The 57671-nt window shown below is 43.9% G+C and carries 48 protein-coding genes (2 of these 48 cut by a window edge); 38 read left to right on the forward strand and 10 right to left on the reverse strand.

Going from position 1 to position 57671, the window contains the following annotated elements; all coding sequences use genetic code 11:
• The 5 genes from V7728_RS10795 to V7728_RS10815 form a co-directional block, all read left to right on the forward strand.
• On the forward strand, window positions 1-866 hold the 3' portion of the coding sequence (locus V7728_RS10795) for a toxic anion resistance protein (protein ID WP_007609246.1). It extends 223 nt beyond the left edge of the window; only the last 866 of its 1089 coding nucleotides appear in the window; its start codon lies off the left edge, out of view; it ends in the stop codon at window positions 864-866.
• A 113-nt stretch (window positions 867-979) separates the two neighbouring features.
• Entirely contained in the window at window positions 980-2182 is a 1203-nt protein-coding gene (locus tag V7728_RS10800; protein WP_025284192.1) for an MFS transporter, read from the forward strand.
• A gap of 382 nt (window positions 2183-2564) precedes the next feature.
• Window positions 2565-3821, forward strand: a complete 1257-nt coding sequence (gene opuAA / locus V7728_RS10805; protein WP_003156640.1) for a glycine/proline betaine ABC transporter ATP-binding protein OpuAA — start codon at window positions 2565-2567, stop codon at window positions 3819-3821.
• Window positions 3822-4670 (forward strand): glycine/proline betaine ABC transporter permease subunit OpuAB, encoded by an 849-nt coding sequence (opuAB, locus tag V7728_RS10810; protein WP_003156639.1) that lies wholly within the window; start codon window positions 3822-3824, stop codon window positions 4668-4670.
• Window positions 4670-5551, forward strand: a complete 882-nt coding sequence (locus V7728_RS10815) for a glycine betaine ABC transporter substrate-binding protein (RefSeq protein WP_007409051.1) — start codon at window positions 4670-4672, stop codon at window positions 5549-5551. The genes opuAB and V7728_RS10815 overlap by 1 nt, the downstream gene beginning before the upstream one ends.
• Window positions 5552-5585: 34 nt before the next feature.
• Here V7728_RS10815 and V7728_RS10820 read toward each other — a convergent pair whose 3' ends face one another.
• Complete coding sequence (locus V7728_RS10820) at window positions 5586-6707, reverse strand: M20 peptidase aminoacylase family protein (RefSeq protein WP_025284193.1); 1122 nt, start codon at window positions 6705-6707, stop codon at window positions 5586-5588.
• 133 nt (window positions 6708-6840) lie between these two features.
• On the opposite strand from V7728_RS10820, the gene V7728_RS10825 reads away from it, so the two are divergent.
• The 16 genes from V7728_RS10825 (at window position 6841) to V7728_RS10895 (ending at window position 26224) form a co-directional block, all read left to right on the forward strand.
• Complete coding sequence (locus V7728_RS10825; RefSeq protein WP_007609251.1) at window positions 6841-8274, forward strand: YfcC family protein; 1434 nt, start codon at window positions 6841-6843, stop codon at window positions 8272-8274.
• A 91-nt stretch (window positions 8275-8365) separates the two neighbouring features.
• Complete coding sequence (locus tag V7728_RS10830; RefSeq protein WP_007409054.1) at window positions 8366-8854, forward strand: DUF6773 family protein; 489 nt, start codon at window positions 8366-8368, stop codon at window positions 8852-8854.
• 229 nt (window positions 8855-9083) lie between these two features.
• On the forward strand, window positions 9084-11063 hold the full coding sequence (gene amyE, locus V7728_RS10835; protein WP_082998939.1) for an alpha-amylase: 1980 nt from the start codon (window positions 9084-9086) through the stop codon (window positions 11061-11063).
• 270 nt (window positions 11064-11333) lie between these two features.
• Complete coding sequence (locus V7728_RS10840; protein WP_099566369.1) at window positions 11334-12287, forward strand: L-lactate dehydrogenase; 954 nt, start codon at window positions 11334-11336, stop codon at window positions 12285-12287.
• Window positions 12288-13474: 1187 nt separating this feature from the next.
• Window positions 13475-13693 (forward strand): thiazolylpeptide-type bacteriocin, encoded by a 219-nt coding sequence (locus tag V7728_RS10845; RefSeq protein ID WP_099566370.1) that lies wholly within the window; start codon window positions 13475-13477, stop codon window positions 13691-13693.
• Between the two features lie 26 nt (window positions 13694-13719).
• Complete coding sequence (locus tag V7728_RS20505) at window positions 13720-13923, forward strand: thiazolylpeptide-type bacteriocin (protein ID WP_076983281.1); 204 nt, start codon at window positions 13720-13722, stop codon at window positions 13921-13923.
• Window positions 13924-14007: 84 nt separating this feature from the next.
• Window positions 14008-16515: a lantibiotic dehydratase gene (locus V7728_RS10850; RefSeq protein WP_189318607.1), complete on the forward strand. Its 2508-nt coding sequence runs from the start codon at window positions 14008-14010 to the stop codon at window positions 16513-16515.
• On the forward strand, window positions 16516-17592 hold the full coding sequence (locus tag V7728_RS10855; protein ID WP_060563039.1) for a hypothetical protein: 1077 nt from the start codon (window positions 16516-16518) through the stop codon (window positions 17590-17592).
• Window positions 17592-19115 (forward strand): hypothetical protein, encoded by a 1524-nt coding sequence (locus V7728_RS10860; RefSeq protein ID WP_099566372.1) that lies wholly within the window; start codon window positions 17592-17594, stop codon window positions 19113-19115. Before V7728_RS10855 ends, V7728_RS10860 begins: the two co-directional genes overlap by 1 nt.
• Entirely contained in the window at window positions 19112-20803 is a 1692-nt protein-coding gene (locus V7728_RS10865; RefSeq protein ID WP_099566373.1) for a YcaO-like family protein, read from the forward strand. Before V7728_RS10860 ends, V7728_RS10865 begins: the two co-directional genes overlap by 4 nt.
• The gene (locus V7728_RS10870; RefSeq protein WP_132106719.1) at window positions 20800-22113 is read left to right on the forward strand and encodes a hypothetical protein; all 1314 of its coding nucleotides are present in this window, start codon (window positions 20800-20802) and stop codon (window positions 22111-22113) included. The genes V7728_RS10865 and V7728_RS10870 overlap by 4 nt, the downstream gene beginning before the upstream one ends.
• The gene (locus tag V7728_RS10875) at window positions 22110-22952 is read left to right on the forward strand and encodes a thiopeptide-type bacteriocin biosynthesis protein (protein ID WP_099566375.1); all 843 of its coding nucleotides are present in this window, start codon (window positions 22110-22112) and stop codon (window positions 22950-22952) included. The genes V7728_RS10870 and V7728_RS10875 overlap by 4 nt, the downstream gene beginning before the upstream one ends.
• An 18-nt stretch (window positions 22953-22970) precedes the next feature.
• On the forward strand, window positions 22971-23741 hold the full coding sequence (locus V7728_RS10880) for a SagB/ThcOx family dehydrogenase (RefSeq protein ID WP_099566376.1): 771 nt from the start codon (window positions 22971-22973) through the stop codon (window positions 23739-23741).
• A gap of 5 nt (window positions 23742-23746) precedes the next feature.
• Window positions 23747-24766, forward strand: coding sequence for a hypothetical protein (locus V7728_RS10885; protein WP_099566377.1), 1020 nt, complete (start codon window positions 23747-23749; stop codon window positions 24764-24766).
• Window positions 24763-25494, forward strand: coding sequence for an ABC transporter ATP-binding protein (locus tag V7728_RS10890; RefSeq protein WP_099566378.1), 732 nt, complete (start codon window positions 24763-24765; stop codon window positions 25492-25494). Before V7728_RS10885 ends, V7728_RS10890 begins: the two co-directional genes overlap by 4 nt.
• Window positions 25487-26224, forward strand: coding sequence for an ABC transporter permease (locus V7728_RS10895; protein WP_060563048.1), 738 nt, complete (start codon window positions 25487-25489; stop codon window positions 26222-26224). Before V7728_RS10890 ends, V7728_RS10895 begins: the two co-directional genes overlap by 8 nt.
• Window positions 26225-26715: 491 nt before the next feature.
• On the opposite strand, the gene V7728_RS10900 is transcribed toward V7728_RS10895, so the two are convergent.
• Window positions 26716-28248: an MDR family MFS transporter gene (locus V7728_RS10900; protein WP_038456904.1), complete on the reverse strand. Its 1533-nt coding sequence runs from the start codon at window positions 28246-28248 to the stop codon at window positions 26716-26718.
• 113 nt (window positions 28249-28361) lie between these two features.
• On the opposite strand from V7728_RS10900, the gene V7728_RS10905 reads away from it, so the two are divergent.
• The 3 genes from V7728_RS10905 (at window position 28362) to V7728_RS10915 (ending at window position 30345) form a co-directional block, all read left to right on the forward strand.
• Window positions 28362-28823 (forward strand): MarR family transcriptional regulator, encoded by a 462-nt coding sequence (locus V7728_RS10905; protein ID WP_003156626.1) that lies wholly within the window; start codon window positions 28362-28364, stop codon window positions 28821-28823.
• Between the two features lie 63 nt (window positions 28824-28886).
• The gene (locus tag V7728_RS10910) at window positions 28887-29516 is read left to right on the forward strand and encodes a LysE family translocator (RefSeq protein ID WP_003156625.1); all 630 of its coding nucleotides are present in this window, start codon (window positions 28887-28889) and stop codon (window positions 29514-29516) included.
• A gap of 67 nt (window positions 29517-29583) precedes the next feature.
• Window positions 29584-30345, forward strand: a complete 762-nt coding sequence (locus tag V7728_RS10915; RefSeq protein WP_082998940.1) for a YqcI/YcgG family protein — start codon at window positions 29584-29586, stop codon at window positions 30343-30345.
• A 1-nt stretch (window position 30346) separates the two neighbouring features.
• On the opposite strand, the gene V7728_RS10920 is transcribed toward V7728_RS10915, so the two are convergent.
• Window positions 30347-31675 (reverse strand): amino acid permease, encoded by a 1329-nt coding sequence (locus V7728_RS10920; RefSeq protein WP_082998941.1) that lies wholly within the window; start codon window positions 31673-31675, stop codon window positions 30347-30349.
• Between the two features lie 124 nt (window positions 31676-31799).
• Between V7728_RS10920 and V7728_RS10925 the strand changes: the two genes are divergently transcribed.
• Both V7728_RS10925 and nadE read left to right on the forward strand, forming a co-directional pair.
• Window positions 31800-32396, forward strand: a complete 597-nt coding sequence (locus V7728_RS10925; RefSeq protein WP_011996295.1) for a DUF1989 domain-containing protein — start codon at window positions 31800-31802, stop codon at window positions 32394-32396.
• A gap of 134 nt (window positions 32397-32530) precedes the next feature.
• Window positions 32531-33349 (forward strand): ammonia-dependent NAD(+) synthetase, encoded by an 819-nt coding sequence (gene nadE, locus V7728_RS10930; protein ID WP_007409061.1) that lies wholly within the window; start codon window positions 32531-32533, stop codon window positions 33347-33349.
• Window positions 33350-33399: 50 nt separating this feature from the next.
• Here nadE and V7728_RS10935 read toward each other — a convergent pair whose 3' ends face one another.
• Entirely contained in the window at window positions 33400-33678 is a 279-nt protein-coding gene (locus tag V7728_RS10935; protein ID WP_007609269.1) for an antimicrobial peptide LCI, read from the reverse strand.
• 130 nt (window positions 33679-33808) lie between these two features.
• The gene (locus V7728_RS10940; protein WP_099566379.1) at window positions 33809-34597 is read right to left on the reverse strand and encodes a sugar phosphate isomerase/epimerase family protein; all 789 of its coding nucleotides are present in this window, start codon (window positions 34595-34597) and stop codon (window positions 33809-33811) included.
• A gap of 219 nt (window positions 34598-34816) precedes the next feature.
• On the opposite strand from V7728_RS10940, the gene V7728_RS10945 reads away from it, so the two are divergent.
• The 9 genes from V7728_RS10945 to V7728_RS10985 all read left to right on the forward strand — a co-directional run bounded on the left by V7728_RS10945 (window position 34817) and on the right by V7728_RS10985 (window position 45572).
• Window positions 34817-36127, forward strand: coding sequence for an MFS transporter (locus V7728_RS10945; protein ID WP_099566380.1), 1311 nt, complete (start codon window positions 34817-34819; stop codon window positions 36125-36127).
• A 125-nt stretch (window positions 36128-36252) separates the two neighbouring features.
• Window positions 36253-36813, forward strand: a complete 561-nt coding sequence (locus V7728_RS10950) for a shikimate kinase (RefSeq protein WP_003156609.1) — start codon at window positions 36253-36255, stop codon at window positions 36811-36813.
• 140 nt (window positions 36814-36953) lie between these two features.
• Window positions 36954-37910, forward strand: a complete 957-nt coding sequence (gene cah / locus V7728_RS10955; protein ID WP_099566381.1) for a cephalosporin C deacetylase — start codon at window positions 36954-36956, stop codon at window positions 37908-37910.
• Between the two features lie 65 nt (window positions 37911-37975).
• Window positions 37976-38761 carry a nucleotidyltransferase domain-containing protein gene (locus V7728_RS10960; protein WP_099566382.1) on the forward strand — a complete coding sequence of 262 codons (786 nt, stop codon included), beginning with the start codon at window positions 37976-37978 and terminating at the stop codon, window positions 38759-38761.
• A 187-nt stretch (window positions 38762-38948) separates the two neighbouring features.
• Complete coding sequence (locus tag V7728_RS10965; protein WP_087920787.1) at window positions 38949-39860, forward strand: proline dehydrogenase family protein; 912 nt, start codon at window positions 38949-38951, stop codon at window positions 39858-39860.
• Between the two features lie 17 nt (window positions 39861-39877).
• Window positions 39878-41425 (forward strand): L-glutamate gamma-semialdehyde dehydrogenase, encoded by a 1548-nt coding sequence (gene pruA, locus V7728_RS10970; protein WP_011996302.1) that lies wholly within the window; start codon window positions 39878-39880, stop codon window positions 41423-41425.
• 91 nt (window positions 41426-41516) lie between these two features.
• Window positions 41517-42971, forward strand: a complete 1455-nt coding sequence (gene putP, locus V7728_RS10975; protein WP_015239118.1) for a sodium/proline symporter PutP — start codon at window positions 41517-41519, stop codon at window positions 42969-42971.
• A gap of 157 nt (window positions 42972-43128) precedes the next feature.
• Complete coding sequence (locus tag V7728_RS10980; protein WP_015416772.1) at window positions 43129-44364, forward strand: PucR family transcriptional regulator; 1236 nt, start codon at window positions 43129-43131, stop codon at window positions 44362-44364.
• A gap of 197 nt (window positions 44365-44561) precedes the next feature.
• The gene (locus tag V7728_RS10985) at window positions 44562-45572 is read left to right on the forward strand and encodes an NAD(P)/FAD-dependent oxidoreductase (protein ID WP_082998947.1); all 1011 of its coding nucleotides are present in this window, start codon (window positions 44562-44564) and stop codon (window positions 45570-45572) included.
• Window positions 45573-45627: 55 nt separating this feature from the next.
• On the opposite strand, the gene cobA is transcribed toward V7728_RS10985, so the two are convergent.
• From cobA to nirB, 5 genes are all read right to left on the reverse strand, one after another.
• On the reverse strand, window positions 45628-47067 hold the full coding sequence (gene cobA / locus V7728_RS10990) for a uroporphyrinogen-III C-methyltransferase (protein WP_082998948.1): 1440 nt from the start codon (window positions 47065-47067) through the stop codon (window positions 45628-45630).
• A gap of 66 nt (window positions 47068-47133) precedes the next feature.
• Window positions 47134-47454 (reverse strand): nitrite reductase small subunit NirD, encoded by a 321-nt coding sequence (gene nirD / locus V7728_RS10995; RefSeq protein WP_007409365.1) that lies wholly within the window; start codon window positions 47452-47454, stop codon window positions 47134-47136.
• Between the two features lie 20 nt (window positions 47455-47474).
• On the reverse strand, window positions 47475-49892 hold the full coding sequence (gene nasD / locus V7728_RS11000) for an NADPH-nitrite reductase (RefSeq protein ID WP_082998949.1): 2418 nt from the start codon (window positions 49890-49892) through the stop codon (window positions 47475-47477).
• Window positions 49893-50011: 119 nt separating this feature from the next.
• Entirely contained in the window at window positions 50012-52144 is a 2133-nt protein-coding gene (nasC, locus tag V7728_RS11005; RefSeq protein WP_082998950.1) for an assimilatory nitrate reductase catalytic subunit NasC, read from the reverse strand.
• Window positions 52137-54464, reverse strand: coding sequence for a nitrite reductase large subunit NirB (gene nirB / locus V7728_RS11010; RefSeq protein ID WP_082998951.1), 2328 nt, complete (start codon window positions 54462-54464; stop codon window positions 52137-52139). The genes nasC and nirB overlap by 8 nt, the downstream gene beginning before the upstream one ends.
• A 180-nt stretch (window positions 54465-54644) precedes the next feature.
• On the opposite strand from nirB, the gene V7728_RS11015 reads away from it, so the two are divergent.
• The 3 genes from V7728_RS11015 to V7728_RS11025 form a co-directional block, all read left to right on the forward strand.
• A complete protein-coding gene (locus V7728_RS11015) occupies window positions 54645-55850 on the forward strand; it encodes an MFS transporter (RefSeq protein WP_099566383.1) in 1206 nt (401 codons plus the stop codon).
• Between the two features lie 188 nt (window positions 55851-56038).
• A complete protein-coding gene (locus V7728_RS11020; protein ID WP_099566384.1) occupies window positions 56039-57241 on the forward strand; it encodes a GTP-binding protein in 1203 nt (400 codons plus the stop codon).
• Between the two features lie 64 nt (window positions 57242-57305).
• Window positions 57306-57671: the 5' end (the start) of a zinc-dependent alcohol dehydrogenase gene (locus V7728_RS11025; protein WP_099566385.1), read on the forward strand. It continues 771 nt past the right edge of the window; 366 of the gene's 1137 nt are visible here — the first part of the coding sequence; it begins with the start codon at window positions 57306-57308; its stop codon lies beyond the right edge, outside the window.

Raw genomic sequence — 57671 nt, forward strand, 5'->3', positions numbered from 1 at the left:
GTGTCACGGATTCAGGCACAATGCTGACGCAGCTCGGAAAAATCATGGACCGTTTTGACAAAAATGATTTCGATGAACCAAAAGGATTTCTCGCTAAAATGTTCAAACGCGGCAACAGCATGATTGAAAAGATTTTTCAAAAGTACCGCACCCTGGGCGGAGAAATTGAAAAAATCCACGTCGAAATTTCAAAATACAAAGATGAAATGGCAAAGACGAACCATACGCTTGAAGAGATGTATGAAAACAACATTAACTACTACATGGAGCTTGAAAAGTATGTCGTTGCCGGGCAGATGAAGCTTGAGGAAATGCAGGCGCTCATTCCTTCTTATGAAGAAAAAGCGGCCGGCGGAAACCAGCTTGCGCAAATGCAGCTTGATACGCTGCGTGACGGGCTTCAGGCGCTTGAGGAACGTGTCTATGATTTAGATATGGCGCGGATGGTGGCGCTGCAAACGGCGCCGCAGATCCGCCTCCTTCAGCGCGGAAATACGAAGCTCATCGGGAAAATCAATTCCGCTTTCGTCATTACGATTCCGATTTTCAAAAACGGCATCATTCAGGCTGTCACAGTCAAACGGCAAAAGCTTGTGGCTGATTCAATGAGCGAGCTGGACCGCCGCACGAATGAAATGCTGAAGCGAAACGCTGAAAATATCTCAAACCAAAGCGTGGAAATTGCCCGTATGGCAGGCCGTCCGAGCATTGACATTGAGACGATTGAAACGTCTTGGAATACGATTGTCAGCGGTATGCAGGAAACGAAACAGATCGAGGAAGAGAACAGACGTATCAGAGAAGACGGAGCGAAACGGATTCAACAGCTTCAGGATAATATTAAAAACGCAGTCTTAAAGAATTAACACACCCCGCTTGCTTACGGCAAGCGGGATTTTTTTGCGAAAAAAGATAATGACAATCTGTAAAGACAGGTGTAAACTTATACGGTAATCATTTTCGATTTGAGGTGCTGCTTATGAACAAACAACCTGCCGTCACTCCGCGAAAACTTCTGGCGATTGCCGGAATGGGCTGGCTGTTTGATGCGATGGATGTCGGAATTTTATCGTTTATTATCGCCGCGCTTCACACTGATTGGAATTTAACACCCGATCAAATGAAATGGATCGGAAGCGTCAATTCCATCGGTATGGCAGCGGGCGCCTTTGTATTCGGAATGCTGGCCGACAGGATCGGCCGGAAAAAAGTGTTTATGATCACGCTGTTATTCTTTTCTGTCGGAAGCGGCATATCCGCTTTCGCAACGGGATTGACGGTTTTTCTCATATTGCGTTTTCTGATCGGAATGGGGCTTGGAGGGGAACTGCCTGTCGCCTCAACGCTCGTGTCAGAAGCGTCCGCTCCCGAAAAGCGGGGACGGATCATCGTGCTGCTTGAGAGCTTTTGGGCCGCGGGCTGGCTTCTTGCGGCGGTGATTTCCTACTTTGTCATACCGTCATTCGGCTGGCAGGCCGCGCTGCTCTTAACGGCGCTGGCCGCATTTTATGCGCTGTACTTGCGGAGAAGCCTTCCGGAATCACCGGCGCATCAGGCATTGCCGCAGAAAAAAAGCATACGCGGGCAGGCGGGAAGTGTCTGGACGAAACCGTATATCCGGCCGACGGTGCTGCTGTCTGTCGTTTGGTTCTGCGTCGTCTTTTCATATTACGGCATGTTTTTATGGCTGCCGAGCGTGATGCTGATGAAAGGCTACAGCATGATTGAGAGCTTCGAATACGTCCTTCTGATGACACTTGCCCAGCTTCCCGGATATTTCTCTGCGGCGTGGCTGATCGAAAAAGCGGGGCGGAAGACCATCTTAGTCATCTATTTGCTCGGGACGGCGGGCAGCGCTTATTTCTTCGGTGCCGCGGATTCATTGGCCATGCTGCTCACAGCGGGCATGCTGCTGTCCTTCTTCAATCTCGGCGCATGGGGCGTGCTTTACGCCTATACACCGGAGCAGTATCCTGCGGCGATCCGTGCGACCGGTTCCGGCACAACGGCGGCCGTCGGCAGAATCGGCGGCATTTTCGGTCCGCTTCTCGTCGGATCGCTTGCAGCCCGGAACGTTTCGTTTACAGTGATTTTCGCCGTCTTTTGTGCGGCCATCCTGATTGCCGTCATCACCATTATTATTCTCGGAAAAGAAACGAAACAGACAGAGCTTGCGCAATGAGCACCCTTTTGGGGTGCTTTTTTTAGTGAGCGGTCTGTTGACAGACCTATATTTTTCCTTAATATTCCTTATTTTTAGGAGGGGAAAACTTCTTTTTTCAGGACAATGTCGCGAAAAAATTCTTGTTTTTGTAAAAAAAGGATAGGAAATCAGTTTGCAGCACATTCGGTGGAAACGTTCTCAAGCCTGATAAAAGCCCGGTTTCCTTTATAATTTATCCTCAATAAGGAGGATTAGAGAGTATTTAGAAGCATACCAGAGGAAAATAAGACACAGGGATGTTTTTAAAGTAATGATACAAAATAAAAAGGGATTATGATGTTTGTTTGACTTATTACAAACGTGTTACGGTATTAAAGATTGCTTATTATGGAGGGAAAATATGAATTTGGATGAGAAACCAATTAAGATAAAAGTCGAAAATGTATCTAAGGTTTTCGGAAAACAGACAAAAAAAGCCATTCAGATGCTGTCCAGCGGAAAAAACAAAAAAGAGATCCTGAAAGCTACCGGATCAACCGTTGGTGTCAATCAAGCAAACTTTGATGTATATGATGGGGAGATATTTGTCATCATGGGTCTATCGGGGAGCGGTAAATCAACTTTAGTTCGGCTGTTAAACCGGCTTATTGAACCGACTGCCGGGAATATTTATATTGATGGTGACATGATAACAAATATGTCAAAAGACCAGCTCCGGGAAGTGCGCCGGAAAAAAATCAGCATGGTCTTTCAAAAATTTGCACTGTTTCCGCACAGAACGATTCTTGAAAATACGGAATACGGCCTGGAGCTTCAAGGCGTCGACAAAAAAGAGCGTGAGCAAAAAGCGCTTGATTCGCTTAAACTTGTCGGTCTTGAAGGCTTTGAACACCAATTCCCAGATCAGCTCAGCGGAGGAATGCAGCAGCGTGTCGGACTTGCCCGCGCATTGACGAATGATCCTGACATTCTTCTGATGGATGAAGCTTTCAGTGCGCTTGATCCGCTGATCCGCAAAGACATGCAGGATGAGCTTTTAGACCTTCATGACTCTGTCGGCAAGACGATCATCTTCATCACGCATGATCTTGATGAAGCATTGCGCATCGGCGACAGAATCGTGCTGATGAAAGACGGTAACATCGTTCAGATCGGGACGCCTGAAGAAATTCTGATGAGCCCGTCCAATGAATACGTTGAGAAATTCGTTGAGGACGTTGATTTATCCAAAGTTCTGACAGCGGGCCACATCATGAAGCGCGCTGAAACCGTGCGGATTGACAAAGGGCCTCGTGTAGCGCTGCAGCTCATGAAGAATCTCGGTATTTCATCTATTTACGCCGTTGATAAACAGAAACAGCTTCTCGGCGTCATTCACGCGGCGGATGCGAAAAAAGCGGTGGAATCCGACTTATCGCTTCAGGATATTTTAAATACTGAATTTACGACTGTGCACGAAAGCACGTACTTGACTGAAATTTTCGATGTCGTGTCTGATGCGAATATTCCGATCGCCGTCACGGACGATAAGGACCGCATGAAAGGCATTGTCGTAAAAGGCGCATTAATCGGCGCGCTTTCAGGAAATAACGATTATATAAATGTTGAAGATTCTGCTGAACAAGCTCAGGATTCTTCTGTTCAGGGGGTGAAGTAAATGGACAGATTGCCTAGAATTCCGTTAGCAGATATCGTTGACCGGTTTGTTGACTGGCTTACCATGACGTTCGGAGGTTTCTTTGACGGAATCTCAAACGGTTTGGCCGCTTTCGTAAACGCGATTGTGAGCGGTTTGGGTTTCATCCCGTCTATTTTATTGACTGTTATTTTTGCAGCTCTCGCTTGGTGGATCAGTACGAGAGGAATTGCACTCTTTACGTTAATCGGATTCCTTGTTATTGATTATTTGGGCTATTGGTCGCCGATGCTGCAAACGTTGGCGCTTGTCGTCACATCTGTTTTGATTTCCATTATTATCGGGGTTCCGATCGGCATATGGGCGTCTCAGAAAGAAACGGTCCGCCGCATTGTTACACCGATTCTGGATTTAATGCAGACCATGCCGGCTTTCGTATATCTGCTGCCTGCGATTTTCTTCTTTAATATCGGGGTTGTGCCAGGCGTCGTGGCATCTGTTATTTTCGCAATGCCTCCGACGATCCGCATGACGGTTCTCGGTATTAAACAAGTTCCGGCTGATTTGATTGAAGCGACGGAAGCATTCGGTTCAACGACGTCTCAGCGTCTGTTCAAGGTTCAGCTTCCGCTTGCCACAAAAACAATTCTTGCCGGTATTAACCAAAGCATCATGCTTGCTTTATCAATGGTCGTTATCGCGGCCATGGTCGGTGCGCCGGGTCTCGGTTCTGAAGTATACAGCGCCGTGACACAGTTGAAAACCGGTGTCGGAGTGGAAGCGGGTATCGCGATCGTCATCGTAGCGATTACACTCGACCGTATCACGCAAAACATTAAAGTGAAGAAGAAGAGCAGGGGGAATGCCTGATGCTTAAGAAAATCATCGGTGTCGGCGTTACCGCTGCGCTGGCTCTTTCTTTGGCTGCCTGCGGTTCGCAGACTGATGGTAAGGCAACGGCTGCGGACCAGGTGAATAAAACCATTATCGGTATTGATCCGGGATCGGGGATCATGGCCCTGACGGATGAGGCCGTGAAGGATTACGGATTGAAAGACTGGAATGTCGTCACGGCGTCAAGTGCTGCCATGACGGCGACATTGAAGAAATCATATGACCGGAAAAAGCCGATCATCGTAACGGGCTGGACGCCGCACTGGATGTTCTCCAGATACAAGCTGAAGTTCCTTGATGATCCGAAAAAAACGTACGGAACTGCCGAGCAGATTCATACAATTACAAGAACCGGCTTCAGTAAGGAACAGCCTAACGCGGCCAAAGTTCTCAGCCAGTTCAAATGGACGCAGGACGATATGGGAGAAGTCATGATTGCCGTTGAGGAAGGCGAAAAGCCGGCCAAAGCCGCAGCTGAATATGTGAAAAAACACAAAGACCAAGTGGCTCAATGGACAAAAGGCGCCCATAAAGTTAAAGGGGATAAAATCAACCTGGCTTATGTGGCGTGGGACAGTGAAATCGCAAGTACGAATGTAATCGGAAAAGTATTTCAAGACCTCGGCTATGACGTGAAGCTGACGCAAGTGGAGGCGGGACCGATGTGGACTGCGATTGCGACAGGCAGCGCGGATGCGTCATTGTCTGCTTGGCTTCCGAATACCCATAAGGCATATGCGTCTAAATATAAAGGCAAATATGAAGATGTAGGAACGAGTCTGACAGGCGTCAAGATGGGTCTGGTCGTTCCTCAGTATATGAAAAACGTCAATTCAATTGAAGATTTGAAGAAATAACGAAGAAAAGCAGCCCTGTAACGGGCTGCTTTTTTTATGCTTCAAACGATTTGAGGACGGCAGCCGTTAATATCTCAATGCCTGTAAAGATGGCGCTTCGGTCAAATGTCATTTGGGGATGGTGAAGCCCCGGCTCCAGACCGCATCCTAGGCCGAGCATCGTCGTTTTTAAGTTCGGCACCTTTAACCCGTAAAAGTGAAAATCCTCTCCTCCGGTTGTCACAAGAGGTTCATCCACATGTTCTTCTCCGAGAATGCCGCTTATCGCAGATGCCATGATGGCTTCCGCCTCTTTGTTTCGCTCGGCTGCCGGGAGGCTGTGTTCTTTTTGCAGTTCGATTTTTGCGCCGAATGCGGCAGCCGCCGCCTCACAGGCTCTTTCGGTTTCGGCGGTTAATTTCTCCATGGCGGCATTGGTTTGTGCGCGGAGATCAAGGCTGAACGATGCTTTTCCCGGAATGATATTGGAACTCTCACCGCCTGCCTGAAGCTTTGTCATCTTCACGGAATGCGGGATGCCGGGATCAAGATGAATGAAGCTGAGTTTTTGGACGAGAAGAGCGGCGATTTCGATACTGTTAAGGCCGAGATGCGGTCTCGCGCCGTGGGCTTCTTCTCCGATAATCAGGCCTTCTATATGCTGGCTTGAGCCATGCAGAATGGACGGTGCGCATCGGCCGTTTGCCGTTTCCTGTACGGGGCGCACGTGCACGCCGTATAAGAAATCAACATCATCCAGTACGCCTTTTTCAATCATTTTCAGCGCTCCGCCGCCTTTTTCTTCAGCCGGCTGAAAAATAAAGCGGATGGTGCCCTTCGGAAGTTTCGGCTGACTCTTTAAAAGCATCATCGTGCCGAGCGCCATCGTCATATGTGAATCATGTCCGCATGAATGGTTCGCCTGAAAGACACCGTCCACTTCCTGCCACAGCGCGTCAATATCCGCCCGGACAGCCACAACAGGCGAGCCTTCTCCGATTTCGCCGACAACACCGGTACAATCATCAAACGTGCGGGTTCGGCAGCCGGCCTCTTTCAGTTTTTCAGTCAGATATTCAGTTGTTTGATATTCTTTCCAGCTTACTTCGGGATTAGCGTGCAGGTGGTCAAAAATATCCATAATGACTTGCTTTTCATGCGCTGTGAGTCTGTTCATGCCGTAAGTCCTCCTTCAAAAGCTGTCTGTTTTTTATTTTTGATATTGAAAACAGGCAATCGGTCTGTATATAATATAGCACATATCTGTATTTTCTGAATAGTTTATAAATTTAAAGCGGGATGGTGATGTTATGGCTGTGCCGAAGGCCGAACCTGTATTGAAAAAGAAGAAATTGTTTGTGATGCCTGATGCTTATGTGCTGCTGTTCATTGTCGCTTTACTATGCGCGATAGCGTCGTACATCGTTCCCGCGGGGGAATTTGACAGGGTGACAAAGGGCAGTGTGACGTCCGCCGTCCCGGGAAGCTATCATTCTTTAGACCAGTCTCCTGTCAGCCCGATCGCTTTTTTTACCGCGATTCAGGAAGGGATGACAAGTTCCGCGCCGATTATTTTTTTAATCCTGTTTACGGGCGGCACCATTGCGATTTTGGAGAAAACGGGCGCCATCAATGGATTGATCAGTAATGTCATCAGTACGTTCCGCACAAAACAGCTGCTGTTTATTGCGATTGTCGGATCTCTATTTTCGATCCTCGGCACAACCGGCATCGTCGTTAATTCCGTGATCGGTTTTATTCCGATCGGCCTGATCGTCGCCCGCTCGCTGAAATGGGACGCCGTGGCCGGAGCGGCCGTCATTTATATCGGCTGCTATGCCGGGTTTAACGCGACGATTTTATCACCTTCACCGCTCGGGTTATCACAAAGCATTGCGGAGCTGCCGCTGTTTTCCGGTATCGGCCTGCGGATTGCCGTCTACATTTGTTTTCTGTTATCATCTATTTTATATATTTATCGGTATACGAGAAAACTCAGAAAAGCAAAGGACGCCAGTCTGCTGGGGAACGATTGGTTTCCTGCGGCAGGTTCACTCCCGCAGGTTTCTGAGCCGGAGGACAAGCATGTCCCGTTTACCGTCCGCCATAAATTGATTCTGGCTGTTGCGGCTTTGTCGCTTGCCGGCTTTTTATACGGCGCGCTTACTCTTGGCTGGTCTGATTCAGAGATGGCCGCCGTGTTCATTTTTATCTCAATCGTGTCAGGCCTGATTGCGGGAATGGCGGCAAATGATATCGCAAAAACGTTTATTACAGGCTGTCAGGGGCTCGTTTACGGTGCGCTGATCGTCGGAATGGCGAGAAGCATTTCCGTTATCCTGGAACATGGAAAGCTGCTTGATACGGTAGTCAATGGACTAGCGTCACTGCTGCACGGTTTCAGCCCGATGGCAGGCGCAATCGGAATGTATATTTCCAGCGCCCTGCTTCATTTTCTGATTTCATCGGGCTCAGGGGAGGCGGTCGTATTTATTCCGATCTTGGCGCCGCTTGCCGATCTGATGGGCATCACGAGACAGGTCGCGGTTGAAGCGGTCATGCTCGGAGAAGGCGTCGTAAACTGTGTCAATCCGACTTCCGGTGTGCTGATGGCCGTACTGGCTGCCAGCGGCATTCCGTACGTAAAGTGGCTTCGCTTCATGATTCCGCTGGCGCTGATTTGGTTTGTCATCGGTCTCGTGTTTATCTGCATAGGCGTCCTGATCAATTGGGGTCCTTATTAACATTTTTGTCAATGATATTTCGGTTTATCATTATGAATCGGCAAGATATAATGGGAGTTGTAAGCCATTCTTAATAGTACGGGAGGAAGTCATGAATCAGCGTCGGAACGGACTTTCAAACGTGAATGGAAAGAGTGAGAGTGTGAAAGAGAAAGAACGAATGATTTGGTCAGAAGTCGGAATGCTTGTGGGCACACTGTCTTTGCTTGACATCATCGTACGCGGACTTGTTCTGAACTGTCCGTTTAGGGAATGGGCCGGAAGCTTGGCGGTTTTCTTCATTATAATTGTTTATTATTGCATCAGGGCGGGGGCGTCGGGAATGCTCATGCCGAGAATAGACACCAAAGAAGAACTGCAAAAGCGGGTGAAGCAGCAGCGGATAGATTCAATTGCGGTCACTTTTGCGGTAGCGGCGATTACGATGTACGACAGGGGGTTTCCCCATACATTCTTTGCTTGGCTGAAAATGATCTTTCTTTTTATCGTCTGCGGAGGCATTCTGTTTCTGCTTCGGTATGTCATTGTGAAGCTGTCTTACAGAAGAGCGATAAAAGAAATAAAAAAGAAATCATCTTGACAGGTGGTTTCTTTTTTTGTTTGAAAGCGGGAAGTCTTTTTAATTGATAGGAATATAGATTTGAATTCACTCTGTCACGTTGCTTTGATAGAGAGTGTGTGATAAGTTGAAATGTAAGCGTTAACAGAATTCTCCAGTCTTCACAACAGTTGAAAGGAGCTGAAGAAAGAGTAAGAGGAATTTTTGACTCCGCAGTCAGTCTTCAAAAATCAAATAAGGAGTGTCAAAAATGTTTGAAAAACGATTCAAAACCTCTTTACTGCCGTTATTCGCCGGATTTTTATTGCTGTTTCATTTGGTTTTGTCAGGCCCGGCGGCTGCAAACGCTGAAACTGCAAACAAATCGAATAAGGTGACCGCGTCATCGGTCAAAAACGGGACCATCCTTCATGCCTGGAATTGGTCGTTCAATACGTTAACACAAAATATGAAAGATATTCGTGATGCGGGCTATGCAGCCATTCAGACGTCTCCGATTAACCAAGTAAAGGAAGGGAACCAAGGAGATAAAAGCATGAGGAACTGGTACTGGCTGTATCAGCCGACATCGTACCAAATCGGAAACCGTTACTTAGGCACTGAACAAGAATTTAAGGACATGTGTGCAGCCGCGGAAAAATATGGTGTAAAAGTCATTGTTGATGCGGTTATCAATCATACTACCAGTGATTATGGCGCGATTTCTGACGAGATTAAGCGTATTCCAAACTGGACCCATGGAAACACACAAATTAAAAATTGGTCGGATCGATGGGACGTCACTCAAAATTCATTGCTTGGGCTGTATGATTGGAATACACAGAATACTGAGGTGCAGGCATATCTGAAACGTTTCTTGGAAAGAGCATTGAATGACGGAGCAGACGGGTTCCGCTATGATGCCGCCAAGCATATAGAGCTTCCGGATGATGGGAATTACGGCAGCCAATTTTGGCCGAATATCGCAAATACATCAGCGGAGTTCCAATACGGAGAAATCCTGCAAGACAGCGCGTCCAGAGATACAGCTTATGCGAATTATATGAATGTGACGGCTTCTAACTACGGGCATTCCATCAGATCCGCTTTAAAGAACCGTAATCTGAGTGTGTCGAATATCTCCCATTATGCATCTGACGTGTCTGCGGACAAGTTAGTCACATGGGTGGAATCACATGATACGTATGCCAATGATGATGAAGAGTCCACATGGATGAGTGATGACGATATTCGTTTAGGCTGGGCAGTGATTGGTTCCCGCTCAGGAAGCACGCCTCTTTTCTTTTCCAGACCTGAGGGCGGAGGAAATGGTGTAAGATTTCCCGGAAAAAGTCAAATAGGAGATCGCGGGAGCGCCTTATTTAAAGATCAGGCGATCACTGCGGTCAATACATTTCACAATGTAATGGCCGGGCAGCCTGAGGAACTCTCGAATCCGAATGGGAACAACCAAATCTTTATGAATCAGCGCGGCTCAAAAGGCGTTGTGCTGGCAAATGCAGGATCGTCTTCTGTCACCATCAATACTTCAGCGAAATTACCTGACGGCAGGTATGATAATAGGGCCGGCGCCGGTTCATTTCAAGTAGCGAACGGCAAACTGACAGGTACGATCAATGCCAGATCGGCGGCTGTTCTTTATCCTGATGATATTGGAAATGCGCCTCATGTCTTTCTTGAGAATTACCAAACGGGGGCAGTCCATTCTTTCAATGATCAGCTGACGGTCACCCTGCGTGCAAATGCGAAAACAACAAAAGCCGTTTACCAAATCAATAATGGGCAGCAGACAGCATTTAAGGATGGAGACCGACTAACGATCGGGAAAGGAGATCCAATCGGCACGACATACAACATCAAATTAACCGGAACGAACGGCGAGGGTGCAGCGAGGACCCAAGAATACACGTTTGTTAAAAAAGACCCGTCCCAAACCAACATCATTGGCTATCAAAATCCGGACCATTGGGGCCAGGTAAATGCTTATATTTACAAACATGATGGAGGCAGGGCCATAGAATTAACCGGATCGTGGCCGGGGAAAGCCATGACTAAGAATGCAGATGGAATGTACACGCTGACGCTGCCTGAGAATGCGGATACGGCCAACGCCAAAGTGATTTTTAACAATGGCAGCGCCCAAGTGCCCGGACAGAACCAGCCCGGCTTTGATTATGTGCAGAATGGTTTGTATAACAACTCCGGTTTAAACGGTTATCTTCCGCATTAATGGATAGGGCTATCATCACATCAGCGTGCCGGAAAACCCCCGCTTCTGGGAAAGGGACAGCGCGTCTTCAATCACGCTGAAAATGTGACAGCATCCTAAAACGGTTCCGTTTTAGGATGTTGTCAACAATCCGGAAACCATCACCGATATTTTTTTGTCCAAAAATCAAACTTTTCTCTTGCAAAAGTTTGTGAAGTGTTCCACAATATAAATGTGAAATACTTCACAATATAAAAACAGACACCACGAAACACTGGAGGATGAGCATACATGATGAACGAACGAGTGAACAAAGTAGCATTAATCGGAGCAGGTTTTGTTGGAAGCAGTTATGCATTTGCGTTAATTAACCAAGGGATCACAGATGAGCTTGTGATCATTGATGTAAATAGAGAAAAAGCCATGGGAGATGTCATGGATTTAAATCACGGAAAGGCATTTGCGCCTCATCCGGTCAAAACGTCTTACGGCACATATGAGGATTGCAAGGATGCCGATATCGTGTGCATCTGTGCAGGGGCCAATCAAAAACCGGGCGAAACGAGACTTGAGCTGGTCGAAAAAAATCTCGCCATTTTTAAAAGCATTGTCGGTGAAGTAATGGCAAGCGGATTTGACGGCATCTTCCTCGTTGCCACAAACCCGGTCGACATTCTCACTTATGCGACATGGACATTCAGCGGGCTGCCGAAAGAACGCGTCATCGGCAGCGGCACGACACTGGATTCTGCGCGATTCCGTTATATGCTGAGTGAATACTTCGGAGCCGCTCCGCAAAACGTACACGCCCACATTATCGGCGAGCACGGCGATACCGAGCTCCCTGTATGGAGTCACGCCAATATCGGCGGAGTGCCGGTGCAGCAATTGCTGGAGAAACATGCAGCTTACAAACAGGACGAGCTGGATCAGATTGTTGACGATGTGAAAAACGCGGCCTACCATATTATCGAGAAAAAAGGTGCGACATATTACGGAGTGGCGATGAGCCTCGCCCGCATCACAAAAGCGATTTTGCGTAATGAAAACAGCATTTTAACCGTCAGCACATATCTGGACGGCCAATACGGTGTAAACGACGTCTTTATCGGCGTTCCGGCCGTCGTCAATCGGAACGGCATCGCAGGTGTGACGGAACTTGAGCTGAATGAAACAGAACAGGCTCAATTCAGCCGCAGTGCAAACGTGCTGAAAGATATTCTCGCTCCGCATTTCGCTGGGTGAAACTTAAACTGAACTATCCAAATATATGTGGTACTAATAACCCCAAGGGGGAGACAAAATAAAACACCTTTATGTTGTAACTAGATATATATCTAAAAGACAACATTGAGGTGTTTTTTTATGGCGAAATGAAAATGCTAATCAAGTGGTATCATAACAGGAAAACCAGCACATTCTTCAGAAAGGCTTTTTCAAACATAAAAGTTTTGTTAAATGAGTAGTAGCATCAGTTTTTTCCATAAGTATAACGCTTGTTTTTAGATGCACTCTATCAATTCCTTCCTCCTTAGACACCAGCGTTCCTCTTAATAATCAGGACAGCAGCTTATATCAATGTGAGATAAACTAAAAAGGCAGACTGTTAATAAGTACCTAAAGAGGAATGCCCATTGTTAATGCCCCCATAGATTCCTTCCACGGATCATTAAAATTTAGATCAATTATCCTTAAAGAAATCTGATGAACACTGTGACCGCATCGTAGAGTAACTTGCCACAATTTTTTGGCTCAATTTGCGTTGAATAATACGTTGTTTGCAATTACTAGTGAGGTAGGAGACATATATCGAAACGGGCTCGGAAATCTGGTAGCCACAAACATAGCTGATTAGGGTAATCGTAAAACTTATTTTAAGGATAGTTAGAGTCAGTTTGATTCCTGATCATATTCGTATGGACATTTTGGTGCAGGTTAGATTACCGGATAATAGATTTATTATTATTCTGTAATATAAAAAAAGTTAAAAAATGAAATTGTGAAATAGAATATATGCTTAAACAGAGCGGTATAGATGCAACTCTTCTTAAATATGAATTTTTTTATGATAGTTAAATTTAGAATAGTAATTAATAGTTGTTCTTTTTTTTATGAATCAAATTAAATGCATATTAAATAAGGTGAGGACAATAGATTCAATATAAATAGGATAATTTTGATATAAATCTTGACTGGGATAAGTTCAACTGATATTTTAGATTATAATAACATGAAAATAATTGAAATAAATCAAATAAAGTGTATACATACCCATTATTTCCTTTTTTAATTTCTTGGTGTCTGTATTGTGAAGATGAAAAAGGTAAACTTATACTTATTCACATTCTAGGAGGTGATGTGATAAATTAATACGATTATTTATTGAACATCACAGATTTATACATAAGCACAATTAAAAAGAAGAGGAGAATATGGAAAAAATGATGAGCCAAAATGTAAAGGAAAAAGAAGATTCTTTAGACTTAACATCTATTTTAGATGAAATTGAATCAATTGATATTATGGAAGTTTCAGAATCGATGTTGCTTTCTGAAACAGGTGCAACAAGCGGATCAAGTTCCTCAAGCAGTACATCATGCTGCGGTTCTTGTTCGTGTGCTAGCTGCGGTGCTTGTACAAGCTGCGGATAAGTAAATTGTAGGGGAGTGTCCAAAGTTTGAAAACCAAATTAAACGAGCAAAACTCATTAGACCTAACATCTATTCTAAATGAGATAGAATCAATTGATATTATGGAAGTTTCAGAATCGATGTTGCTTTCTGAAACAGGTGCAACAAGCGGATCAAGTTCCTCAAGCAGTACATCATGCTGCGGTTCTTGTTCATGTGCGAGTTGCGGTGGTTGTACAAGTTGCGGATAAATTAAATGAGACAAGGACGAGATCATTCTCGTCCCAGTTCTCTTTTTCGTGATATAAAATTTAATGACGGGGATGGAGAATAAGATGAATGCTTTTCCGTGGTATATCATTAGAAAGAATCCTATATCCGTTGAAGACTTTTCAGGTTTCCGCGATATAAGATGGATAAAACAAATAGAGAAATTTAAAATGGAAGAATCAAGATATGAACAAGAAAAACAAGATACCATCAAAAGATTGGAGCAAATGTTCAAGAGAGACAAAAAAAACGAAATTATTAATGTGAAACGAAAAGTATACAATAATAAAATCATCAATCCTGATCAATATTCTGAGAGTATCTTAATGGCAACAAAGGATTATCTATTTAGAAAACAACAATTGAGAGATGCTGAAATTAAGCTAACTGCATTTTATGATGAAAAGCATTTGAGCGATCGCAAGTTAATGCAACGATTAATCAGTAATAATCATGAATTGACCAACCCACTCCCTCTTGTCAACTTGAATTTCTTCCATAAAGTAAATAAGTTTTTGGAGATAGATGTAAAGGAACACACAGCAAATATAAGGAAGGTTGATTATCAGTTAAGCAGAATTATATCAAGAGCGGCTTTGAAAACAAGTCCTTTTAGTTCTTTTACAAGTATAGAAATAAAAAAATTCAATGAAACACATACAAATAAACACAAAACAAAGGCTTATCACACGGAGATCAATTTTTTTCTCTTTCAGAAAATATTACATATACTTTCTATGGATAAAGAATATGCAAGAAACTTTCGTTATAAAATGTCGTCCTTCTATGAAAAAAATGATCATTTAATATTTATTCCGCAAATAGACTTGAACCGAGGTAAAGTCTTTAATAATGTTGAGAAAGAGTTCTCGGTAAAAAATAATATAATGTTCAGAGATATAATTCAATCTTTTCGTACCAACGAAACTTTGTCTTACGAAGAATTAACGGGTATTTTAAAACATTATATGGATAATAAGACGGTTGAATCATTTACTAATGGGCTGCTGAAAAAAGGTTTGCTGTTTGCGGATGTACAAACTGATGAATATTCCGAAAATGTGATAGAAGATTTTAAAAGAAAATTAGAAAAGTTACCGAATAACTCCGGAAAAACGGAAAAAATCATAAATATTGTACAAGAAGTGTATCAAAAAACGAGGGAGTATGAAACTCAATTCATACAGAACCGTTTTAAAATAATGAGAGAACTAAAAGAAATTATCTCGAAACTGGAAAGTGTACTAAGATATCCTATAGCAAGTGAAGTAATATTTTATGAAGACTATATTATCAATGGATCTAATGATTCTTTTAATATAGTGCAGAATAATTTAGAAGAAATAAATATACTTCAAAAGCTAGCATTAATGATTAATATTCCTATTCAAGTCCAATTTGAATTTGCTGAGGTTTTTAATAAGGAGTATTCTGATAGAGAAATTCCAGTTAATTCCCTGGAGCTGAAAGAAATATTTATGAGTGTAATCAAAAACTTCAGAAATTGGTCAGATTTACTTGCCCCAATTTCAAATTTGAAGTCAAAAAAAGCACTTGAAATGGAAGCGTTGAAAAAAGAAATAAAAAACCATTTTTTATTTCAGAAATCGAGAAAAATAAAAGAAATAAACATAGATAGACAACTAATAGAAGACTGGTATAAAACATTCAAAACAATTTTTACGGAAAAAAGAACTTATTCTTCTACAGCTCTCATACAAAAAAGTGGCAGTTATTATGTCTTAAATAAGCTGTATGCAGGAAGTCTGAGACTCTTTAGCCGTTTTTTTGAATATTTTCCGGAGATTTATGATGATACGGATTTTAGAGACTACACAGGACGGATATTCCCAAAAAATACAATAGAAATCAGAGAAGGATACGGGTTTAATGCGAATCGCCATAGAAAACTTATTCCAAATCGTTTGATACTTCCGAATAGCCGGGGAAGCGATGATGATATCAACAAAATTCCAATTGATAATTTGTACTTTAAATATAATAAACAGACAGAGCTTGTAGAGATTTTTTCAGGTGTTAACAATAAGAAAGTAGAAATTGAATGTCTAGGGAGCTTAGTGGATTATATGCTCCCAAATTCAGTGCGGATGCTTTTAAATTCAGTTGTCCCTCGCTTAGATACTGACTTTGTTAATTTATGGGAACATGAAGGTTCTGGGGATTCTTTTGTCATAGATCATATACCATCTATAAGATTGGGAGATATCATAATTTCCAGGGAGAAATGGCTTGTAAACACAGCTTTCTTTAAAAGAAGTTTAAGTGCAGCTAAAGATGCAAAAAATCTCTCTGAATTTTTTATTAAGCATGGTCTTCCTATGGAGTTTTTCGCGAAAAAATACCTAGGCGAGGAAAATTATCAACATGCTACCGCAAAAAAAACAGATATGAAACCGCAATATTTTAATTTATACTCTCCTATTTTTATTAAGGATTTCAAAAAGTTTCTAGAAAGTAACAGGATGATTATAATAGAAGAAATTAAACCGATTCCTCAAAATAGAGGTTTTAATAAAGAATATCAGATAGAAGTTTTGCTGGAGGATGAATAATTGGCTGATTATATAGAAGTAAAAGCATTTTTCTTTGGAAATGAGGCCGAAAAAGAACAAGTATATCTTAATTTTATTTTACCGTTTTTTTCCCCGATCCTTGGTCGTTTTCATGCAGAGCGGGGATGGACCGGAGGACCGCACTTTCGAATTATATTGTCAAAAAGTGATACAAGTATAATTGAAACATTTCCAAGTGAATTTAAGCGATACTGCACAACACATTTTCCTGAATTAACACAGGTCGAGATAGAAAACAATTTGTCCCCTTATTTGACTCATCAAGATATTATACCGAATATGGAAAGAAGAGAAAGCATTCCAATTTTGATTGAGAATCATTTAAGCGTTCTAATCGGACCCTACAATGAAGAATATATGTATAACACTTTTAATTCTTACGCTCATTTTGTAGCGCATACCAGAGCCCTTTTTATGATGCAAGAGTTTATTTCTGTTAATATTTATAAATTCAAAGAAATAAGCCCAGAAACACAGCTCAAAACTTTGACAAGAATGCTTTATGATGTTTTAGCATTTTCCAGTTATACGGACAAATTCTCTGTGCTAGTTTATGTTTCAAATACGGAAGGCGTTTTTTCAATAGCTGATAGTCTAAATAAAAAAAGGTCATTTGAAGACTCATTCTTAAAAATGTACAAAGCTTTAGAAATCCCTGCCTATTTTACAAATCAATCATACAATCTATCTATCGGTTCAAGCTGGTTTGATACTGTTTCAAAAATCGTAGATTATACAAAAAAAAATTTAGATGCTTTAGCAGATTCAGAAGATGGATTTTATTCGATTGAAAAACAGAAAGAAGATTTAGTAAAGAATATTGAAAGTATTGATAGCCCTTTTCATAAGAATCTCTTAAATCAAATTGATTCATTACTTAATCATAATGAGCATAAAATGTTCAAGTTTTTAATCAATATCATTTATAAGTCAGTTCATATGTTGGGGTTTACTTTTGTTAAGAAAAATTTTGCTTGCTTTGCTGTTTCCAAATATGTATTAGATAAGCATCATACAACATGGGAAGAGATTTTAAAAGAAAGAGAGCGAGTATAATGATATTAAAAACGCGTTCGAATTTTTCTATCATGCGTATAGATCAATCGATTCTCATAAAGAAAATAAATGGACAGCACCAAGCTGTTTTGTCTGATGAAGACTATAAAACTTTCATTGACATATTGGCGGAATACCGTAATCCAAAGATGTTATCTTTAGTCAACCAAAACAATGACTATTTGAAGCTGTTTAAGTTTGCTCTCAAGAGCGGTTTGCTCATAGAAGTGAAGGGAAAAACAAATCACCTTACAACGTTAATTACACAGAATATTGAGAACCGTTTTGAAGATTATGAAACAATTTTGGAAGATTTAGATGAGAGATCTATAGAATTAAAAGGTGCACCAGAACAGGTCATTTCTTTTTTTATGAATAATGGGATTCTTGATGATGAACGTGAGCAAAAATCCATAATTTATTTTAATGATAATATTAGAGAAGCTCCCCTAAAAAGTATATGTATAGAAATAAATGAAAGCGGGCGCAGTTTTCTGTTTAAGAAAAAAAGTAAGGAGCAATATGATTTCTTAAAAAGATATGCTAATCAATATCCAAAAGCAGATGGTGAACTTGCCAGAAGAATTTTACCTTTTTTAGTATACGTTTATGTCACCTCTGATCTATATGAGAGTGAACGCCAGGTGCAAGATACTTTGTTACTTGAGGATGGAACAATAATTTCGATTCCTGAAAAGGATATTACCGGAGTAATTGACAATTATGAGCGAAAGTTACCGAATGTGAATGATGATGAATTAACCATTATTCAAAAACTTGAATCTGCTTTTGTAAACTGCCCGTTGTTTAAGTGTGAGTTTAACTCAACTGAGACATCCAGAATAAATCAATTTATGGCAGCTCATTATCAAATTGATATTAACAATGATTTTAAATATATGAGTACACATATTAATTATAAAAAAGCTGCATTACATACTTTAATGCACAGCATAGAAAAATTCTTAACTTACGAATCTGAGAGAAATAAAGAAAATACTTTATGGATAGCAGATCTTGATAAAGATCGTTTTTATATAAGAGGGATTGCCTCATTTATAAAGAAAGAAAGCTCCATTCATCTTATTGAACGAATTGATATTACAGCAAAAAAATTGCTTCAAACGATTTATCATATGACTGAAATTAAAGAAGTATTAATTGGAATTGACTATTTGTTTAAAAAGGATGTCGGCATTGTTTATCTCATTGATGAAGATCATTATATCCTTTATAAAAGCGAAGTAACGACAGATTTTAATGAATCAATAATCCGGGGATTAACAGAGATCATAAGCAACAAGGCAAATGGTTTGCTTAAAAAAGGTGAATCGGTTGAATTATCCAGCTTTCAAGTCCGAGATATCGGTCGGAAAAGACCAAACTCACTAATATTGGCTGAGATGCTTGAAGTTTTTTCCGATTATGATATTAAAGAAAAACCATGGATATACCAACCACTATTTGAGTCCAGTAATTTATTAATAGGAAGTTTTCAATTAACCGGGGAGAATTTATCATGATGTACTCTATAAATAAAGATTACCAAAAAGTTAAAAAAGAAGATATTCATGGTAAAGTTAACTATTATGAAACTTCTTCTTATGTTTTTATCGGTCCGTATGTAAATGATATAGAAGATCCATGCTTTAACTGCTTTAAAGAAGCGGTTAAAGCAAATGGGAGCAGATATTATTGGTGCATAGAGCAGGAACGAACTGAGTTAACTAGCTTTAACCTATTTGCGGATGATGATAAATGTACGGAAGAATTAAGGGGCGCAGTACTAATTTTTAATAAAAATACAGGAAGCATTGAAAAGAAAGAAATTTACAAAAATGCTTTTTGTGAAAATTGCAGTTCTGATTTCTTTGAGAACAAAATACTGAAAGATAATCATAATGAAAAATTAAATAAAGAGGGTAGAGTCGTTTCATTTACTAATGTTATTAATAAGCTGAAGAAGCATGAAAAACTCTTAATTGATCAGGATACAGGAATAGGAAGAATGCTGTTCAGAGATGCAGAATCAGATGTTATCCCTATGTATGGTATTGAAGCGTATATCGGACAAAGGCAATATCATTCATATGGCCGGGCAGAGAGTCTAAGTGCCTCTAAGTATTCCGCAATACTTGAAATGATTGAGCGCCATGCGAGTATGATTCCCCAATTCACTAAACCGCTGCGTGCTTCTTATCATCAACTGAAGCAAAAGAAAATGGATGTAATTAATCCTGAATCTTTTATTTTGCATAAAAGTGTTGAAGGAGAACATTTATATTCTCATGATAAGGAAATTTATTGGACAGCGTGCCGACGTTTAGATAACAATAAAGAAGTTTTAATTCCAGAGCAGTTAATTTATTTTGATAACCAAATCATACGTGGAGAAAATCGATTTATATATGAGACATCAAATGGGGCAGCTCTTGGGAACAGTATGAAAGAAGCAGTTATGTACGGATTGTTTGAGGTAATTGAACGAGATTGTTTTTTGGTTCATTGGTATTGCAAAAAAACACCTAAAAGAATAGACGTTTCATCATCAAATAATTTACAAATCAAACTTGTTTTAAAACAACTTGACGATTTGGGCTATGACGTGCACCTTTTTGATATTACTCTAGAAACTGATATCCCCGCTGTATGGGTTCTTGCAGTAAACCGTAAGGATGGTGCGAATTTAAAGTATTACAATGCAGCAGGAGCTCACTACAATCCAGAAAAAGCTATTTTTTCTGGTTTAGTAGAGGTAGCCACATCTGCTTTAATTTATGAAAAAAAACTTGATAAGGAGAAATCCCATTTAAATTACTTAATACAAAATCCAAGTGGCGTAAAAAAGATGGAGGACCATGTTAATTATTATTCCTTTGAAGCAAATGGCAAAGCTTTTGATTTTCTTCTGAATAATCTGGAGCAAATGGAGCTAATAGAAGTGCATAAAATGACTCCAGCATTTCCATTTACGTATGATGCACTTAAAAGAGCGGTATTAGATAAGCACCCTGATATTTACATAGCTGATTTAACTCAATATTTAACTGAAAAATTAGATTTTCACGCTGTGAAAATTCTTATCCCAAGTTTGCAACCGATGACTTTTGGACTTCAAAATGAGCGTCTGAATTTGGAAAGACTTAATCAATATTGCGAAGATCTATCGCTTTTAAAAAATAAGGAAAGAGAGCCGCATCCATTCCCATGAGTATTACTCTTAATGACCTTACTTTTAATAGATATGAAAAGAACCGTAAATCTTTGTCTTTTCAATTTGTTTCACCAAGAGGCACTTCATTTAAATATGAAAAGGACCAGAAAAGAAACTCTCATCAAAATAAACCTTTCCGAAAACTGGCCCTATTTGTTGAAGAGTTGTTTCGATTTCAGAGTTATGAATACCAAAGTCCTTACTCATTTCATAAATATGCCCCCTCAGCTAGAGGAATCTATTGTTTATACCCTTATGTCATCTGTATGGGATATGTATGGCTTTATGATGCTCTGGACCATAGATGGGTGTGTATTGGATATGTCCCTTCTAAAGTTCAAGCTGTCGAGCTTATCATCTCTTGTGATTTCTGGAGGTTATGCTCTGTTTATGGAAGTTTTGGGCTTGCACTAGGATTGTTAGAACTTGGACATATGACAGCAGATATTAAAATGGATTCCGAAGATCATGGTTTTCCTGTTAAAAAGGTTGGCTACATGTTTAACCGTTGGCATTATTCAAAAATACTGAAGGCTCCTGAAGATATTCTTCTTGGATGTCTAATAGAGTTTGAGCAGTCAAAGCCGATTGATCAGCCTGACGTACGCCACAATATTTATAAGTATAAAAAGACTTATAACTATCAAAAAGAACTTCTTCAAATTGGCATTATGGACTACATAAATGCTTTGACTAAAATGGATGAAAGTCTTAAAAATAATGATTGGTTTTACGAGGAGTCTTCAAAAGGTAATAAAGCTCACAGACATTCAGGTAACCATGTATTTGGCTTACTGGATATTAGCTCTGCTTATTGTAACAAGACTTTTTTAGCACTCGTTTTATTTTTGCAAAATACTAAAGGAAGAATGAATAGGTCTAATCAGTTTTCAATTTATATTGCTGTTCAGAATATAGAAGATTGGAAAAAAGGTATTTATTATATAACTGAAAACGGGTGCAAATTAATATCATCTGATTTTGAAATAAAAAAATTCTTTTATGATACATACGATTTCTTTGAAATAGAAAGATCTCCTTTCACACTATTTGTTACATATACTGGTGATGGAGAAACAAATCAAGAAAGTATATATTATGCACATGTGGGAGCAGCTGGCCTTATTCAGTATGTTGCTAGGTATATGGCAGATGGGAAGGCTTATACAAGGCCCATTAAAAATATAAATGATTTATACTGCCACGAGAAATTTAAAACCGAACCTAATGAACAGGTCATTTATGCTATGCTTTTCGGTTACAACAATACAGGTATGAGGAAAGTTGAGGGGAGAGATTTCGTATGAATTGGCATTCTTACCATCTGTTTATTCATGATCAAGCATGTCATGATCTTTTTCTGAAAGAGTATTTAAAAAAGTTTTTAGACAAGGAAAAGGGTTTAATAAGTAAATTTTTTTTTATAAGATATTGGCAAGGAGGGCCGCATTTTAGGTTTCGGTTTCAAAGCCACAATCCTGAGAAGGTACTAAGAAAATTAAAAATTGTATTTGCTGATTTTTTAAAAAACTACAACCCTTCCTATAGGTTAAAAAAGGAACAATATTATCATAATCATACATTTGACGGAGAGCTGCCTGATGAAGAGGATATGTATTGGGTGGAAGATGGTCAGATAGTTTCTATTCCTTACAAGCCTGAGTACGAAAGATACGGAGGCTTTGATATTATGGAGGTTTCTGAGACAATTTTTCATCATTCAAGCCAATTAGCCTTGCAGGTTATTGAACAAATAAATGATCCTAATGTGTTAACAAAGATTATCTTGGCTTGTGATTTTTTTATGTTGGCTGAAAGTCAGTTAGCATATAGCCAGCGCAAGATATTAAATGAAAGATATCATTCGTTTTGGCTGCACTTTGCAGGTGAAAGTGAAACACCCATTGAAGAGAACCTTTCAAAAATAAAAAATGCATATAAAGCGAGGGTAAAAAAAACAGCCCCATTAGATCTCGATATATACCATACCTTTAAAAAAGTTTTAGAGGAACAGATTCGACATGCTACAGCCATAAAACCAGATGTAAATATAAATCATTTGATTTTTTCACATATTCATATGTATAACAATCGTATTGGGTTGCCACCTTATTATGAAAATCAGATTCCTGTTATTATTTCATAGACTGGAGTGATGTAAAAAATGAAATGGAACTTCAATCAATCAATTACTTATGAAAATACACTTTACAGAAAATATCATCTGCAATCAAACCATGCCCCCCATATTCAGATGATAAATGCCCCAAGAAGGGAATATGCTATTCATTCCTTAGACAGTGTTGGTGCAAAAGTGAAATATAAGTTAAAAAGTATAGAGAATTTGCCTTCTTTAGAAGTGGAATTATCAGAAGTGCTAAAAAAAAGAAGATCTTCCTGGGTATTTTCTGAACTGGATTTAACTTTTGAAATGTTAGAGCAGTTATTGACATATAGCTTTGGTATTAGTAATATTAGGGAAAAAAAGCGGACATATCCCTCTGGTGGTCAATTTTACCCCATAGAAGTCTATTTTGTGCCGACAGCAAGAAGTGTAGATAGCAATTTGTTAGAGGAGAAAGTGTATAAATATAACATAGATCATCAAGAGATTGTGGAAATCTGCGATTTTAATATTGATGATTTAAAAGCTTTTAGTGCATCTACTGATGTGGGTTTTTTTTCTATTGATGGATGTCAAATTGTTTTATTTTTGGTAGCTGAAGACAAGGATATATTTGTGAAATATCTTGAGTTTACATATAGAATTATTCATTTAGATGCTGGGCATATGGCTCAAAATTTTTTACTTACCAGTGCTGCTCTTGGACTTTCAAGTATTCCTATAGGAGGCTTTTATGAAAAAACAGTAAAACAAATACTCGGTTTAGATAATACGTCAAAAATGATTATTTATACACTCTTAGGGGGATAATCTGTATGTCTGAGAAGCTCATAAAACTTAAAGAAAACTATCAAATCATACGAAATCCGCAAAATCCAAGTCAAGTATTTGTTTATGATAAAAATAATGAAATGGTTTTTTTGAAATTTAGCATGAGTTCATTGGAAAAATTAGAGAATGTAGATTTTAATCGCTGGGGGCAGCATTTTCAATCACTTCAAATATTAAAATCCTCTATTGAAGGTAATATAATCATTTCATTATATAACAGATATCCAGATTTGTTTATCAGTACTAATAATAGCGAAGATTTAATGATTGATGCAAAAATACTGGAGAGAGAAAACATTATTAATTATAATCACTTTTATAGTACATATCAATTATCCAACCACCAATATGATTCATCTCGAATTTTTTTGTGGGGAGCTTCCCAAACAAATCTACTTGTTTTTCATCAGCTCATGAATCTCTCAATAGATGTCACACTTATTGTATCGTTAAAGGAAAAATTAACTCCATATGAAAATATTCTTTCAGGCAGAAGTCCATTTCAGCAAGTGCCGGACTTTATAAATAGTGTGAAAGACCATTATAACCTGGAAAACAAAAAAGCAAAGATTTTAATTTTTGAAAAAATATATGATTTTAAAACATTAGCAGGAAAAAACGTGATTCATATTGTTGACAACAAGATACTAGATAAATATGTTTTGCCAGAGCTATTTAATAGAATCGAATCCTCAAGAAATAAAGGTATTCTATATTATGGTTCTTATGAAAATGAGTTAGTGATCGGTCCCTTAGTATTCTCAGGTGAAACTGTTTCTTATTCCGATTTTCTTTTTAACTACGATAAAGAAACAAAGGCGCCATCTTCAGTTTTAAATTTCTTATCTGCAGGAATGATTCAACGGGTTATCTCATATCTTAATGCTGATTCACTAAAGTATCTGTCTGAAGATGCTCAGCTTCCCTTAAATTCTGTATTTTGCATTGATAAGTTTTCTCTTAACTCTAGGATAATCCAATTAAAGAGAGAGGTTTTAAAATGAAAGTTATTACTCAAGGTTTGAACAAATCATATAAAGATAAAAAAGTTCTGCAGGATATTAGCTTCACTATTGAAAATAACGAGATTGTGGCAGTATTAGGCCCTAATGGGGTTGGGAAAACAACCATGTTAGAAATTTTAATGACATTGAAAAAATACGATTCAGGTGATGTTCAAATATTAGGTCATAACTTAAATAAAGAATCTAATATTCAAAAAGTGCGTTCAAAGATCGGAGTTGTTTTTCAGGAGGGGGGGATGTATGCATACCTAAAAACAAAAGAAGTGTTAGACTTATTCGCCTCGTTTTATGATATATCTAATGATAGAATCAATGAAGTTGTTAACTTATTCTCGCTTACAAAACATATGAATACAAAGTATGAGAAACTATCGGGGGGTTGGAAGAAAAGAGTTTTGTTAGCTACTGCATTTTTAAACCAGCCTGAATTACTTTTTCTGGACGAGCCTACAACGGGACTTGATCCTAAAGCGACAAAAGATTTATGGGATGCTATTAAGTTGGCGAAAAATAACGGAACAACAATCTTATTGTCTTCTCATTCTATGGAAGAAGTGGATATGTACGCAGACCGCTCTCTTATTCTAAAAGATGGCAAAATTGCAGAATTCGATTCTCCAACAGTGTTAAGAGAAAAGTATCAATGTACGTATTTTAAAGAAGTGTATTTTGCTATTTTAGAAAGGGAGTCTTCACATAATGAGTAAATCTTTATTTAAATTATGTAAATATGATTTTGTTGTTTTTTTACGTGAACCTTTTTTCGCTTTACCAATTCTTATACTGCCTGGGATTTTCTTTTTTGTCTTTATGTCTATTTTCAAAGAACAGATTGGAGGAGCAGAAAACTTTGGTCCGTATATTCCAATTTACAGCTTATTAATCTCATTTCTCGTATTATTTTTTAATATTGGTCTTCAATATGTAACAGAAAAAGAAAGAGGAATTCATAAACGTTTAATTATGTCTTCTATTACAATATATCATGTAATTCTTACATATATTATTAGAGGAGTTCTTATCTCGTTAATTGGTTTTATTGAGATATTGCTTGTTGGTAAACTTGTTTTCCATACTATTTTGACAGATCATATGTTTTTATTCATTCTAACTTTCCTGATTGTAATCGGTATAACCTTGTTGTTTAGTTTATCTACTCATAATCTCTTTAAAAATTCAAGGCAAGTTCTTCCTTATACAATAGTCATGTTTCAATATGTATTATTTGGATCCGGCCTTATGTTTCCTATCGAGTCTGTTCCTGAATTTGTTAAGTATATTGTTTATATAAACCCATTTTATCACATGAAAAATTTGTTGTTATCTGTGTGGAATTGGCAACAGATAATCAACTGGCAAGGGATAGCATATTTGGTATTGGTTATTTTCGTATGTATATGCTTAATCTATATAAAATCGCGTTCTAAGGAATACTAAATTAAAGAATTGTGTATTGGCTGTTTTAGCGGCGTAAAATTTACACTATAAAAAAGCAGAATTGTTTAGAGGTATTATACTCCCCTTAGGCAGGCAGATGTTATCCTAATCTGCCTGCCTAAGGGGAGTATTTTCGATAACTATTATCTATAAATTCAAAGCCCGACAAATTTGCTTAGTGGACATTATTCTCAATTAGAAATGATATACGAGTGTCTAATATCCAGTTCGTCAATGTCAGGAAAATCGATGAAAAAGGATAGTCATAAAGCAGCCATGAACGAATGGTTGCCCTATGACAAAGGGTAGTTCAACAATTTGCTTACTATAAGTTAAATAGCATTTCTTCCCTTATAAAGTTTAAGTATAGAAATGTTGATTGCATAAGTATCAGGCATTTAATGAACTCACCTATAAGTGGGTAAATACTATACTATTCCATCTCTACTTGATAGGGGATAATTAAGTTTCACTAAACCCGATCTTCTTCGTTAATTCGCTTTTTTCGCCATTTCCTGAGAGGTTTTTACTCTCGCTTTTCCCATAAACAAAATGGTAACGGCCGCAATGACGATCGGCGTCAGCGCAAGCGTAAATACATATGTGATGCTTTGCGACATGGCGTCAATAATGCGATCCAGAATGTGCGGCGGAATATGAGCGCGCGTGCCGGCCTGGAAAATCTCCTGCGGATTTCCGATGTTCTGCATCGCACCGCCCGCTCCTTTCATGCCGCTGAATGAATCTGTGAGCTTGTTAGTAAACACATTCGTCTGGATGGTTCCGAAAATCGTCACACCGAGCGTCATACCGAATGATCTCAAAAACGAGTTTGTTGAGTTGGCGCTTCCGCGGTAACGCGGCTCCAGATCGTTCATGGACGCAGCCGGCAGCAGTGAGAAGTTGAAGCCGACGCCGAATCCTGAGATCAGCATGAATACCGTCAGCATCGTACGCGCCGTATCCGGTGTCATATTGGAAAGCAGCAGCATTCCGATAAAGAAAGCGACCACGGAAATCAGCATTAAAGTGCGGAATCGCACTTTTGTCTGGAAAATTCCGCCGATCATACTTCCGATAACAGAACCGATCATCATCGGCGTCAAAATAAAGCCCGCGCTTGTCGCGGTGCTTCCGTACACAGCCTGAACGAAGATCGGGATAAACACCGCTAAAATGACGAACGTGGCTCCGTAAAGGAACGCCAGAATCTGTGCCGTAGCAAATAAACGGTTTTTAAACATCCAAAATGAGATAATCGGTTCTTCCGCTTTTCTTTCCACAATAAAAAAGGCGATAAAGAACACGGCGAACACAGCGAACAGACCGATGATCTGCACGGAGTTCCAATCATACGTTTTTCCGCCGAGCTCAAGAGCGAACATCAGACCGACAATGGAAACCACCAGCGTGATTGCGCCGGCCCAGTCGATTTTCTGCTTCTTGTGTTCAAGGGATTCTTTATAATAACGAAGAATGAAAAACAATGATAAAATACCGATCGGCACGTTGATGTAAAACACCCAGTGCCAGCTGATGGAGTCGGTAATGAGCGCGCCTAAAAGCGGCCCGAGAACGCTGGACAGGCCGAAAACGGCACCGAACATGCCCGACATTTTTCCGCGTTTTTCCGGCGGAAATAAATCAAAAATGATCGTGAAGGCGATCGGCATCAGCGCGCCTCCGCCGATTCCCTGAATGACGCGGTAAATAATGAGCTGATCCATTGTTTGGGCGATTCCGCATAACGCGGATCCGATTAAGAAAAGAATAAGACCGAATAAAAAGAAACGTTTGCGTCCGTACATATCGGACAGTTTTCCGTAAATCGGCATACCGGCCATAACGGCTACCATGTATGATGCCGTCACCCACGCGAACTTATCGAAACTTCCGAGGTCCGCCACGATATTTCCCATCGCAGTGGCAACGATTGTATTATCCATAGCCGACATTAAAATGCCCAGCAAAAGACCGATGACGACAAACTTCGTCGAGGCGTCCTTCGCGGCTGTTTGTTCCATGCTTTTTCCTCCCATACTTACTTTTGATCATTAAATTTGCTATGATCATATTAGATTTGCCGAAAATTATCTTGATCGTCAAGATAAATTGATTTTATAGGGAGGCCTGTCAGTTGTCAACAAGAAATACCAGAAGCGAGACGGAGGAAACCGCGATACAGTTATTCCGAAAGATGGCCACAAGGACGATCCTTTTTCATCAGGCGGCCGCTCAATCTCTCGGTCTGTTTCCGACCGATTTAAAATCAGCTGATATCTTAAATGAAGCAGGCCCGATGACCGCAGGCGAGCTTGGGAAAAAAACCGGTCTCAGCACAGGTTCGGTAACGGCGCTCATTGACCGGCTCGAAAAAGCGGGATATGTCATGAGGAAAAAAGACCCCGAAGACAAACGTCGGGTGATTATCGTGCCGCTGACAGCCGGAAAGGCGAATGTGAAGCAATTGTTCAGCTCCTTATCCCAGTCCACGATCAGCCTTTGCCGGCAATATAAAGAAGAAGAACTGCGGCTGATATTCGATTTTTTAGGAAAAGCGACGGACATGATGGAAGACGAGCTTGAGAAATTAAAATAATATATCATAGCACGGCCCATTCATGAATAACTTGTACAAGTTGCATGAATGAGGGGGAAGCCAATGAACATCTTTTTAAGCTACATCGTTCTCGGGCTGTCATTGTCAGCACCTGTCGGACCGGTCAATGCGGCGCAAATTGACAAAGGCATCAAAAACGGCTTTTGGCATGCATGGATTTTCGGTCTTGGCGCCATGGCCGCGGACGGGCTGTATATGATTCTGATCTATTTCGGGCTGTCTCAATTTTTGACCGCTCCTTTTGTAAAAACGTTTTTGTGGCTCTTCGGTTTTTTCGTGCTGACCTATACGGGAGTCGAAACGTTAAAAAATATAAGGGAAGCCATGAATGTCAGAAGCGGAAAAGGAAAACCGGCTTTTTACAAAACATTCGGCGCGGGATTTTTTATTTCTCTTTCCAATCCGCTGAGCATTTTATTCTGGCTCGGCATATACGGCAGCATTCTCGCCAAAACCGCTGAATCCTTCGATGCAAATCAGCTTTTGATTTACAGCTCCGGCATTCTTCTCGGCATTTTGATCTGGGATTTTTGCATGGCGGTCGCTGCGAGCACTTTCAGAAATCTTCTTCATGAAACAGCGCTTCGCTGGCTGACGGGAGCGGCGGGTGTGTCTTTGATCGTTTTCGGATTTTATTTCGGCTGGCAGGGGATTCAAATGCTCATCTCATAAATAGAAGGACTGTCACCCATCGCCTGTCTCCATCATAACGTATCCTGACGATACTGGAGGTGGGCTGATGGCAAGCGAGCTGTACACAAAAAGTTGCCTTGAGGAAAAGTTGTTGGATCTGCCAAATTGGCAGAGAGTCGCTTTTGAGCTTCTATCAGAAAAAGTAGGTGATAAAGCGGACGCGTTTCCGTGCATTCCGGGACGTCAGGGATTTTTGACAGATCAGCTCCGGATATCCTTTGCGGGTGATCCCCGCGAAGACGGAACCCCGGAGGAAGTGGGGATGCTGCTGTCCGAGTACGGAAAGATCTCAAGGAATACCGGAAAATACGCGTCGCTGCTTGTGATTTTTGATACGCCTGAGGATTTAGCTGAGCATTATTCCGTTGAGGCGTATGAAGAACTGTTCTGGTCTTTTTTAAACCGGCTGAGCGGCTGCGACCCGAATGACTGGCCGGAAGACATACCGGAGGACCCTGAACATTATAAATGGGAGTTCTGCTTTGACGGCGAGCCGTATTTTATTCTGTGCGCGACGCCTGCGCATGAAGCGAGACAAAGCAGAAGCTTCCCGTTTTTTATGCTGGCGTTTCAGCCGAGATGGGTTTTCGAAGGATTAAATGATTCAACCGCGTTCGGACGAAACATGAGCCGGCTGATCAGAAAACGCTTAGAGGCGTATGATGAAGCCCCTCTTCATCCCCGATTGGGGTGGTACGGAGGAAAAGACAATTTAGAATGGAAGCAATATTTCCTCCGTGATGATGAGACGCAAGTGTCAAAGTGTCCCTTTTCTTATTTGAAGAGACTGTTTAAACCGACGAAATAAGCTATGATCCGGCAGGGCTGTGTCCCTGCTTTTTTTGTACGATCCATGTCACGATCGCAATGACGGCGAGAAAACAAAGGCTGACCAGAAAACCGGGCCGGCTCGATTTCTCAAACAGCGTCCCGGAGACGGCCGCGACAATCAGCACAAGGGCGATAACAATCTGAACGGTTCCCATCTTTGTCGTTTCAAGCAGTTTCTTGCCCGAGAACAAAATGAACAGCCACGTATAAAGAAGCATCAGGCCCGCCGCGGTTGTCATGTGTTCATATATATTTTTCGGCAGCACCAATGACAGGATGATGGAGACGATGAGTCCGGCAAACGTCAATCCTAGCGCAGGCCAGCAGATTTTTTTGTTTTCCTTTAATCTGAAGCATTTCGGCGCATCCCCGTCATCGGCCATCGTACAAAGCAATGTCGTCACGGCAAACAGCGAGGCGACGAGCGTGGAAAATCCCGCAATAATAAAAATCCCGTTAAAAATATCAAGAATGAGATCTAAATGAAAACCCTTCAGCGATGTAATAAACGGGCTGTCCTGTTCGGTGAATTTGCCCAGCGGCACTAACAGCAGCGCCAGGCCGAGAGAAATGACGTAAATCACCGCAAGAACGGCAAGCATCAGCCGGCCTGATTTTGAGGCTTCCTCCGGCTTTTTCAAATGCACGGTCATCAGCCCCAAGACTTCAATTCCTCCGAAGGCGTAAAACGCATAAATCAGTCCCGTCCATAAACCCATCGCTCCGTGCGGGAACAAATCCTTTGATTCGTTCGGCACCTGCACATCCGGTTTATGAGAAAATATACCGCACAACGCCAATATGGCGATCACGATAAACATAAAAATCGCCGCCGTCTTGACAACAGCGAGCACATTTTCCGTTTTTTGAAAAACGGACAGCCCCGTAAATATAATCAAAAGACCGAGCACCGCATAGATGGAGGCGAAAATCCACAGCGGCACATTCGGAAACCAATGCTTCGTAAACAGCGAGATCGCTGTCAGCTGGCTTCCCGTGATCAGCATCTCGGACGACCAGTACACCCATCCGTTGCTGAAACCGGCCCAAGTGCCGAAAGCCTTTCTCGCATAAGCGCAAAAAGACCCCTTTTCGGGCTGTTTGGCCGAAAGCTTCGCGAGCTGCTCAAAGACAAAATAGGTGCCAAGCCCGGCAATAAGAAATGAGATCAGCGCGGAATATCCGCTTTTGACAATAGCGATGCTGGACCCGAGAAAAAAGCCCGTCCCGATTGTGCAGCCGACGCCGATTAAGGAGAGCTGCCACCAAGCGAGATTTCCTTTAGGCTGGTCCTGTGATTTACCCATGAAGTTCAACCCCTTTATCAAAGCTTAGATTGCGGCCGTCAGAAGGGGAATATACATCCAATAAATTGCTTTACATGAAACAAACGGCCGAAGTTCATAATAGAAGAAAAAAAGGAGCAGTCTGATGACACAGCAATTTATTGTACCGCCGAAAAAAGGGCTCGGCCTGAAGGTTCACAAAGGGCAGATTATAAAAGTAGTCGATGTGGAAGGACAGCAGGTGGCTGACTTCACGGCGTATCATGCCAAGGACTTCTATGAACATCTTGATCAGGGCGCGACGATTGATGCCAACCAGTCCATTCATGTAAAAACGGGTGATCATATTTATTCGAATTTATACAAGCCGATGCTGACGCTGATTGAGGATACAGTCGGCAAGCATGACCTGCTGCTTCCCGCCTGCCGTCCGGATATGAACAGGCTTTTATACGGAAAGCATAAAGACGAGCTCCAGGATACGTGCTATGACAATATGAGCGGGGCGCTTGAACCGTTCGGGGTGCCGCGGCCGCATATGCATTACCCATTTGCCATCTTTATGAACACGGTGCTCGATGAGAAGGGGAACTTATCAGTCGAAACGCCTCTTTCTGACGCGGGTGATTATGTACGGCTCCGTGCGGAAATGGATCTCGTCGTCGCGTTTTCATCCTGTCCGATTGAAAAAGGAAAATGCAACGGAGACAGCATCACGGCGCTGCGGGTGGAAATCAGCTGATCCCGGTGTATTTGATTCACTTAAAATCTGCACCTGTGCTATATTTAACAGAGAGTCGTACATAGTGGCATGATTCATTTTCAGCATGAACGGGAAATGGATCATAAAGAAACAATGCAGGAGGAGTGATTGGGATGAGCATCCAGAAACAAATTATGAATGATCTCCATGTAAAGCCCTCAATTGATCCGAAACAAGAAATTGAGGACAGAGTGAACTTTCTGAAACAATATTTGAAAAAAACAGGTGCCAAAGGCTTTGTGCTCGGCATCAGCGGGGGGCAGGATTCCACGCTTGCGGGACGCCTCGCCCAATTGGCGGCTGAAAGCATCAGAGAAGAAGGCGGAAACGCTGAATTTATCGCCGTCCGTCTTCCGCACGGAACACAGCAGGATGAGGATGACGCCCAATTGGCGCTCAAATTCATTAAACCTGATAAATCATGGACATTTGATATTAAGTCCGCTGTCAGCGCGTTCGCTGATCAGTATAAAAAAGACACGGGCGATCAGCTGTCTGACTTTAACAAAGGAAATGTAAAAGCCAGAATGAGAATGATCGCTCAATATGCCATCGGCGGACAAGAGGGGCTGCTTGTCATCGGAACCGACCATGCGGCCGAGGCGGTGACCGGTTTCTTCACGAAATATGGTGACGGCGGAGCTGATCTGCTGCCGCTGACCGGATTAACGAAACGCCAGGGCAGACGTTTATTAGAAGAGCTCGGCGCGCCGGAACGCCTGTATTTGAAATTACCGACGGCCGATCTGCTTGATGAAAAACCGCAGCAGACTGATGAGACCGAACTCGGCATCACATACAATGACATTGATGATTATTTAGAAGGCAAGGACGTTTCTTCCGAAGTGATTGAGGCGCTGGAAAAACGCTACCTCAGTACAGAGCATAAGCGCCAGGTGCCGGCATCAATGTTTGATGATTGGTGGAAATAGAATGAAAAAAACCTCCCTTTTAAAAGGGAGGTTTTTTGTTTATCTCATTTTTATTTATCTACACTTTCATAAATCCCTACCCAATACCCTTTGCTGCTGTCGTAGTATTTGCTTTTGAAAATCCATTTTGTCCCATCTAAAACGAAAGAAGCAGCGAAGTTGCCGTTAGGGCTTTGAACGAGTTTGATGGCATTAATGCCGGCATCTGCTTTCGTTGAGATTGGGCTATTTTCCACGGATGCTGTTGGTGATGCGGCAAAGGCAGGAGCGGCAGACATCAGTAAGGCAAGAGACAGCGCAGAACCGGTTAACACTTTTTTGAATTTCATTTCGAGCACTCCCTTTTCAAATGAAATGTATTACAGTGTTAATAATTAGATTATTATCCATAAAATTCCTTCTTTATTTCTAAAATTTTTTTCTTAATTTGAAAAAACATCCCTTCAGAGGGGATGTTTTTTATTTCTTAAAGCAGTGCCTGATCTCATTCAGGGATTCTTTCATATGCGCTTCAGCATGATGACCGAAGTATTCGAGTGATACGAATCCGCCGTATTGCCTGTTCAACAGTTCTTTCAGAAAGGGTTCCTGCTGTAAATCGCCTTGCAGAACAGACACCGGCTTGCTGAGATACCAGTTGTCAAAATTCCAGTGATAGTTTTTCAGATGAATGTGGCTGACGGTATGATACAGTTTTTCCAAAGCGGACATTTGGTCAACGTGATTGACGTGTAGGTTGGAGCCGTCAAAAATGGTGCGGACCCGCGGATGTCCGACATCCTCCAAAAATGCCAGCGCCGCCTCCGGTGTATCCGCGTACGTATCGTAATGAATCTCAAGCCCGATATCGACTTCATAGTCATCTGCGAGCCGTGCCGCCTGCTGAAATTGATCAACCGCACGTTGCCACTTTTCCGGTGACGTCCGGTGCGAAGGAAGATTGCCGGCAAAGACTCTGATCAAGGGACTGTGCAGCTGTCGTGCCGCGCTTGATGCCCTTTGAACATCCTTTAACGCCTGCCTTTCATCCTGAGTGGCGAAGTCAGTGTACAAACTGACGGCAGGCACCCCGATGCCTTCCTCCTGAAGCTGCTGATAAAGCCTGTCGAGCGGGCCGATTTCCTCTATATATTGTTTAGCGTGTCCGTACCACAGTTCGATTCCCTCAAAGGAGTGCTCCTTCGCGAAAGAAATGATGTCGAAAATATGCTTTTTCTTAAATCCTGTCGTGCAAAAACTCAGTTTCATCGGTAATCCTCCCGTAACTGTCTATCATATGTGTACTTTTTCCCCGGGTGCGATACGGATAAACAGGTGAAAAGGGCAGACACTTTTTTATAAGCGGGGTGTGTCTGCATCAGGTCAGTGCGGCACACAAATTGTTTAACGCTTTTTTGCGTCAAAGTATTAAATAATTAACCGAAGTGTTGTACAATTAATTTCATTCGAGTAAGGGGGGAGAAGCCATTGAAAAAAGAAACGGAGCTGAGGGCCTTCAGTCCCGTCCGCAATAAACCGACTCGCGCTCGTTATGTGATATTGGTTCTTTTGTTTTTTATCACTGCGATTAATTATATAGACCGAGCCAGTGTATCTATTGTCGGCCCATCCATTCAACATTCGCTGAACCTAAGCCCCGCGCTTTTGGGCATCGTTTTTTCTGCGTTCAGCTGGACCTATACGGGGATGCAGATTCCAGGCGGGTTCATTTTGGATAAATTCGGGTCAAAACGGACATACGGAATTTCTTTATTTGTGTGGTCGGTTTTTACCGGAGTACAAGCTTTTGCGACAAGTTTCGGGTTTCTATTCGGCTGCCGCCTGCTCATCGGCATAGCTGAATCGCCGGCGTTTCCGGCAAACAACCGGATTGTCACGACATGGTTTCCAAGGCGGGAACGCGCCTTTGCGACGGGTGTTTATACGGCGGGGGAATATGTCGGGCTGGCGTTTGCCACACCGGTTTTATTCTGGGTGTTAACGGCATTTGACTGGCGCGCCGTATTTATTTCCTCAGGGGTGCTCGGAATTATTTTCTCCATTTTCTGGTTTAAAATGTATCACGAGCCGAACGGGTATCGGAAAGTGAATCGTGAGGAGCTTGATTATATTAAAGAAGGCGGCGGACTGACTGAGGTGTCTGATGCAGCCGGCAGGATATCGTGGGCGGATTTCGTCCAGCTTCTAAAATACCGCAAGCTTGTCGGATTGTATATCGGCCAATTCGCCGTAGCCTCCACGCTGTTCTTCTTTTTGACATGGTTTCCGACTTATCTGGCGGAGGCAAAGCACATGGCTTTCTTAAAAGTCGGCTTCGCCGCATCAATTCCGTATATCGCCGCCTTTTTCGGCGTATTGTTCGGCGGGTATTGGTCTGACGGCATGATGAAACGGGGGGTGTCGGTGAACGTTGCCCGGAAAACGCCCGTCATCCTCGGTCTTCTGCTGACAGGCTCCATCGTGCTCGCGAATGTTACGGATTCTGCTCCCGCGGTTTTGACGATCTTATCCATTGCTTCTTTTGCGCAGGGCATGTCCAACATATCCTGGACGATGCTGAGTGAGGTCGCGCCAAGCGAAACAATCGGATTGGCAGGGGGCGTCTTTAGCTTTTTCGCCAATATGGCCGGTATTATCACCCCGCTTATCATCGGGTTTATCGTTTCTGCGACCGGTTCTTATAACGGAGCGATTCTGTTTGTCGGCGCTGTCGCATTTATCGGGGCATTTTCTTATATTTTCATTGTCGGAAAGGTGGAACGCATTAAGCTCCGATAGAAAGAAAAACTCATCTCTTCTTATAAAGGATGGGTTTTCTTTCATTGCATTATCTCTATATTTCAATATTGAGTTATCATATAATAAACATAACTTTTTCATTTCTTAGGAGGATTTCGCCGAAGATGAACGCAAAACGTGCCATTCCCGTAAGAGAAAGAAATATCGTACTGATCGGATTCATGGGTGTCGGAAAGACAACAATCGGCCAGCTGGTCGCTAAGAAACTATACAGAGACTTCATTGATATTGATCTGCAGATTGAGAAAGATTTCAATATGTCCATCCCTGAAATGTTTGAGAAAAAAGGTGAAGCCTTTTTCCGTCAGACTGAAAAGGACTATATATTAGATATCTGCCGCAATACGAAATTCAAGATCGTGTCGCTTGGGGGCGGTTCGTTTAAACAAGAGGAAATCAGACAGTGCTGCCTTGAAAACTGCCTCGTGCTCCATCTTGATTTATCATGGGAGAATTGGAAGCAGCGGGCTGACCTGCTGATTGAAAGCCGTCCCGTTCTGCATAACCGTTCCATGGATGAAATGCAGCAGCTCTTTAACGAGCGCCAAAGCATCTATGATAAACATAATTCAAAAGTGGCGACGGATAATCTGGAACCAGAAGAAATAGCCGATTATATCGTAGAAACGTTAAAAATCGGCTGGGACCTGTATCAGCCGATGTAAAAAGAGCCGTGACGCTGTGAGCGCACGGCTTTTTTGTTTTTAAACAAACGTTTATTAAAATGTTTAGAAAATGAGTGTAAAATCGTGTTAAGATAGAGTCAGAAAATTAAATCTTATAAAACAAAGGAGAATAATCGGATATGCAATTATACGACTTGCCGCTCGACCAACTGCAAACCTATAAACCAAATAAAACCGCTCCTCATGACTTTTCGGATTTTTGGGCATCATCATTACATGAGCTTGCAAAGGAAGAGGCAAAGCCTGAATTGAAGGCTGAAAGCTACCCGGCTGACGGCGTGAAAGTATTCCGGCTGACATACCGAAGCTTCGGCAAGGCGGAAATTGAGGGATGGTACGCCGTTCCCGACCGGCAAGGACCGCATCCGGCCATCGTGAAATATCACGGCTATAATGCGAGCTATGACGGGGATATACATGACATCGTAAATTGGGCGCTTCACGGATATGCCGCGTTCGGCATGCTTGTCCGCGGCCAGCACAGCAGCACAGATACAAGCGTCTCACCGCACGGACACGTTCCCGGCTGGATGACGAAAGGGATTTTAGATAAAGATACATATTATTACCGCGGCGTGTACTTAGACGCCGTCCGGGCTTTGGAAGTCATCAGCGGCTTTGATGAAGTGGATGAAACGAGGATCGCCGTCATCGGCGGGAGCCAGGGAGGCGGACTTTCAATCGCCGCGGCGGCACTATCTGACATTCCGAGAGCGGTTGCGGCCGATTATCCTTATTTAAGCAATTTTGAGCGGGCCATTGATGTCGCTCTTGATGAGCCGTATCTTGAGATTAACTCCTTTTTCAGAAAGAACGGCAGCCCCGAAACGGAGAAGGCCGCGATGAATACACTGGCCTATTTTGATATCATGAATCTGGCGGACCGCGTAAAAGTTCCGGTGCTCATGTCCATCGGGCTGATTGACCGCGTGACCCCGCCGTCGACGGTATTTGCCGCGTACAATCATCTGGTGACGGAAAAAGAATTGAAGGTTTACCGGTATTTCGGACATGAATACATACCTTCTTTCCATACGGAAAAGCTGGCCTTTCTGAAAGCGCATCTGAAAGGCTGACGACAGCGAAAAGCCCAAGTACTTGGGCTTTTTTCAGGAATGATCACGGAAAAGGACGGATACAGATGAAACAAAGGATCATCGAAGAATTAAAACGAATTGAAGCACAGCACGGCGTCAAGGTGCTTTACGCCGTAGAATCAGGGAGCCGCGCATGGGGGTTTCCGTCAAGCGACAGCGACTACGATGTGCGGTTTCTCTATGTGCCGAAAAAAGAATGGTACTTTTCGATCGAACCGCATAGGGATGTCATAGAAGAGCCGATCCATGACATGCTTGACATCAGCGGCTGGGAACTGAGAAAAGCGCTGCGGCTTTTTAAAAAATCAAATCCGCCTCTTTTGGAATGGCTCTCTTCTGAGATGATCTATTATGAAGCTTTCTCAGCGGCTGAAAAGCTTCGAAAACTGAAAATCCGCGCCTTTTCGCCTGAAGCCGGCATCTATCATTATCTCAATATGGCAAAACGGAATGAAAAAACGGAATTGCGGGGCAGTGAAGTGAAGATTAAAAAGTATTTTTATGTTCTGCGTCCTCTCCTTGCCTGCAGTTGGATTGAAACGTTCGGCTCCGTACCGCCGATGTCATTTCCCGTACTGGCCGATGCCTTATTGACGGATGAAGCGCTCATTTCTGAAATCAATACACTGCTTACAAGGAAAAAAAGCGGTCAGGAGCTGGCTCCGGAACCGAGAAATACGATCATTCATGCATTTATAGAAGAAGAAATAGAACGCATCGGGCACTATGTCAAAACGATCAAAATGCCGAAACCTGACATAACGGAGGAACTGAATCGGCTATTGATTCAGACCGTCGAAGAGGCGTGGGGGGAAAAAGGCGGAAATTGACGATTGCCGTCATTTCCGTCCGCCTTTTTTCGGCATAATCCGCCTGCTATCTAAGAAGCTGATTGTGGTAAAACCACAAAAATTTATCAGAATCTTTGTATTTTTAGAATATTGTGAGAGGATGTTTTGTCCATTTACAATAGACTCATACAAATACTTCTTAGATTGCGGGGTGTTAAGGTTGGAAGTGATTACAAGAGATTTTTTCTTATTTTTATCCAAGAGCAGCTTTCTCAATAAGATGGCGCGAAGCTGGGGAAGCCGTGTGGCAGCCGGCAAAATCATCGGAGGAATGGATTTCCGCAGTTCTATCCCGACAATCCGACATTTGAACAGCCAGGGGCTGTCAGTTACTGTCGATCATTTGGGGGAATTTGTCAACAGCGGTGATGTCGCGAAAGAACGCACCGAGGAGTGCATGCAGACCATCGCCTTAATCGCTGATGAACAGCTGAATTCCCAAGTGTCATTAAAAATGACGTCTTTAGGTCTTGATATAGATCTCGATCTCGTCTATGAAAATATGACGAAAATCCTCCAGACGGCTGAAAAACATAAAGTCATGGTGACGATTGACATGGAAGATGAAACGAGATGCCAGAAGACGCTGGATATCTTTAAAGACTTCCGAAGCCGGTATGAATATGTAAGCACCGTGGTGCAGGCCTATCTGTACAGAACGGAGAAGGATCTTGATGACCTCAGCCCGCTGAATCCGTTTCTGCGGCTTGTCAAAGGGGCCTATAAAGAATCGGAAAAGGTGGCCTATCCTGAAAAAAGCGACGTCGATGAAAATTATAAAAGACTCATCCGCAAACAGCTTTTAAAAGGACATTATACGGCAGTTGCCACGCATGATGACAAAATGATCGAGTTTACAAAACAGCTTGCCAAAGAGCACGGCATTCCAAACGACCGTTTTGAGTTTCAGATGCTGTACGGCATGCGCTCGCAAACCCAGCTCAGCCTGGTGGAAGAAGGATACCGCATGAGAGTCTACCTGCCTTACGGGGATGACTGGTACGGCTATTTCATGAGACGGCTCGCTGAACGCCCCTCAAACATCGCATTCGCCTTTAAAGGAATGACTAAGAAGTAAAAAAGGGAGAGATGACAATGACTACACCTTATAAACACGAACCATTCACGAATTTCCAAGATCAATCGAACGTTGAAGAATTTAAGAAAGCGCTTGCGACGGTAAATGAGTATCTGGGAAAAGATTATCCGCTCGTCATCAACGGTGAAAAGGTAGAGACGGAAGCGAAAATCGTTTCAATCAATCCGGCTGATAAAGAAGAAGTCGTCGGAAAAGTGTCAAAGGCGTCCCAGGAGCACGCTGAGCAAGCGATTGAAGCTGCTGCGAAAGCGTTCGAAGAGTGGAGATACACATCCCCTGAAGAAAGAGCGGCCGTTTTGTTCCGCGCAGCTGCCAAAGTCCGCCGCAGAAAGCACGAATTCTCCGCCCTGCTCGTCAAGGAAGCGGGAAAACCTTGGAACGAAGCTGATGCAGATACGGCTGAAGCGATTGACTTCATGGAGTATTATGCACGCCAAATGATCGAACTGGCAAAAGGCAAACCGGTCAACAGCCGTGAGGGCGAGAAAAACCAATATGTGTACACGCCGACTGGAGTGACAGTTGTTATTCCGCCGTGGAACTTCTTGTTTGCGATCATGGCAGGAACAACAGTGGCGCCGATCGTTACTGGAAACACAGTGGTTCTAAAACCTGCGAGTGCTACACCTGTTATTGCAGCAAAATTTGTTGAGGTGCTTGAAGAGTCCGGATTGCCAAAAGGCGTAGTCAACTTTGTGCCGGGAAGCGGAGCAGAAGTAGGCGATTATCTTGTTGACCATCCGAAAACAAGCCTTATCACATTTACAGGATCACGTGAAGTCGGTACGAGAATTTTCGAACGCGCGGCGAAAGTGCAGCCGGGCCAACAGCATCTGAAACGCGTCATTGCAGAAATGGGCGGTAAAGATACGGTTGTCGTTGACGAAGATGCGGACATTGAATTGGCGGCTCAATCCATCTTTACATCAGCATTCGGCTTCGCGGGACAAAAATGTTCTGCAGGTTCACGTGCAGTTGTCCATGAAAAAGTGTATGATCAAGTATTAGAGCGTGTCATTGAAATTACGGAATCAAAAGTAACTGCTAAACCTGACAGTGCAGATGTTTATATGGGGCCTGTCATCGACCAAGGTTCTTACGACAAGATCATGAGCTACATTGAAATCGGAAAAGAAGAAGGCCGTTTAGTAAGCGGCGGCACCGGAGATGATTCAAAAGGCTACTTTATCAAGCCGACGATCTTCGCTGACCTTGATCCGAAAGCAAGACTCATGCAGGAAGAAATTTTCGGGCCTGTCGTGGCGTTTTCTAAAGTATCAAACTTTGATGAAGCGCTGGAAGTGGCCAACAATACTGAATACGGTTTGACAGGCGCGGTCATTACAAATAACCGCAAACATATTGAACGGGCGAAACAGGAATTCCATGTCGGCAACCTGTACTTCAACCGCAATTGTACGGGAGCGATTGTCGGCTACCATCCGTTCGGAGGCTTCAAAATGTCCGGCACTGATTCAAAAGCGGGCGGCCCGGATTATTTGGCCCTCCACATGCAGGCGAAAACAATCAGTGAAATGTTTTAAGAGGGACTGAATGGGCATCCTCCTCGCGGGGGGTGTCCATTTCACCATAAACATATAAAGCGGAGGAGGAAATGCCATAGCAAACATTCAGTTGATTATTTCCATTTGTATTTATATGGCGGGTATGCTGTTTATCGGTTATTTCGCCTACAGACGGACGTCAAATCTGACGGATTACATGCTCGGGGGGCGTTCTTTAGGCCCTGCCGTCACAGCGCTCAGCGCGGGAGCGGCGGATATGAGCGGATGGCTCTTGATGGGGCTTCCGGGTGCTATGTTCTCGACAGGATTAAGCGGCGCTTGGATTGTGCTCGGGCTTGTGCTCGGGGCGTGGGCGAACTGGCTTTTCGTGGCGCCGAGACTGAGAACGTATACCGAAAAAGCGGGGAATTCCATCACCATTCCGGGTTTCCTTGAAAACCGTTTCGGTGATCATACGAAGCTTCTCAGACTGTTTTCGGGTCTTGTCATTCTCGTCTTTTTCACATTTTACGTATCATCCGGCATGGTATCCGGAGGTGTCTTATTCAACAGCATTTTAGGGTTGAATTACCACACGGGACTGTGGGTCGTGACAGGCGTCGTTGTCGCCTACACCTTGTTCGGGGGCTTTTTGGCGGTAAGCTGGACGGACTTTGTTCAAGGGATCATTATGTTTGTGGCGCTTATTCTTGTGCCGATTGTGACGATTTTCCATACGGGCGGCCCGGGGGAAACCGTTGCCGATATCCGTTCCGTCAACCCGGAACTGTTTAACATGTTCAAAGGGACGACCGTCCTTGGCATTATTTCTTTATTTGCGTGGGGGCTCGGCTATTTCGGGCAGCCGCATATTATTGTGCGCTTTATGGCGATCACGTCTGTGAAAGAAATCAAACGTGCCAGACGGATCGGAATGGGATGGATGATTTTGTCTGCACTAGGCGCGCTGTTTACGGGTCTTGCGGGAATCGCGTATTACCACCAGAACGGACTGAAGCTGGCTGATCCGGAAACCATTTTTATTCAGCTCGGCAACATTCTGTTCCACCCGATTATTACGGGATTTCTCATTTCTGCGATTTTAGCGGCCATTATGAGTACGATTTCGTCTCAGCTGCTCGTTACGTCCAGTTCTTTAGTGGAGGACTTGTATAAGTCCATGTTCAGGCGTTCAGCTTCTGATAAGGAACTCGTATTTCTGGGGAGAATGGCAGTGCTTGCGGTGTCAATCATCGCTTTGGTGCTCGCCTGGGAGAAAAACAACACGATACTTGGTCTTGTCAGCTATGCATGGGCGGGATTCGGCGCTTCATTCGGGCCGGTCGTACTGCTCAGTTTATTTTGGAAACGGATGACGAAATGGGGGGCACTCGCCGGCATGATTGCGGGAGCGATTACCGTAATCATTTGGGCGAATGCCGGTCTTTCAGACTTTTTGTACGAAATCATTCCGGGCTTTGCTGTAAGCCTTGCCGCTGTATTTGTCGTCAGCTTATTGACACAGGCTCCGTCAAAAGATGTCACAGATCAGTTTCATGAGTACCGTGATACACTTTCTCAATAAAAGCAAGGAACGAGAGGAAGAAGGGACCGCCCTTTTTCCTCTTTTCACGATACAGAATTCCGGATTATGCCGTTTTGGGAATATGTGAATTTTTTTCTATACAAAAAGTCACCCCGCAGAGTATGATAAAGATAAAAAGAGCATAGGAGAAATAGGTATGGAAGAGCTTTTAGAGAGAGTTTTTTCATTTACGGACATTGATAAATTAATTGATTTCATCAGTTATGAATTGCAGAAGCCCGTTATTCTGGAAAGCGCGGATTTCTTTTTGCTTGCCTATAATTCTTATTACATTAATCACTTCGACTCCGCCAACCAGCAGACGATATTTTCAAAAAAATGCCCCGTGCAGATTTTTGAAAGGTTTCTGAAGGACGGGGTGATCGAAAAGCTGAAAACCGTTCCTGAACCGTTCCGTGTCGAAAAAATAGACAGTATCGGACTGAATCAGAGAGTGGTTGTAAGCGCAAAACATAAAGGCGAAGTGATGGGCTACATCTGGATTCAGGAGCTCGACCGAAACTTGACGGACGAGGAGCTCGATTTTTTATATGAAACTTCATTCCATGTCGGAAAAATCATCTATAAAACGAACCGGCTGAAACAGGAAAAAGAAGAGAGAGCGGAAGACCTGGTGAAACGGGCGATCTTTCAGCAATTCTCCTCTGAAAAGGAGTTCAGGCGGGAAGCGGAAAAGATGAACGCCGTGCTGCCGTCGGTTTTTTCGGTAGTCGTCCTGCACGCCGCAAATGGGGATGGGGAGGCAGTCGAAGATGTGAAGGAAAACATCAAATCGTACTTGAATTTGCGGGATAAAGTCAGTCACGTCTTAACCATTGATTCCAATATTGTCATCGTCGTCGCAAGCTTCTCGCAAAAAAGCTCCGGCACTTCGGCAGCATCTGAATTTATCCACAAACTGCTGACTCATTTTCACTTTCAGAAGATCCCCACTCCCATCTATATCGGAATCGGCAATGAATACAGCAGCATCCTGAAGCTTGGCAAAAGTTATATAGAGGCCCTTGAAGTCATAAAGGCCGCCGAAATTACCGGAAACCAGGAAAATATCCCGTACGAATACAGTAAGCTCGGGATTTACCGCTATCTTGAAAGCATCGAAGAAAAAAACGCCTCACTGGAATATGTAAACGAAGATTTAGCGTTATTAAAAGCCAAAGACAGAGAAAGCAGTACCGAACTGCTGAAAACGTTAGAAATCTATCTCCTCAATAACTGCAAAACAAAACCAGCCGCAGAACAGCTTTTTATTCATCAAAACACATTGAACTACCGTATCAAACAGATTCTTGACATGACATCAATTAATTTAAACGACTTCAGGACAAGGTGCCAGCTGTATCTCGATATCATGCTGATGAAAAAGAGATAAAAAAGAAACCAGTCGCCGTACTGGTTTCAGTTTTAATACCTTCCCGCTTATCAATCTCAGAACCTCACTTCTGAATCACTCCTTTTCCGCAAGAGAGAAATGAATAAACACTTCTCCTCAATATGTGTTATACTTTCATTGATATTGATTCTCAATTAAAAATGTTTGAAGTATAGATATAAACGGGAGGCAGAACGATGGCGGAAAATCATGAGGTGTATGACGTCACGATTATAGGCGGAGGCCCGATCGGCCTGTTTGCGGCTTTTTATTGCGGGATGCGCGAGCTGAAAACGAAAGTGATCGAGTTTTTGCCGCGGCTCGGAGGGAAAGTGTCTATGTTTTTCCCTGAAAAAATCATCCGTGATATCGGCGGAATACCCGGGATTGCCGGAGAACAGCTGATTAAGCAGCTGAAGGAACAGGCTGCGACATTTGAGCCGGATATCGTGTTGAATCAGCGGGTGACCGGATTTGAACGGCTGGAAGACGGAACCATTGTGCTGGAAAGTTCCAAAGGGGAAAAGCACTATACGCGCACGGTGATTTTGGCCGTCGGCATGGGGACGCTTGAGGTCAATGAACTTGACAGCGCGGATGCGAGCCGTTATTCGGGAAAGAACCTTCATTATAAGGTGGAGAAGCTTGATGCGTTTCGAGATAAGCATGTCGTGATTTCCGGAGGGGGAGATACCGCGGTTGACTGGGCGAATGAGCTGGAACCGATTGCGGCGTCTGTTACCGTCTTGCACCGCAGGGAGGAGTTCGGCGGTTTGGAAAGCAGCGTGGCGAAAATGAAGCGGTCTTCCGTGCGGGTGCTTGCGCCATATCGTCTGAAGCATCTCAACGGCACCGGAGAACGGATCGAGAGCGTCACCATTTGCCAAACTGAGTCCGGACTTTCTGAAGTCATCAAGCTTGATGAGCTCATTATCAACCACGGGTTTAAAATTGATCTCGGTCCGATGAAGGACTGGGGGCTTGAGATAGAAGAAGGCAGGATTAAAGCTGACAGACATATGCGGACGAATCTTCCGGGCGTGTTTGTCGCCGGTGACGCCGCCCATTATGAAAGCAAGCTCAGATTGATTGCAGGCGGTTTCACGGAGGGGCCGACCGCCGTTAACAGCGCCAAAGCCTATTTGGACCCGCAGGCGGATCAGATGGCGATGTATTCGACTCACCATAAAAAATTGGTGACACAATAAAAAAGGGCTGACCCCCGATGTTGAGTCTGGGGGGTCAGAAAAGCATTCCGGCGTATCAGCTGTGAACGAGCATGTCTTTCATTTCATTTCGTATAAACGCAAATAACTGTTCCTGATTTTTCACGGCGGTAAACCCGCAGCCGGCGGGGACGTCTTCGCCCATGCAGATGACGGGAGGGCGGTTTGCTGACGGATCCGGTGATATGCCGATTTGTTTTCCGGCGCTGATCAAATGCTGAGCGGATTCTTTGCCCGTACAGATAATCATTTGCAGAGGAGACTCGCTGATCGTGCGTTCGATCATGGAAATGAACCGCTCATCTGCGATATGTTCATGGGTGATATAAAACGGGCATGATTTTGAGTCTGACAAGTTTTCTGCTGCTTGACGGCTTCCTACAATGAGTGAATGCGGAGAATCAATTTGACATTCGGATAGGACAAAGCCCCGTTTTGTCAGTTCCGTCTTTGCGGCCTCAGTCGCTGCATTCAGGCTTGCGGTCACCCGGCGGATGTCGATCTGCTTGAAAGCCAGTGTGTCAAAGAATTCGCATACCGCAAGGCGTGATGTGAAAAATAGTTGTTCAAAGGTGCTGATCTGTTTCAGGATATTTTCGTTTGCGGGCATTTTTTTAACGATCCGCTTCGGCCATTCAATAACATCGGCGCCATATTCGCGCAGCTTGTCTGTCAATGTATGTTCTTCATCGCCATGAGTGACAACCATGATATGCTGCCCGATGAACGGCTTGCTTTCAAACCAGCTGTGTGTTTGAAAATTGACAATATCACCAATGACGATAATGGCTGGGTTGGTGATGTTTTGGCTTTGAACTTTTTCATGGATATCCTGAAGCGTTCCTTTAACGCTCCGCTGCCGCCCCCACGTCCCCCATTGAATGACGAGTACGGGAACGGAAGGGGATTTTCCGTACTCCGTAAGCTTACGGCATATAAATGACAGATTTTTAACGCCCATGTAAAACACAAGCGTTTGAACGCTTCGGGCAAGCCCTTCCCAGTCGAGATTCGGCCTGCCGTGCAATGATGTATCATGAGCGGTGATCATCGCGAAGGACGAAGCGAAATCACGATGAGTGACGGGGACTCCCGCATACAGCGGCGCTGCGATTCCCGAGGTGATGCCGGGCACCATTTCGTAGCGGATGCCGTGCTGATGAAGCGCCTCTGCTTCTTCGCCGACTCTGCCGAACACACTTGGGTCTCCGCCTTTCAAGCGGACTACGGTGCAGCCCTCCGCCGCTTTTTCAATCAGCAGGGCATTTATCTCAGACTGTTTCATAAAATGGCGGTCGGGCAGCTTTCCGCAATAAATGAACCGGCAGTCCGGTGAGGCATATTCAAGAAACTTTGGGTTTGCGAGCCGGTCATACAAAATAATATCCGCTTTCTCCAGAGCCTGTTTTCCTTTTACGGTGATCAGCCCCGGGTCTCCTGGTCCGGCACCGACAAAATATACGATTCCGTTTTTCATGATGGCGTCATCCCTTCAGCAGTTTAAAAAATGAAGGACCACTTGAAAAAGTGATCCGGTCTTTGCTCAATACAGGAGGTATACATTCTCTCCTTCAATCAGTGTTTCGTATGTTTTGACACAGCCATGATCCGGCTCTTGGACTTTTCCGTCTTCTAAGGAGATTTTCCAGTCATGCATCGGGCAGAAGACGTATTCTCCGCTGACGATGCCTTCAGCCAGGACGCCCCCTTTATGGGGACAGCGATTTTCGACGGCGCGGACGCTCCCGTCAGAAAGCTTAAATACGGCAAGCTCTTTATCTTCTATATATACGGTTTTTCCTAACTCCTCGGGTAATTCGTTTACTTTGCCTATGCAAACCTTTGTCATATCTTTATTCACCATGTCCGTTCCCCCTTACTGTTTTATGAAGTCGTGACGACATTTTCGAATAGATCTTTAGATGCTTTTTTATCTTTAAGGAAGTATTGCCACGGATCTTTGTGGACAGAGAGTGTCTCATTCATTCTGTCGTTGAGCTCCTGCCGTTTTTCCGGATCGTTTAATACGGATTGGACATGAGATAAACCGACGCGCTCAAGCCATGCGGATGTCCGCTCCAGATAGTTTGCCGTTTCTCTGTAGTACTGAAGGTAAGCCCCCGCATATTCTAAGACTTCTTCATTCGTTTTTACTTTCATCAGCAAATCACCGGCGCGCAAATGGGTTCCGCCGTTTCCGCCGACATAAAGCTCCCAGCCTCCGTCGATGCCGACAACGCCAAGGTCCTTAATGCCTGATTCCGCACAGTTCCGCGGGCAGGCGGACACGGCCATTTTGACCTTATGAGGCGTATTGAGCCCTTCGAATTTTTTCTCAAGCGCAATGCCCAGTGCCATGGAGTCTTGCGTGCCGAAGCGGCAGAATTGTTCGCCTACGCACGTTTTTACCGTGCGGAGTGTTTTTCCGTACGCGTAGCCTGACGGCATATCAAGCTCGGCCCATACTTTCGGCAGGTCTTCTTTTTTGACGCCGATGAGATCAATTCGCTGGCCGCCTGTCATTTTAACGAGCGGGATCTCATATTTGTCGACGACATCGGCGATCTTGCGGAGATCCTGAGAGTTGGTCACGCCGCCGTACATCCGGGGCACGACTGAGTATGTTCCATCTTTTTGAATATTGGCGTGCATCCGTTCGTTCACAAAACGGGATGTTCTGTCATCCTCGTATGTAGCCGGATTAATCATGCCTAAGTAGTAGTTGAGGGCAGGACGGCATTTGGAGCAGCCCTCCGGCGTTTTCCAGCCGAGCACGTTCATGATTTCTCTTGTATGGGACAGCCCTTTGGCTTTGATTTCTTCTACGACTTCATCTCTCGACAGTGATGTGCAGCCGCAAATCGCTTCTTTTTGCGCGGACGCGTCAAATTCTGAGCCCAGTGTATATTGAAGAATGTCTTCCACGAGCGGTTTACAGCCTCCGCAGGAACGGGATGCCCCGGTGCATGCTTTGATTTCGTCCGTAGATGTGCAGCCTTTTTCCTGAATGGCTTGAATAATCGCGCCTTTTGAAACGCCGTTGCATCCGCAGATGATTTCATCGTCGCTCATCGCCGCGGTCATGCTTGCGTCTGCTTCCTGATCAAGAGGCTGTAAGATTGATATTTTGGAAGTTTCGGAGATATCGGCTTCTTTTTGAATCATAGAAAACAGGCGGCCGCCCTCGCTGCTGTCGCCGAACAAAACAGCGCCGACAATTTGATTGCCCCTCAGGACGATTTTTTTATAAATGCCGTCCTGCTCATCGAACACTTTAATCGCTTTTTTGTCCTCTGATTCGTTAAAGTCACCGGCAGAGAAGACTTCGACGCCTGATACCTTTAATTGAGTGGAGAGAACGGAGCCTTCATACGGTTTTGTTTCAATGCCGCAAATATGTTTGGCCAGCACTTTTGCCTGTTCATAGAGCGGCGCCACAAGACCGTATGCGATTCCGCGGTGCTCGGCACATTCACCGACCGCGTAAATGTGCGGAATGTCAGTCTGCATATAATCGTTGACAATGATTCCGCGGTTTACCGGAATGCGGCTTTCTGTGCCAAGCTGTGTATTCGGGCGGATGCCGACCGCCATGACGACCAGGTCAGCTTCGATGCTTGTGCCGTCTTTGAAGCGTACCCCTTCGACACGGTCAGTACCGAGAATTTCTTCGGTTTGCTTTTCAAGGAAAAAGGTCATGCCTTGTTTTTCTAATTCGTTTTGCAGCAGGCGTCCCGCCGCTGCGTCAAGCTGGCGCTCCATCAGGAATGGGGCGAGGTGGATGACAGACACGTCCATTCCGAGATTCAGCAGTCCGCGTGCGGCTTCCAAACCCAGCAGTCCTCCGCCAATGACGGCTGCTTTTTTATATTGTTTTGACGCGGCGAGCATCGTGTCTGTATCTTTTATATCCCGGAATGCCGTGACGCCTTGTTTGTCTGCGCCCGGAATCGGAAGGATAAAAGGGACAGAGCCTGTCGCCAGGATGAGTTCATCGTAAGGCTGGATTCTGTCTGCATCGGTGATGACGGTTTTGTTTTCCGTGTCGACTTTGATGACTGTTTCACCGGTATACAGCTGAATGTTGTTTTCTTTGTACCAGTTCCAATCGTTTAACGTAATGTCTTGAATGTCGGTATCGCCTTGCAGCACTTTTGACAGAAGGATTCGGTTATAGTTGGGATGAGGTTCGGCCCCGAATATTGTAATCTCGAATTCGTCTTTTGAAACACGCAGTATTTCTTCAATCGCTCTTACCCCGGCCATTCCATTTCCAACAAGGACTAGCTGTTTTTTTCCCATCAGATGATCCGCTCCTTATCTATGTTTTCTTTAGCGTAGCACAGCAAAAACAAATATTTAAGGTGCATGTTATGAAATGTAACAAAAAATACTAAAAAATCTAAAAATTTTATGAAAAATTATATAGGGCTGATTCGTACCGCACACATCTTAAAACCGGGCATTTTACAGTCCGGATCCAAGGCTTCACCAATTAAGTCGTTGACGTTTTGCGTGTCAGACCAATGGATGGGAACAAACAACGTGTCTTTTCGTACTTTCTCCGACCATCTGCTCCGGACCGTGATGCTGCCCCGGGGGGATTCTATTTTCACGAGAACACGGTCTTCGATATGATAGTCGGCCGCCGTTTTTGGATGGATTTCCACAAAGGATTCGAAATGTCTTGCAGCCAGGGCAGAGCTTTTTCTCGTTTGGACACCCGTTAAGTAATGAGACATCACCCTTCCTGTGATTAAATAAAGCGGATAGCCGGCGCTCGGTTTCTCTTTCGGGACGGCCGGTTCATTTGGAATCACGCTTAATTCAGCTCTGTGATCGGGATGGGCAAATGAGTGCTCAAACAATCGCCCGGTTCCGGGATGATCCGCTTCAGGACATGGCCACTGAATGCCGCCTTCCCGCCTGAGCCTGTCATAGGTGATGCCAGAGTAATCAGCAATTCCGCCGCGGCTCGCTTCTCTCAGTTCGTTAAAGATTTCCTCCGACGACGTATAGGGAAAATAATGCCCTTTACCAAGAGCCGAGGCAATGTCACAGATGATCTGCCAATCATGTTTCGCTTCTCCGGGGCAGGTGCGGCTCGCTTCTCTTAATGTCACGCGGCCTTCTACATTTGTCATCGTGCCTTCGTCTTCCAAATAAGAGGAGGCGGGTAAAATCACATCCGCGAATGCCGCGGTCTCAGAAATAAATAAGTCAACTGCGACAAAGAATCTCAGTTTCTTGATTGCCTGCTTGACGAAATTCGCATTTGGGCCGGAAACAGCCGGATTGGAACACATGAGAAACAGTCCTTTGATGTCGCCGCTATCTATTTTTTCTATCATTTCATAGGCTGAGACCCCTTTTCGCGGCAGCTCTTCCTGATGAATCCCCCACACCTTCGCAATATACGCCCGGTGTTCTTCAATTTCGATAGAACGGTAGCCCGGAAGCTGATCCGCTTTTTGGCCGTGTTCTCTCGCGCCTTGTCCGTTGCCTTGACCGGTAATCGCCCCGTAACCTGAGAAGGGCTTGCCGATTTTTCCCGTGATCAGCACCATATTTAAGAAAGCTTTCACTGCCGCGGTACCGTCAGTCTGCTGTTCGATCCCCCGCGCTGTAAACAGCATGCCGGATGTTTCCTTGGCAAACTTCACGGCGGCCTTTCGTATATGCTCCAAAGGAACACTTGTCTGCTCGGAGATCTCGTTCAGATCCAAAGCGTCGGTATGCTGTTTGAGCTTATTGAATCCGTTTGTGCGTGTGCGGATAAAGTCTTTGTCTGTAAGCTGTTCGTCAATGCAGATTTTGACGAGTCCGTTTGCCAGGGCTGCGTCTGTGCCGGGCTTGTTTTTCAGGTGAAGATCGGCTATTTTGGTCGTCGCCGTTTCCCGGGGATCAATGGCGATAATGTAAGCCCCGTTTTCTTTCGCTTTATCAAAATACGGCATGATCGTCGGCTGGCATTCGGCGATATTGGTGCCTGCCAGGATGATGACACGTGTATGCGGGATGTCCGATAATGGATTCGTCAGGCCCCTGTCCGCGCCGAATGTCTGGCCGGCCGCCGTTGCTGCGGCAGACATACAGAGCCGCCCGTTGTAATCGATGTATTTCGTCTGTAAGCCGACCCGTGCGAACTTTCCAAGCAGATAGGCTTCTTCATTTGTAATTGAGGCGCTCCCGTAGACGGCCATCGCATCATTGCCGTGTTCGGTTTGGATCAGATTGATTTGTTCCTTTATGCGATTCAGCGCTTCAGCCCAAGAGACAGGCACAAATTCACCGTTTTTTTTAAGCAGGGGGCGTGTAATGCGGGAAGAGTGCACGGCATGCTGATGGGCATTCATGCCTTTTGTACATAAACGGCCATGTGTCGTCGGATTATCAATGCCGATTGCAGTGTATTTCTTCCGTGCCGCGAAGGTTTGTTCCGTAAGCTGCATTTTGCATTGCATGCTGCAGAACGGGCATTGCGTCTCATATGTTTTTTCCGATTGGACATCTTGCAGTTTGTCACGGAAATAACGGAGCATCGGTTCAGTCAAAAAGCTTCATCCTTTCGTATGGCGTTTTCCCGGCAGACAGGTTTTGCAGCAGGGATATGTCTGAACAGAGATTTTTCAGAAGCTGTGTCCGCATATCTTCTTCAAACAGTATTTCTCTGATATGGACGAGGCCGAGTCTGTCAACCCATTGATAAATCGCTTCGTTGTAGTGAGCCGTTTCGCGATAATATTGAATAAGGCCTTTCATCATAGCGGCGGTACTGTCTTCGTTATCCGTCACACAAAAAAGGCTGCCGGCGCGGGCTTGTTTTCCGCGGACGCCCCCGATATAAATCTCCCAGCCAGTTTGTGTCTGAAGCGCGCCGATATCCTGAATGTAAGCATCGGTGCAATTGTTTTCACATGACAAGCTGACGGATACATAAGCGGGTACGGCAAGTGTGTCGGTATCTCGTTCAATCCTGCTTGCCAGCTCTTGAAAGGAGCGATGCTGTCCGCACGTACATGCTTTGATTTGAATCGTCCAGCGGTGCCGGGGGGAGAAAACCGGCATGTTCAGTGCTTTTCTGATGCTTGCAAGGTCATTTGGCCTGATTCCGGAAAGCCTCAGCCGGTGACTGTCAGTCATCGAAACCTCGGGGATGCCGTATGCTTCGATGACGTTTGCGATGTTTTTGAGCTCTGCCGCACTTGTCAGTCCGCCGTACATTTGCGGAATCAGGGTGCATGTCTCTTCTGCCGATATTTCATTGAACTGCATAAAATCAGGCCGCGTCCTTTCCAAGTAATAGTGAAGCGCCGGAATACAAATGCGGCAGCCGTTTTCTGTTTTCCAGCCGCTCTCTCTCATTACCTCGGCGGCATCAGTGAACGGACGGCGCCGAATTTCGGCGATGACTTCTTCTTCCGTCAAATCGGTGCAGCCGCAAAACGAAGGCTGGCGGGAGGGTTTTGTGTAATCATCGCTCGCCATATACTTCAGCAAGTCTTCAACGAGCGGCCTGCATCCTCCGCAAGATCCGGACGCTTTTGTCATGTGCTTCACTTCCTCCGCGGTTTTTAAGCCATATTTGTTCACCGCTTCTTCAATGGAGCCCTTGGTCACTGAGCTGCATTGGCAAATGGTTTCATGGGGAGGCATGGATTCAAAGGATATACCGCCCTGATCCGGTTCCATGAGCTGTTTTTTCACGATGGAAATATCTCTTTGCTTCACAAGACTGTCGAGAAGCCGCTGTTTACCGCGCGTGTCCCCGAATAAAATAAAGCCGGCCGGTTTATCGTCCTCAAAGAGCGCTTTTTTGTAGATGCCTGCATGCTCATCATGGAACAATATGCCGGCTGTGTGCTCATCCTCGTGCACCTTTCCTGCCGACCATACATCAATACCGGCTATTTTTAAGGCTGCAGATTGTGCAAAGCCTTGAAACCCTTCGCACGGGACGCCGCATAGATGCTGCGCGAGCACTTTTCCCTGTTCATAAAGCGGCGGCGCCAATCCGTATACAATCCCGTCATGCTCCGCGCATTCACCGACGGCATACACATTCGGTTTGTTCGTCTGCATGAATTGATTGACGATGATTCCTCTGTTCACTGAAAGTCCGGCAGATGGAGCCAATCGGATATTGGGCCTCACACCGGCGGCCATGACAATCAGGTCTGCTTCTATGGAAGAACTGTCTTTGAAACGAATGCCTTCCGCCCGTGAGTTCCCTGTAATGGATGCCGTGCCTTTCTCTAAAAGAAAGACTAAGCCTTTTCGTTCCAGCTCTTTCTGCAGCAGGCGGGATGCCGTTTGATCAAGCTGTTTTTGCATAATGGCGGAAGAGTGGTGAATGACGCTGACGTCCATGCCGAGCTGCCGTAAGCCGACGGCCGCTTCAAGACCTAATAAACCGGCGCCGATGACCGCCGCCTTTTGATACCGGCCGGCCGCATTGATAAGGGATTGGCAGTCTTCTATTGTCCGAAAGCCGTACACACCTTCTTTATCTGCTCCGGGTATGGGGAGAATATAAGGAGAGGAGCCCGTTGCAAGGATGATTTGATCGTAAGTCATGCTGCGCTTCCGATCCGTTGTGACAACCTGCCGTTCTGTATCAATGTGTACAACCGTTTCTCCCGTGTAAAGCGTAATTCCGTTTTTTTCGTACCATTCGCGGCTATTCAGCGTAATGTCATCAAGCGAAACCTCACCTTGTAAAACGGAGGATAAGAGAATGCGATTGTAATTGGGATGAGGTTCGCTTCCGAAAATGACAATCTCAAACATGTCACGGTTCATCTTTAAAATGTGTTCAATACAGCGGATTCCGGCCATTCCGTTCCCTGCTGCAATTAATCGTTGTTTCTTCATTCGCCAAACCTCCTTTGCAGCTGCCTGTAAGATTGCTTCTCTATGAGAAATTATGGCACATTGCCTGATTAACGCATTAAATGTGTCGCATTATCTTACACATGTCTTTTCCGGTGAATGCCGGTCATATATTCTTGATTCAGCAATTTGAAATGATAGAAGACCGGAAAGGAGAATGTTATGAAGCTGTCGGAATTAAAAACAAGCGGTCATCCGCTCACTCTGCTCTGTTCCTTCTTATATTTTGATGTGAGTTTTATGATTTGGGTAATGCTGGGGGCGCTCGGCGTTTATATTTCTCAGGATTTCGGGTTATCTTCTTTTGAAAAAGGGTTTGTCGTGGCTCTGCCGATCTTATCAGGATCTGTGTTTCGGATCATTTTAGGTGTGTTAACGGACAGGATCGGGCCGAAGAAAACAGCCGTGATCGGGATGCTGATCACGATGATCCCGCTGCTTTGGGGGGCATTCGGCGGCCGTTCTTTGACTGAGCTGTATGCGATCGGCATTCTGCTGGGCGTAGCGGGCGCAAGTTTTGCTGTTGCGCTTCCGATGGCGAGCCGGTGGTATCCGCCTCACTTGCAGGGGCTTGCGATGGGGATAGCAGGTGCCGGCAACAGCGGCACTTTGTTTGCGACATTGTTCGGTCCCCGCCTTGCGGAACAGTTTGGGTGGCACAGTGTAATGGGAATTGCGCTTCTTCCGTTGATGATCGTTTTTATACTGTTTATCGTCATGGCGAAGGACTCTCCTGCACAGCCCGCACCGCAGCCGCTTAAAAACTACCTTCACGTGTTCAGGCAGAAGGAAACATGGTGTTTCTGTCTTCTGTACGGCGTCACTTTCGGAGGTTTTGTGGGATTATCAAGTTTTTTGGCGATTTTTTTCGTTGATCAATATCAATTGTCAAAAATCCATGCCGGTGATTTCGTCACAATATGTGTCGCAGCGGGCAGTTTTTTTCGCCCTGCAGGAGGCTGGATTTCAGACCGGGCGGGAGGTGCGAAAGTTCTGGCTGTACTGTTTGTCATCGCGGCTCTGTGTATGGCGGGAGTGAGCAGCCTGCCTCCGCTTTCAACGGTGATCGTTCTGCTGTTTATCGGAATGATGGCGCTCGGTATGGGCAACGGAGCGGTATTTCAGCTTGTCCCTCAGCGCTTTGCAAAAGAAATCGGAATGGTGACGGGAATCGTCGGAGCAGCCGGCGGCATAGGGGGTTTTTTCCTTCCGAATATTTTAGGATCATTGAAGCAGATGACGGGAACTTATGCGATCGGTTTTATCTCTTTTTCATGTATCGCATTGCTCGCATTTGTGCTTGTTCTGGCCGCAGGCTATTTTTGGAGAAAAAGCTATGGCACTGAAAACAGTCCTGCGGATGTTTAAGTTTGGGCGGAAGACACGTATGACAGCGTGTCTTTTTTATGATTGATTATTTTTCACTTGATTTTAAACGGAGAATACATCAGAATAAATAGTAACGATTACGATTTATAATAATGTACATCATGGTGATAATAAGGCAGGTGCGGGGTATAAATCGTAATCATTCTATTTTGTCAGGAGGCTATTTTATGAAAAAAATTCCGGTTACAGTATTGAGCGGCTATCTTGGTGCCGGAAAGACGACCGTTTTGAATCATATTTTACAAAACCGCAACGGTTTAAAAATTGCCGTCATCGTCAATGACATGAGCGAAGTAAATATAGACGCGGGCTTGGTGAAGCAGGGAGGCGGCTTGTCAAGGACGGATGAGAAACTCGTAGAATTATCCAACGGCTGTATCTGCTGCACGCTGCGTGAAGATTTATTAGTCGAAGTTGAGAAACTCGCGAAAGACGGCAGATTTGATTATATAGTGATTGAATCAACCGGGATCAGCGAACCGATTCCCGTTGCCCAGACATTTTCTTATATAGATGAAGAAATGGGCATTGATCTGACAACATTCTGCAGGCTGGACACAATGGTGACCATGGTGGATGCAAACCGCTTCTGGCATGATTTCCAGTCCGGTGACAGCCTTCTTGACCGGAAGGAAGCGGCGGGAGAAGAGGATGAACGGGTGATTGCCGATTTATTAATTGACCAAATCGAGTTTTGTGATGTGCTCATTTTAAATAAATGCGACATGGTCGGCGAAAAAGAGCTTGAACAGCTGGAAACGGTTCTTCGCGCATTACAGCCCCGTGCCAGACTGATCCGGTCCGTCCGCGGAGAAGTGCCCGCCGAATACATATTGAATACCGGTTTATTTGAGTTTGAGGAAGCGAGTTCATCAGCAGGATGGATAAAGGAGCTGACGGCAGGTCATGAAGCGCACACTCCGGAAACGGAAGAGTACGGTATCACTTCGTTTGTGTACTCGCGGCGTTTGCCGTTTCATACCGTTCGTTTTGACAGCTGGCTGCATCAATCAATGCCTGACAGCATTGTGCGCGCAAAAGGAATTGCTTGGTGCGCAACCCGCAACAGCCTTGCGCTGCTGATGTCTCAGGCGGGTCCGGCGGTTTCGATTGAGCCTGTTTCTTATTGGGTGGCGGCAATGCCGAAACTTGAGCAGGAGCAGATCAAACAGCAGGAACCGGAGATTCTGGAAGATTGGGACGACCAATTCGGAGACCGTCATACGAACCTGGTGTTTATCGGAACAGATTTAGATGAAGCAGCCATTACAAAGGAATTGGATCAGTGCCTGCTCACGCCGTCTGAGTTCGATTCCGATTGGTCGCAGCTTGAAGATCCTTTTCAATGGGATATTCAGCGGGCCGAATAACATACCGGCCAAGTTTAGAAGCAGGTGAAAAGGGAAGGAGTGATGAAAAAGGAGCTGACCAAGTGTGAAAGCACTGACATACCAAGGAAAAGAACATATGGAAGTGAAAGAAGTCCCGGCACCCGCCATTCAAGATGAGAGAGATGTCATCGTTCGAATCACCGCAACCGGGATATGCGGTTCAGACCTTCATTTATATAAAAACGGAATACCCGCCGATCCGGGTTATACCGTCGGGCATGAGCCGATGGGAATCGTTGAAGAAACGGGCAGTCAAGTCAAAAAGCTGAAAAAAGGCGACCGGGTCGTGATTCCTTTTAACATCGGCTGCGGAGAATGTCATTATTGCAAGCACCAGATGGAAAGCCAGTGTGATGAATCTAATCCAAATCCTCATACAGATGCCGGCGGCTTATTCGGTTTTTCGGAG

Source organism: Bacillus sp. JHAA (assembly GCF_036961585.1).
GTDB lineage: Bacteria > Bacillota > Bacilli > Bacillales > Bacillaceae > Bacillus > Bacillus velezensis.

Coding starts and splice junctions, on each gene's coding strand:
- V7728_RS10800 (WP_025284192.1), top strand. CDS start 980: ATGAACAAACAACCTGCCGTCACTCCGCGAAAACTTCTGGCGATTGCC.
- opuAA (WP_003156640.1), top strand. CDS start 2,565: ATGAATTTGGATGAGAAACCAATTAAGATAAAAGTCGAAAATGTATCT.
- opuAB (WP_003156639.1), top strand. CDS start 3,822: ATGGACAGATTGCCTAGAATTCCGTTAGCAGATATCGTTGACCGGTTT.
- V7728_RS10815 (WP_007409051.1), top strand. CDS start 4,670: ATGCTTAAGAAAATCATCGGTGTCGGCGTTACCGCTGCGCTGGCTCTT.
- V7728_RS10820 (WP_025284193.1), bottom strand. CDS start 6,707: ATGAACAGACTCACAGCGCATGAAAAGCAAGTCATTATGGATATTTTT.
- V7728_RS10825 (WP_007609251.1), top strand. CDS start 6,841: ATGGCTGTGCCGAAGGCCGAACCTGTATTGAAAAAGAAGAAATTGTTT.
- V7728_RS10830 (WP_007409054.1), top strand. CDS start 8,366: ATGAATCAGCGTCGGAACGGACTTTCAAACGTGAATGGAAAGAGTGAG.
- amyE (WP_082998939.1), top strand. CDS start 9,084: ATGTTTGAAAAACGATTCAAAACCTCTTTACTGCCGTTATTCGCCGGA.
- V7728_RS10840 (WP_099566369.1), top strand. CDS start 11,334: ATGATGAACGAACGAGTGAACAAAGTAGCATTAATCGGAGCAGGTTTT.
- V7728_RS10845 (WP_099566370.1), top strand. CDS start 13,475: ATGGAAAAAATGATGAGCCAAAATGTAAAGGAAAAAGAAGATTCTTTA.
- V7728_RS10850 (WP_189318607.1), top strand. CDS start 14,008: ATGAATGCTTTTCCGTGGTATATCATTAGAAAGAATCCTATATCCGTT.
- V7728_RS10860 (WP_099566372.1), top strand. CDS start 17,592: ATGATATTAAAAACGCGTTCGAATTTTTCTATCATGCGTATAGATCAA.
- V7728_RS10865 (WP_099566373.1), top strand. CDS start 19,112: ATGATGTACTCTATAAATAAAGATTACCAAAAAGTTAAAAAAGAAGAT.
- V7728_RS10870 (WP_132106719.1), top strand. CDS start 20,800: ATGAGTATTACTCTTAATGACCTTACTTTTAATAGATATGAAAAGAAC.
- V7728_RS10875 (WP_099566375.1), top strand. CDS start 22,110: ATGAATTGGCATTCTTACCATCTGTTTATTCATGATCAAGCATGTCAT.
- V7728_RS10880 (WP_099566376.1), top strand. CDS start 22,971: ATGAAATGGAACTTCAATCAATCAATTACTTATGAAAATACACTTTAC.
- V7728_RS10885 (WP_099566377.1), top strand. CDS start 23,747: ATGTCTGAGAAGCTCATAAAACTTAAAGAAAACTATCAAATCATACGA.
- V7728_RS10890 (WP_099566378.1), top strand. CDS start 24,763: ATGAAAGTTATTACTCAAGGTTTGAACAAATCATATAAAGATAAAAAA.
- V7728_RS10895 (WP_060563048.1), top strand. CDS start 25,487: ATGAGTAAATCTTTATTTAAATTATGTAAATATGATTTTGTTGTTTTT.
- V7728_RS10900 (WP_038456904.1), bottom strand. CDS start 28,248: ATGGAACAAACAGCCGCGAAGGACGCCTCGACGAAGTTTGTCGTCATC.
- V7728_RS10910 (WP_003156625.1), top strand. CDS start 28,887: ATGAACATCTTTTTAAGCTACATCGTTCTCGGGCTGTCATTGTCAGCA.
- V7728_RS10915 (WP_082998940.1), top strand. CDS start 29,584: ATGGCAAGCGAGCTGTACACAAAAAGTTGCCTTGAGGAAAAGTTGTTG.
- V7728_RS10920 (WP_082998941.1), bottom strand. CDS start 31,675: ATGGGTAAATCACAGGACCAGCCTAAAGGAAATCTCGCTTGGTGGCAG.
- V7728_RS10925 (WP_011996295.1), top strand. CDS start 31,800: ATGACACAGCAATTTATTGTACCGCCGAAAAAAGGGCTCGGCCTGAAG.
- nadE (WP_007409061.1), top strand. CDS start 32,531: ATGAGCATCCAGAAACAAATTATGAATGATCTCCATGTAAAGCCCTCA.
- V7728_RS10935 (WP_007609269.1), bottom strand. CDS start 33,678: ATGAAATTCAAAAAAGTGTTAACCGGTTCTGCGCTGTCTCTTGCCTTA.
- V7728_RS10940 (WP_099566379.1), bottom strand. CDS start 34,597: ATGAAACTGAGTTTTTGCACGACAGGATTTAAGAAAAAGCATATTTTC.
- V7728_RS10950 (WP_003156609.1), top strand. CDS start 36,253: ATGAACGCAAAACGTGCCATTCCCGTAAGAGAAAGAAATATCGTACTG.
- cah (WP_099566381.1), top strand. CDS start 36,954: ATGCAATTATACGACTTGCCGCTCGACCAACTGCAAACCTATAAACCA.
- V7728_RS10960 (WP_099566382.1), top strand. CDS start 37,976: ATGAAACAAAGGATCATCGAAGAATTAAAACGAATTGAAGCACAGCAC.
- pruA (WP_011996302.1), top strand. CDS start 39,878: ATGACTACACCTTATAAACACGAACCATTCACGAATTTCCAAGATCAA.
- V7728_RS10980 (WP_015416772.1), top strand. CDS start 43,129: ATGGAAGAGCTTTTAGAGAGAGTTTTTTCATTTACGGACATTGATAAA.
- V7728_RS10985 (WP_082998947.1), top strand. CDS start 44,562: ATGGCGGAAAATCATGAGGTGTATGACGTCACGATTATAGGCGGAGGC.
- cobA (WP_082998948.1), bottom strand. CDS start 47,067: ATGAAAAACGGAATCGTATATTTTGTCGGTGCCGGACCAGGAGACCCG.
- nirD (WP_007409365.1), bottom strand. CDS start 47,454: ATGGTGAATAAAGATATGACAAAGGTTTGCATAGGCAAAGTAAACGAA.
- nasD (WP_082998949.1), bottom strand. CDS start 49,892: ATGGGAAAAAAACAGCTAGTCCTTGTTGGAAATGGAATGGCCGGGGTA.
- nirB (WP_082998951.1), bottom strand. CDS start 54,464: ATGAAGAAACAACGATTAATTGCAGCAGGGAACGGAATGGCCGGAATC.
- V7728_RS11015 (WP_099566383.1), top strand. CDS start 54,645: ATGAAGCTGTCGGAATTAAAAACAAGCGGTCATCCGCTCACTCTGCTC.
- V7728_RS11020 (WP_099566384.1), top strand. CDS start 56,039: ATGAAAAAAATTCCGGTTACAGTATTGAGCGGCTATCTTGGTGCCGGA.